Origin of the sequence: Tamlana crocina, assembly GCA_040429635.1 — a bacterium.
In the GTDB taxonomy this organism is placed as follows: domain Bacteria; phylum Bacteroidota; class Bacteroidia; order Flavobacteriales; family Flavobacteriaceae; genus Flavisericum; species Flavisericum crocinum.
This window is the reverse complement of sequence record CP158972.1, coordinates 3,107,501-3,165,171: the sequence shown is the minus strand read 5'-3', so window position 1 is coordinate 3,165,171 and position 57,671 is coordinate 3,107,501. Positions and strand designations below refer to the sequence as shown.

54 protein-coding genes, 2 tRNA genes and 2 rRNA genes (1 of these 58 cut by a window edge) are annotated in these 57,671 nt (G+C 39.7%); 25 read left to right on the top strand and 33 right to left on the bottom strand.

What is annotated here, in order from left to right; all coding sequences use genetic code 11:
* The first annotated feature begins 98 nt into the window (after positions 1–98).
* Positions 99–1,103, top strand: a complete 1,005-nt coding sequence (lpxK, locus tag ABI125_13935) for a tetraacyldisaccharide 4'-kinase (GenBank protein XCF05803.1) — start codon at positions 99–101, stop codon at positions 1,101–1,103.
* On the opposite strand, the gene ABI125_13930 is transcribed toward lpxK, so the two are convergent.
* The 11 genes from ABI125_13930 to ABI125_13880 form a co-directional block, all read right to left on the bottom strand.
* Complete coding sequence (locus ABI125_13930) at positions 1,093–3,321, bottom strand: ATP-binding protein (GenBank protein XCF05802.1); 2,229 nt, start codon at positions 3,319–3,321, stop codon at positions 1,093–1,095. The genes lpxK and ABI125_13930 overlap by 11 nt on opposite strands.
* 37 nt (positions 3,322–3,358) lie before the next feature.
* On the bottom strand, positions 3,359–4,375 hold the full coding sequence (gene gap / locus ABI125_13925; protein ID XCF05801.1) for a type I glyceraldehyde-3-phosphate dehydrogenase: 1,017 nt from the start codon (positions 4,373–4,375) through the stop codon (positions 3,359–3,361).
* 2 nt (positions 4,376–4,377) lie between these two features.
* Positions 4,378–5,256 carry a lipoyl synthase gene (gene lipA, locus ABI125_13920; protein ID XCF05800.1) on the bottom strand — a complete coding sequence of 293 codons (879 nt, stop codon included), beginning with the start codon at positions 5,254–5,256 and terminating at the stop codon, positions 4,378–4,380.
* Positions 5,257–5,308: 52 nt separating this feature from the next.
* Positions 5,309–6,523 (bottom strand): Nramp family divalent metal transporter, encoded by a 1,215-nt coding sequence (locus ABI125_13915; protein XCF05799.1) that lies wholly within the window; start codon positions 6,521–6,523, stop codon positions 5,309–5,311.
* Positions 6,523–7,068 carry a sigma-70 family RNA polymerase sigma factor gene (locus tag ABI125_13910; GenBank protein XCF05798.1) on the bottom strand — a complete coding sequence of 182 codons (546 nt, stop codon included), beginning with the start codon at positions 7,066–7,068 and terminating at the stop codon, positions 6,523–6,525. The genes ABI125_13915 and ABI125_13910 overlap by 1 nt, the downstream gene beginning before the upstream one ends.
* Positions 7,059–8,171, bottom strand: coding sequence for a glycosyltransferase (locus ABI125_13905; protein ID XCF05797.1), 1,113 nt, complete (start codon positions 8,169–8,171; stop codon positions 7,059–7,061). The genes ABI125_13910 and ABI125_13905 overlap by 10 nt, the downstream gene beginning before the upstream one ends.
* Positions 8,172–8,178: 7 nt before the next feature.
* On the bottom strand, positions 8,179–8,382 hold the full coding sequence (locus ABI125_13900) for a membrane or secreted protein (protein ID XCF05796.1): 204 nt from the start codon (positions 8,380–8,382) through the stop codon (positions 8,179–8,181).
* Positions 8,383–8,564: 182 nt separating this feature from the next.
* The gene (locus ABI125_13895; GenBank protein XCF05795.1) at positions 8,565–9,353 is read right to left on the bottom strand and encodes an anti-sigma factor; all 789 of its coding nucleotides are present in this window, start codon (positions 9,351–9,353) and stop codon (positions 8,565–8,567) included.
* Entirely contained in the window at positions 9,350–9,895 is a 546-nt protein-coding gene (locus ABI125_13890) for an RNA polymerase sigma factor (GenBank protein ID XCF05794.1), read from the bottom strand. Before ABI125_13890 ends, ABI125_13895 begins: the two co-directional genes overlap by 4 nt.
* Before the next feature lie 68 nt (positions 9,896–9,963).
* Positions 9,964–10,977, bottom strand: coding sequence for a UDP-N-acetylmuramate dehydrogenase (murB, locus tag ABI125_13885; GenBank protein XCF05793.1), 1,014 nt, complete (start codon positions 10,975–10,977; stop codon positions 9,964–9,966).
* Positions 10,977–12,167 carry a pyridoxal phosphate-dependent aminotransferase gene (locus ABI125_13880; GenBank protein ID XCF05792.1) on the bottom strand — a complete coding sequence of 397 codons (1,191 nt, stop codon included), beginning with the start codon at positions 12,165–12,167 and terminating at the stop codon, positions 10,977–10,979. The genes murB and ABI125_13880 overlap by 1 nt, the downstream gene beginning before the upstream one ends.
* A gap of 250 nt (positions 12,168–12,417) precedes the next feature.
* On the opposite strand from ABI125_13880, the gene ABI125_13875 reads away from it, so the two are divergent.
* Positions 12,418–13,617, top strand: coding sequence for a PDZ domain-containing protein (locus ABI125_13875; protein ID XCF05791.1), 1,200 nt, complete (start codon positions 12,418–12,420; stop codon positions 13,615–13,617).
* Positions 13,618–13,772: 155 nt separating this feature from the next.
* On the opposite strand, the gene ABI125_13870 is transcribed toward ABI125_13875, so the two are convergent.
* A complete protein-coding gene (locus tag ABI125_13870) occupies positions 13,773–14,189 on the bottom strand; it encodes a DUF1573 domain-containing protein (GenBank protein XCF05790.1) in 417 nt (138 codons plus the stop codon).
* 311 nt (positions 14,190–14,500) lie between these two features.
* Here ABI125_13870 and ABI125_13865 point away from each other — a divergent pair, with 311 nt between their 5' ends.
* Complete coding sequence (locus tag ABI125_13865) at positions 14,501–17,134, top strand: valine--tRNA ligase (protein XCF05789.1); 2,634 nt, start codon at positions 14,501–14,503, stop codon at positions 17,132–17,134.
* An 88-nt stretch (positions 17,135–17,222) separates the two neighbouring features.
* Here the strand turns inward: ABI125_13865 and ABI125_13860 are convergent, their stop codons facing one another.
* The 8 genes from ABI125_13860 to rsfS form a co-directional block, all read right to left on the bottom strand.
* Entirely contained in the window at positions 17,223–17,447 is a 225-nt protein-coding gene (locus tag ABI125_13860; protein ID XCF05788.1) for a hypothetical protein, read from the bottom strand.
* A gap of 38 nt (positions 17,448–17,485) precedes the next feature.
* The gene (locus tag ABI125_13855; protein ID XCF05787.1) at positions 17,486–18,109 is read right to left on the bottom strand and encodes a class I SAM-dependent methyltransferase; all 624 of its coding nucleotides are present in this window, start codon (positions 18,107–18,109) and stop codon (positions 17,486–17,488) included.
* Between the two features lie 128 nt (positions 18,110–18,237).
* Positions 18,238–18,504, bottom strand: a complete 267-nt coding sequence (locus ABI125_13850) for an acyl-CoA-binding protein (GenBank protein ID XCF05786.1) — start codon at positions 18,502–18,504, stop codon at positions 18,238–18,240.
* Positions 18,504–19,154 carry a phosphatidylserine decarboxylase family protein gene (locus tag ABI125_13845; GenBank protein ID XCF05785.1) on the bottom strand — a complete coding sequence of 217 codons (651 nt, stop codon included), beginning with the start codon at positions 19,152–19,154 and terminating at the stop codon, positions 18,504–18,506. Before ABI125_13845 ends, ABI125_13850 begins: the two co-directional genes overlap by 1 nt.
* Complete coding sequence (locus tag ABI125_13840) at positions 19,144–19,965, bottom strand: phosphatidate cytidylyltransferase (protein XCF05784.1); 822 nt, start codon at positions 19,963–19,965, stop codon at positions 19,144–19,146. Before ABI125_13840 ends, ABI125_13845 begins: the two co-directional genes overlap by 11 nt.
* Before the next feature lie 76 nt (positions 19,966–20,041).
* Positions 20,042–20,650, bottom strand: coding sequence for an LUD domain-containing protein (locus ABI125_13835; protein XCF05783.1), 609 nt, complete (start codon positions 20,648–20,650; stop codon positions 20,042–20,044).
* A gap of 111 nt (positions 20,651–20,761) precedes the next feature.
* The gene (gene ftsH / locus ABI125_13830) at positions 20,762–22,744 is read right to left on the bottom strand and encodes an ATP-dependent zinc metalloprotease FtsH (protein ID XCF05782.1); all 1,983 of its coding nucleotides are present in this window, start codon (positions 22,742–22,744) and stop codon (positions 20,762–20,764) included.
* 9 nt (positions 22,745–22,753) lie between these two features.
* Positions 22,754–23,125: a ribosome silencing factor gene (rsfS, locus tag ABI125_13825; GenBank protein ID XCF05781.1), complete on the bottom strand. Its 372-nt coding sequence runs from the start codon at positions 23,123–23,125 to the stop codon at positions 22,754–22,756.
* Between the two features lie 93 nt (positions 23,126–23,218).
* Here rsfS and ABI125_13820 point away from each other — a divergent pair, with 93 nt between their 5' ends.
* Positions 23,219–23,950 carry a biotin--[acetyl-CoA-carboxylase] ligase gene (locus ABI125_13820; protein ID XCF05780.1) on the top strand — a complete coding sequence of 244 codons (732 nt, stop codon included), beginning with the start codon at positions 23,219–23,221 and terminating at the stop codon, positions 23,948–23,950.
* Here ABI125_13820 and ABI125_13815 read toward each other — a convergent pair.
* Together ABI125_13815 and pyrE are read right to left on the bottom strand one after the other, a co-directional pair.
* Positions 23,947–24,342: an SRPBCC family protein gene (locus ABI125_13815; protein ID XCF05779.1), complete on the bottom strand. Its 396-nt coding sequence runs from the start codon at positions 24,340–24,342 to the stop codon at positions 23,947–23,949. The genes ABI125_13820 and ABI125_13815 overlap by 4 nt on opposite strands.
* A gap of 32 nt (positions 24,343–24,374) precedes the next feature.
* Complete coding sequence (gene pyrE, locus ABI125_13810) at positions 24,375–25,019, bottom strand: orotate phosphoribosyltransferase (GenBank protein XCF07914.1); 645 nt, start codon at positions 25,017–25,019, stop codon at positions 24,375–24,377.
* Between the two features lie 135 nt (positions 25,020–25,154).
* Here pyrE and ABI125_13805 point away from each other — a divergent pair, with 135 nt between their 5' ends.
* The 3 genes from ABI125_13805 to ABI125_13795 all read left to right on the top strand — a co-directional run bounded on the left by ABI125_13805 (position 25,155) and on the right by ABI125_13795 (position 28,040).
* Positions 25,155–25,736, top strand: a complete 582-nt coding sequence (locus tag ABI125_13805) for an NUDIX domain-containing protein (protein XCF05778.1) — start codon at positions 25,155–25,157, stop codon at positions 25,734–25,736.
* Between the two features lie 172 nt (positions 25,737–25,908).
* Positions 25,909–26,292: a hypothetical protein gene (locus ABI125_13800; GenBank protein XCF05777.1), complete on the top strand. Its 384-nt coding sequence runs from the start codon at positions 25,909–25,911 to the stop codon at positions 26,290–26,292.
* A gap of 80 nt (positions 26,293–26,372) precedes the next feature.
* Positions 26,373–28,040: a SulP family inorganic anion transporter gene (locus ABI125_13795; GenBank protein ID XCF05776.1), complete on the top strand. Its 1,668-nt coding sequence runs from the start codon at positions 26,373–26,375 to the stop codon at positions 28,038–28,040.
* A gap of 192 nt (positions 28,041–28,232) precedes the next feature.
* Here ABI125_13795 and ABI125_13790 read toward each other — a convergent pair whose 3' ends face one another.
* The 3 genes from ABI125_13790 to ABI125_13780 all read right to left on the bottom strand — a co-directional run bounded on the left by ABI125_13790 (position 28,233) and on the right by ABI125_13780 (position 30,114).
* A complete protein-coding gene (locus tag ABI125_13790; GenBank protein ID XCF05775.1) occupies positions 28,233–28,499 on the bottom strand; it encodes a hypothetical protein in 267 nt (88 codons plus the stop codon).
* Between the two features lie 64 nt (positions 28,500–28,563).
* Complete coding sequence (gene coaD / locus ABI125_13785) at positions 28,564–29,022, bottom strand: pantetheine-phosphate adenylyltransferase (GenBank protein ID XCF05774.1); 459 nt, start codon at positions 29,020–29,022, stop codon at positions 28,564–28,566.
* A 111-nt stretch (positions 29,023–29,133) separates the two neighbouring features.
* Positions 29,134–30,114, bottom strand: coding sequence for a D-alanine--D-alanine ligase (locus ABI125_13780; GenBank protein XCF05773.1), 981 nt, complete (start codon positions 30,112–30,114; stop codon positions 29,134–29,136).
* Positions 30,115–30,294: 180 nt separating this feature from the next.
* Between ABI125_13780 and ABI125_13775 the strand changes: the two genes are divergently transcribed.
* Positions 30,295–30,855, top strand: coding sequence for a PASTA domain-containing protein (locus ABI125_13775; GenBank protein ID XCF05772.1), 561 nt, complete (start codon positions 30,295–30,297; stop codon positions 30,853–30,855).
* Positions 30,852–31,901, top strand: coding sequence for an RluA family pseudouridine synthase (locus tag ABI125_13770; protein XCF05771.1), 1,050 nt, complete (start codon positions 30,852–30,854; stop codon positions 31,899–31,901). The genes ABI125_13775 and ABI125_13770 overlap by 4 nt, the downstream gene beginning before the upstream one ends.
* A gap of 23 nt (positions 31,902–31,924) precedes the next feature.
* Here ABI125_13770 and pepT read toward each other — a convergent pair whose 3' ends face one another.
* Complete coding sequence (pepT, locus tag ABI125_13765; protein XCF05770.1) at positions 31,925–33,166, bottom strand: peptidase T; 1,242 nt, start codon at positions 33,164–33,166, stop codon at positions 31,925–31,927.
* A 132-nt stretch (positions 33,167–33,298) separates the two neighbouring features.
* On the opposite strand from pepT, the gene ABI125_13760 reads away from it, so the two are divergent.
* A complete protein-coding gene (locus ABI125_13760; protein XCF05769.1) occupies positions 33,299–34,330 on the top strand; it encodes a quinone-dependent dihydroorotate dehydrogenase in 1,032 nt (343 codons plus the stop codon).
* A gap of 3 nt (positions 34,331–34,333) precedes the next feature.
* On the opposite strand, the gene ABI125_13755 is transcribed toward ABI125_13760, so the two are convergent.
* Both ABI125_13755 and ABI125_13750 read right to left on the bottom strand, forming a co-directional pair.
* Entirely contained in the window at positions 34,334–36,238 is a 1,905-nt protein-coding gene (locus tag ABI125_13755; GenBank protein ID XCF05768.1) for a T9SS type A sorting domain-containing protein, read from the bottom strand.
* Between the two features lie 142 nt (positions 36,239–36,380).
* Positions 36,381–37,316 (bottom strand): spondin domain-containing protein, encoded by a 936-nt coding sequence (locus tag ABI125_13750; GenBank protein ID XCF05767.1) that lies wholly within the window; start codon positions 37,314–37,316, stop codon positions 36,381–36,383.
* Between the two features lie 130 nt (positions 37,317–37,446).
* On the opposite strand from ABI125_13750, the gene ABI125_13745 reads away from it, so the two are divergent.
* The 3 genes from ABI125_13745 to ABI125_13735 all read left to right on the top strand — a co-directional run bounded on the left by ABI125_13745 (position 37,447) and on the right by ABI125_13735 (position 40,880).
* A complete protein-coding gene (locus tag ABI125_13745) occupies positions 37,447–38,310 on the top strand; it encodes a hydroxymethylglutaryl-CoA lyase (GenBank protein XCF05766.1) in 864 nt (287 codons plus the stop codon).
* Positions 38,311–38,468: 158 nt separating this feature from the next.
* On the top strand, positions 38,469–39,674 hold the full coding sequence (locus ABI125_13740; GenBank protein ID XCF05765.1) for a DUF4856 domain-containing protein: 1,206 nt from the start codon (positions 38,469–38,471) through the stop codon (positions 39,672–39,674).
* A 102-nt stretch (positions 39,675–39,776) separates the two neighbouring features.
* On the top strand, positions 39,777–40,880 hold the full coding sequence (locus ABI125_13735; GenBank protein XCF05764.1) for an imelysin family protein: 1,104 nt from the start codon (positions 39,777–39,779) through the stop codon (positions 40,878–40,880).
* Positions 40,881–40,960: 80 nt separating this feature from the next.
* Here ABI125_13735 and ABI125_13730 read toward each other — a convergent pair whose 3' ends face one another.
* On the bottom strand, positions 40,961–41,494 hold the full coding sequence (locus tag ABI125_13730) for an outer membrane beta-barrel protein (protein XCF07913.1): 534 nt from the start codon (positions 41,492–41,494) through the stop codon (positions 40,961–40,963).
* Positions 41,495–41,721: 227 nt separating this feature from the next.
* Here ABI125_13730 and tgt point away from each other — a divergent pair, with 227 nt between their 5' ends.
* The 7 genes from tgt to ABI125_13695 all read left to right on the top strand — a co-directional run bounded on the left by tgt (position 41,722) and on the right by ABI125_13695 (position 49,491).
* Positions 41,722–42,852, top strand: coding sequence for a tRNA guanosine(34) transglycosylase Tgt (tgt, locus tag ABI125_13725; protein ID XCF05763.1), 1,131 nt, complete (start codon positions 41,722–41,724; stop codon positions 42,850–42,852).
* A gap of 4 nt (positions 42,853–42,856) precedes the next feature.
* Entirely contained in the window at positions 42,857–43,933 is a 1,077-nt protein-coding gene (locus tag ABI125_13720; protein XCF05762.1) for an LptF/LptG family permease, read from the top strand.
* Complete coding sequence (locus ABI125_13715) at positions 43,920–44,837, top strand: DMT family transporter (protein ID XCF05761.1); 918 nt, start codon at positions 43,920–43,922, stop codon at positions 44,835–44,837. The genes ABI125_13720 and ABI125_13715 overlap by 14 nt, the downstream gene beginning before the upstream one ends.
* Positions 44,838–44,998: 161 nt before the next feature.
* Positions 44,999–45,952 carry an acetyl-CoA carboxylase carboxyltransferase subunit alpha gene (locus ABI125_13710; GenBank protein ID XCF05760.1) on the top strand — a complete coding sequence of 318 codons (954 nt, stop codon included), beginning with the start codon at positions 44,999–45,001 and terminating at the stop codon, positions 45,950–45,952.
* A 169-nt stretch (positions 45,953–46,121) separates the two neighbouring features.
* Complete coding sequence (gene dnaB, locus ABI125_13705) at positions 46,122–47,663, top strand: replicative DNA helicase (protein ID XCF05759.1); 1,542 nt, start codon at positions 46,122–46,124, stop codon at positions 47,661–47,663.
* Between the two features lie 193 nt (positions 47,664–47,856).
* Positions 47,857–49,041 (top strand): asparagine synthetase B, encoded by a 1,185-nt coding sequence (locus tag ABI125_13700; GenBank protein ID XCF07912.1) that lies wholly within the window; start codon positions 47,857–47,859, stop codon positions 49,039–49,041.
* A gap of 27 nt (positions 49,042–49,068) precedes the next feature.
* Entirely contained in the window at positions 49,069–49,491 is a 423-nt protein-coding gene (locus ABI125_13695) for a secondary thiamine-phosphate synthase enzyme YjbQ (protein ID XCF05758.1), read from the top strand.
* A gap of 67 nt (positions 49,492–49,558) precedes the next feature.
* Here ABI125_13695 and rplT read toward each other — a convergent pair whose 3' ends face one another.
* The 4 genes from rplT to thrS form a co-directional block, all read right to left on the bottom strand.
* Complete coding sequence (gene rplT, locus ABI125_13690) at positions 49,559–49,903, bottom strand: 50S ribosomal protein L20 (protein XCF05757.1); 345 nt, start codon at positions 49,901–49,903, stop codon at positions 49,559–49,561.
* Between the two features lie 148 nt (positions 49,904–50,051).
* Positions 50,052–50,249: a 50S ribosomal protein L35 gene (rpmI, locus tag ABI125_13685; protein XCF05756.1), complete on the bottom strand. Its 198-nt coding sequence runs from the start codon at positions 50,247–50,249 to the stop codon at positions 50,052–50,054.
* Between the two features lie 107 nt (positions 50,250–50,356).
* Positions 50,357–50,848: a translation initiation factor IF-3 gene (infC, locus tag ABI125_13680; protein ID XCF07911.1), complete on the bottom strand. Its 492-nt coding sequence runs from the start codon at positions 50,846–50,848 to the stop codon at positions 50,357–50,359.
* 93 nt (positions 50,849–50,941) lie between these two features.
* The gene (thrS, locus tag ABI125_13675; GenBank protein ID XCF05755.1) at positions 50,942–52,876 is read right to left on the bottom strand and encodes a threonine--tRNA ligase; all 1,935 of its coding nucleotides are present in this window, start codon (positions 52,874–52,876) and stop codon (positions 50,942–50,944) included.
* Between the two features lie 300 nt (positions 52,877–53,176).
* On the opposite strand from thrS, the gene ABI125_13670 reads away from it, so the two are divergent.
* From ABI125_13670 to ABI125_13650, 5 genes are all read left to right on the top strand, one after another.
* Complete coding sequence (locus ABI125_13670) at positions 53,177–53,659, top strand: hypothetical protein (GenBank protein ID XCF05754.1); 483 nt, start codon at positions 53,177–53,179, stop codon at positions 53,657–53,659.
* Positions 53,660–53,777: 118 nt separating this feature from the next.
* Positions 53,778–55,302 (top strand): 16S ribosomal RNA (locus tag ABI125_13665).
* Positions 55,303–55,458: 156 nt separating this feature from the next.
* Positions 55,459–55,532 (top strand) — tRNA-Ile (locus tag ABI125_13660).
* Between the two features lie 128 nt (positions 55,533–55,660).
* Positions 55,661–55,734, top strand: a tRNA-Ala gene (locus tag ABI125_13655).
* Positions 55,735–55,938: 204 nt separating this feature from the next.
* Positions 55,939–57,671: ribosomal RNA gene (locus tag ABI125_13650) — 23S ribosomal RNA — on the top strand (it continues 1,086 nt past the right edge of the window).
* Together the 16S and 23S rRNA genes with 2 tRNA genes alongside form the textbook arrangement of a ribosomal RNA operon.

Genomic DNA, 57,671 nt, shown 5'->3' with positions numbered 1-57,671 from the left:
TCGACCTGACAAAGTAAAGGCGCGTTTGAGTTCATACAGAGGAAGTTATTTACATTCAGCTCGCGGTTGTAATTTTAATTTGAAGCGATTTCAGTAAAATGAAAATAATCCGATACTTACTGTTTCCCGTGGTGCCGATTTATTATGCGGTGACTTGGCTGCGCAACAAATTGTACGATTGGGGCATAAAAAAATCAAAATCGTATCCCTTTCCGGTAATTTGCGTTGGAAACTTGAGTACTGGCGGAACAGGAAAAAGCCCAATGGTGGAGTATTTGGTGAGGCTTTTGAAAGATGACTGCAAGTTGGCCACGTTAAGTAGAGGGTACAAAAGAAAAACCGAAGGGTTTCAATTGGCCGATAAAAATGCCACTGCAGAAACTTTGGGAGATGAACCATTTCAGTTTTACAATAAATTTAAAGAAGATATAGCTGTTGCCGTTGATGCCGATAGACAAAACGGAATAGCTCAATTACAAAATTTGAATAATGCTCCAGAAGTGGTGTTGCTCGATGATGCTTTTCAGCACCGAAAAGTAAAGGCCGGATTCAATATTTTATTGACCACCTATTCGCAGCCGTATTTTAAGGATATGGTTTTACCCACCGGAAATTTGCGTGAACCCAAAAGTGGCGCAAAACGAGCCGATATCATTGTGGTAACCAAATGCCCGGAATACATCGGTGAAACCGAAAAGAATATTTATAAAAACCGAATAGCGCCCTTGCCACACCAGCAGGTGTTTTTTAGTTCCATTGCGTATGCTGATACGGTTGTTTCTGAAACGGAAAGTTTAAATTTAAACGGACTGAGCCACTTTACGTTGGTAACAGGTATTGCGAACGCCACACCATTAGTTGAATTTTTAAAGGGAAAACATCTGGATTTTGAGCATTTGAATTTTAAGGACCATCATGATTTTAGCCAACAGGAAATTGAAATACTGAAAGAAAAGCACCAAATTATTACCACCGAAAAAGATTTTGTTCGACTACAAAAGTATGACGCCCTAAAAGGGAAATTGTTTTATTTGCCCATTAAAGCGACCATTGATGACGAACATAAATTCAATATGCTAATCATCGATTTTATTAAGCGCTAGAGGTTGTTTTTTTCTTGCCAGCTAAGGCATTATATAGTTTTTTCTCGAACTCTTCCTGTTTGAATGGTTTCGGGATAATATCGGTAAATCCGGCTTCTTCAAACTCATGCATTTTATCCTCAATGGTAACGGCCGTTAGGGCGAAAATGGTAAGCTCCTTATCGAAAGATCTTACGATTTTTGTGGCCTCGATACCACTAATGCCAGGCATGTGTATATCCATTAAAATGATGTCGTACGTATTGGCCTTAATTTGTTCAACGGCGTCTTCACCGTTATCAACAATATCGCATTTTAACTCCATTTTAGTTAAAATTTTCTTGGTAATCATTTGGTTGATTTTATTGTCTTCAACCACCAAAATTTTAACATTGGTTAAATCGATATCTTCTTTGTTGCCTTCAAAATAAGCCACTTTGTTTTCTTCGCCTTCCTCGATGTTTGTTTTTTCTAAAGGTATTTCAAAATAAAACGTCGTACCAACTTCAAGTTCACTTTTTACGTATATTTTTCCTTTTAAAATGTCTATCAATCCTTTTACGATAGAAAGACCAAGGCCGGTACCACCATATTTTCTGTTAATTTGAATGGAACCTTGTGAGAAGCTTTCAAACATGTGGTCCTGCTTTTCTTGGCTAATACCAATACCGTTGTCTTCAATTTCGAAACGAAGGGTGAACACTTTTCCGGCCTCTTCAATTTTATAAACTCGTATCCAAATGTCGCCATCCTTGGTAAACTTTATGGAGTTCCCCACAAGGTTGATTAGGATTTGCGATATTTTTATTTGGTCGGCAATAAAGTTTTCGGGTAGATTTTTGTCGTACTCAAAATGAATTTTAACATTATTGTCTTGGGCCGAGTTGTTAAGCGCCAAAATAATGTTGTTGATTTTTTTGTTGAGGTTGAAAACTTCAGGCTCTAAATCAACTTTATTGGCTTCAATTTTGTTGATTTGAAGGATGTCGTTGATGAAAGTAAGCAAGTAATCGCCAGAAAATTTTAAAGATTTTAAGTGCTGAACCTGCTCGGGTTTCGGGTTTTCATCCAAAAGCATGTTACTCAAACCAGTTACAGCATACAGTGGCGTACGTAATTCGTGTGTTACGGTTGATAAGAAATTGGCTTTAGTTTTTGAGGCTAATTCGGCTTTTTCTTTAGCAACAATAAGTTCCGCGTTCTTTTTATGCAGCATATTGTTGGTTTTTAACCTGATGTTGTTGTTTTTGTACAACGACAGGGTTAAAAGCGACAAAATAGTAATAAGCGCCACACTTAAAATAGAGGTAAGCGTTTGTAAATTGTTGCTGTCTTCGGCTTTTTCCAACTTTTCCAAAGCCAATTTGTTCTTTTCAATTTCTTCACTTAGCAAATACTGTGCTTCAAGGTCGCGAGACGAATTAATGCGGGTTAAGCTTCTAATGGAATCGGATAACGCTACATAAGCACTTAAATACTCTCTTGAAGTTTTAAAGTTGTCAATGTTTTTATAAAGACTACTTAATACAAAATACCCTTCGTTAAGAATACTTGTAAAGCTGTTGGTTTTTGCAATTTGAATGCTTTCGTGGGCTATATTGAGTGCTTTTTGGTCATTGTTTAGTTTTTCATAAATCTTGGCTTGATTTAAAAGGGCATTGCTCAATATTTTTTGGTATTTGTAATTTTTGGCAATGGCGATAGATTGCTCGATAACATTGCGGGCTTTTGTGTAGTTTTTTAATTGAACGTAGGTTTTGCTTTCCTGGAGCAGAGTTTCGGCCAAGTATTCGTTCAGTTCTTCTTCTTCAAATTTTGATTTGGCTGCTGTATAAGAATCTAAAGCCGAATAGTAATCGTTTTTTGCCAAATAAACATCTCCAAAAGTTTTATATGAAATCCCTAGGTTTTTATTATCATTAATAATGCGTTGTATTTCAATGGCTTTGTTTAACGATTTTACGGCTTTGTCCTTTTCGCCAATAATAAGTTGTATTCTACCTTTAATAGCGTAAATAACGCCAATACTTTTTTTGTTATCGGCATCTTCGGCTAGTTTTAGAGCTTCATCAAGGTTTTTTTGTGCCTTGAAATAATTGAAGTTTTCCAACTCGGCTTGCGACTCCGCAATGCGGTAGCTGATGTTGTTTTGAGTCAACTCCGGGTCATTGTCAATGGTTTTTTGAGCCACTGCTTTTAAGCTGAAGACTAAAACTAGTATGTAAATGTAGCTTTTCATTTTGGGGTATAATTCAAACTAATACGGACAAATATAATTATTTTATCGATAAAACGTTGTTTTTTGACGACAAATTGCAAATTAAATCTATTATTCTGCTAGAATACCCTGATTCGTTGTCGTACCAACCTATTATTTTTACCATATTTCCAATTACCGATGTCATTTCTGAATCGAAAATGCAAGAATGAGTATTTCCTACAATATCAACTGAAACGATTGGTGCTTCAGTATATTCAAGAATATTTTTATAATGGTGTTGGGCGGCTTCTTTAAACAAATAGTTGATATCTTCAATTGAAACCGATTTTTTTACGTTGAACGTAATGTCGGTTAGCGACCCGTTAATAACAGGAACGCGAATACCGCAGCCTCCAATAACATCCGATAGGTTTGGGAAAATTTTAGTTAGCGCTTTGGCCGCTCCTGTTGTGGTAGGCACGATAGATTGCCCAGCAGCTCTCGATCGGCGCAAATCGCGATGGGGCTGATCGTGCAAACTTTGATCGGTAGTGTACGAATGTACCGTAGTAATATAGGCTTGGTCTATGCCGCAAAACTGATTAATAATATCGATCATAGGTGCCGCATTGTTGGTTGTGCAGGATGCGTTCGAAATTATAGTTTCGTCACCATCAATTAAATGGTCATTCACTCCCATAACAATGGTTTTAATATCTTCCTCAATTGGGGGCACACTCAAAACAACCTGTTTGGCACCGTTATTAATATGGTGTTGCAAAACGGAGGAAGTTTTAAACTTCCCTGTGGATTCAACTACAAAATCGACGTTATAGGCTTTCCAATTAATGTCTTTGGGGTGTGCATGGTTTAACAGCGGAACACTTTTGTTGTTCACAATAATATTTTCGGCATCATGTGAAACCTCGCCGTTAAAAATACCGTGAATGCTGTCGTACTTTAATAGATGGCTCAGGGTTTTAGTATCGGCCAAATCGTTTATGGCAACCACCTCGATGCCGTCATGGTTTTGAAGCAGCCTAAAAAGACGTCTGCCAATTCTACCAAATCCGTTAATGGCAATACGAATCATATTTAGTTAATGTGTTTTTGGGCCTTGTATGACGAACGTACCAAAGCACTGCTCTCTACATGACGGAAGCCTAAATCGAGTCCAATTTCTTCGTATTCTTTAAATTGGTCGGGGGTGATAAACTGTTTTACCGGTAAATGCCTTTTGCTGGGTTGAAGATATTGACCAATGGTTACCACATCCACATCGTTCTCTTTTAAGTCGTGTAAGGTTTCAATCACCTCTTCGCGCGTTTCGCCCAAGCCCAACATAATGCCCGATTTGGTACGGCGCTGGCCTTGGCTTTTCAAATATTTTAAAACGCCCATACTGCGATCGTATTGCGCCTGTATCCTCACCTCTCGCGTTAAACGACGAACTGTTTCAATGTTATGCGATACTACTTCTGGGGCTACATCAACAATTCTGTTGATATGCTTTTCAATACCTTGGAAATCGGGTATTAATGTTTCAAGTGTGGTTTCTGGGTTCATTCGTCTTACCGCTTTAACGGTTTCGGCCCACATAATACTCCCCATGTCTTTAAGGTCGTCACGATCTACACTGGTTAAAACCGCATGCTTAATTTTCATGATTTTTATAGAACGGGCAACTTTTTCTGGTTCATCCCAATCTACCGTTTCGGGCCTACCCGTTTTTACGCCACAAAAGCCACAGGAACGGGTACAAACGTTTCCTAAAATCATAAAAGTAGCGGTACCTTCTCCCCAACATTCGCCCATGTTGGGGCAGCTCCCCGATGTGCAAATGGTGTTGAGGTTATATTTATCTACCAGTCCGCGTAGTTCGGTGTATTTTTTTCCTGTTGGAAGCTTTACACGGAGCCATTTAGGTTTTTTTTGTCTTTCAGGTAATATATTGGATGCCGTATCTGTATTCATACTTAAAAAATGATAGAAGGCAAAGATACGAAGTATTCTTTTAAAAGATGCTCTATAAGGTGCTTAGATACCAAAAGCTGAAACCTGCCAAAAAAGCAATGCCCAATACGCACCAAATATGCATGAGTTTTGATGGCCGACAAGTTTGAGGCATGTGTTTGCTGGATATTAAAACGTAGTTAATGATGGCATAAAAAGGCGCTGTAACAAACGACAGTATGGTGGCTATTTTTATTAAGAGTCCCATTTCGGAAGCTAAAAACAAGAAAATACAGACGGTGCCAATTGAAAGCATAATGATCCAAAACCCATAATTCAATTTGGTGGTTTTATGGAAAAGCAGTTGTGTGGTTTTTTCCATGGCTCGCGGCGAGGCATCCAATGTGGTAAGTGTAGTGCTAAACATGGTGGTAAATGCGGCCAAGCCAATAATGATATATGCCCAGTTGCCTAAATTGGTGGTGTACATGCCTATTAGCTGACTGGAAAAGACCGTAGCAGAATCGCTGAAGGTTTCGCCGCTGTTAAACATAACCAAGGCGCCTAATAGTACAAAGCCGGTGCCCAAAAAAATGGTGCTGATGTAACCAATGTTAAAATCAAAAAGTGCCGATTTGGTATTGTACCTTTTGGTGTCGTTATTTTTTTCAACGGTCCATAACGATTGCCACACTGAAATATCCAAAGGAGCCGGCATCCATCCCATAAAGGCGATTAAAAAAGCAATATCTAAAGGGTTTTCGGGGAGTACCTGTTTAAATGACAATCGCTCGGTATGTTTGAGTAAGGCTATGCTTATAGCTATAATGGTGCTTATGGTTAAAGTGATGACAATTATTTTCATCAATCGGTCTAAAAGTTTGTACCTCCCTATAACCAATAGTAGTAAACAGGTTGAAATAATGATGATGGTCCAGACTTTAAGGTTGATAAAATCACCAAAAAGGGTAGAGGCTAAACCTGCGGTAACAATGGTAACTCCTGCTTGTACGGTGAAAATGGTGGCTAAATTGAGAACAAAATACAGGATTAAAATACCCTTACTAAGTTTTTTGTAGCCATCTAACAAGCTTTCGCCGGTGGCTGTGGCATATCTTGGGCCAAATTGGAAAAATGGATATTTAAACAGATGAGCCAAAAGCAATGCCCACAGTAAAGCTAAGCCAAAATCGGCACCAGCCCGTGTAGATTGAACCAAATGCGAAACGCCAATAGCGGCTCCGGCAAATAATAGGCCCGGCCCCAGGTTTTTTAGTTTTGCCCTCATTATTTCTCCCTAATAATTTCAGTAAGCAGCTTTTTGGCCCGAAGTAACTTTACTTTTACGTTGTTAATGGGCTCGTCCAATTCTTTCGATATTTCTTTATAACTCAGCTCTTGGAAATACCTCAAGTTGATGATTTCCTGGTAATGGGGCTTCAGTTTTTTTATGTCGCGCAACAGTTTCGCCAAATGTTGTTCGGTAATCAATTTGTCTTCCGGCGACGGCGATTCATCCAAAACCTGAAAGGCCTCGCGCTCATCTTTCGAAATCACTTGCCCAATGGAGTTTTTTTCCTTCCGAAGCAAATCGATATGGATGTTTTTAGAGATGGTAATCAGCCAAGTTTTAAAAGTGTATTTTTCATTGAAGGTTTCAATGCGATCAAACGCTTTCGAAAAGGTTTGAATGGTAATATCTTCGGCATCGTTCTCGTTTTGGGTGCGCTTAAGCTGAAATCCGTAAACATCGTCCCAATACAAATCCAATAAAAAGTTGAACGCTTTTTGGTCGTTTTTTTTAGCTCGTTTAATGGCTTCGGTTATTTCCAATGGTTGGGTTTTGAAATAAGATTATTTATAAAGATAGCCAATTGTAATAAAATAAGAAAAATCTCGAGAAAAGGCAGAAGTAATAGCAAATCGGTTTCGTTGAGTTTTTTAGACGACAATCCTAAAACCGTGTATTGTACTATGGTTCTTAATAAAAACAAACTTAAAACGACCTGCCATTGATATAACGAAGGGAGTAAAATGAAAGCGAACAACCAAAATAAAATGTTGGAAACGTACAAAACCGTTAAGATAACTTTATGTACGGTTTTATAATGAATGGCGGTGGAAACATGTCGTCTTTTTTGTTTAAACCATTCATTAAACGTTGTTTTGGGCGTAGATGTTGTAAAGCTTTCTTTTGTAAAACAAATAGCCGTATTGTGTTTTGTGGCTACTTGGTTGACAAAAAGGTCGTCGTCGCCAGAGCGGATCTTAATGTGCTCTATAAAACCGTTGGCCTTAAAGAATTCTTTTTTCGCATAGGCCAAATTGCGCCCCACGCCCATGTAGGGGGTTCCGGCAATGGAAAACGAAAAATAGTTTGTCGCCGTAATAAGCGTTTCAAAACGAACGATTTTGTTGAGAAACGAATTTTTGATTTTCTCGTAGGCGCCGTAGCCTAAAACCAAAGCTTTTTCTTCACTGAAATGGGCGGCCATTTCGGCAATCCAATTTTGTGAAAGTGGCTTGCAATCGGCATCGGTAAACAAAAGGTATTCGTTTTTTGATGCTTTTATGCCCAAGGTCAACGCATATTTTTTATTGCCCCAAAACGCTTCAATACTTTTAACATCCACCACTTTTATGTTGTTGTGCTCGGCAGCAAAGCTTTGCATTACTTCTAAAGTGTCGTCTTTTGAAGCATCGTTAATCAATACGATTTCAAAATTGGGATAGTCTTGTGCAATGACCGATGGTAAAAACCGATTTAGGTTATCGGCTTCATTTTTGGCACATATAATTACCGAAATGGGAAGATTTTTTTTAGTCGCTTCCTGCGGATTTAAAAAAGCAAATTTTCCGAAGATAAATACGTAAAATACAATTTGGATAACAACTACAACAATAAATGCGCAGTAAATAAAACCCAGAAGCCCCATGAATTAGTTACGAATGTTGAGGTTCGTTACAGTCACTAAATTGATCGGGGGTTTTTCCACAAAAACCGCAGGCCTCACCTTCTTGGTTTAGCATTGGGTTTTGGCTAGCGCAAGTACCGGCAAACTTGCCGTCTTTTTTTGCCCAAATTTTAATGGCAATTCCTGCAATGCCCAATCCTAATAATACTAAAGTGATTAAAAGAAGTTTCATGAGTTTTTGATTGTTTGTGCAAAGATAAGGGTTTTACTTCTAAAATTTAAGGGAACTTATTCAAATCAAAATATTATTCGTTTAGCAAAAGATATGCTAGATGTACTTTACTGGATTGCTTCAAAAAAAAGCCTCATTTTAACTTAGTTAAAATGAGGCTTTAATTATTTATAGCTATTAATCTATTGTAAATCAATTTCAGCAACCGAGTTTTCTGTAGAGGCTACATTATTGCCGCCTTTGGGCTCTATGGTAATGTTTAAACCAAGCGCGTCTTCCATGTAAGGGATGTTTTTTAATTTGCGGTCGGCTTCACTTAAAACGCCCAAACTCACCATTTTATCTTGCAATTCTGCCCAAATTTGGTAGCATTGCTCGTCTGGTAATTTAGGTAATGAAACCACATCGATCATAGATGTTTTTTCCTTGGCATTAATGTAGGCCACCGTTTTTAATTGTTTGGCCCTATCGTTGCCGTTAATAATGTATTTTTCGGTTTCGGGGTTATTCAATTTTAAAAGTTGGCGCATCACGTTGTCCAACATAGCGTTGTTCTTTTCAATATCGTTTCGCAAATCGAAAAGTTCATCAACCACTACTTGGTTTTCTCGTGCCAGTTTTTGGTTTTGGTTGTAAAAAATATACGAGGTTCCGGCAAAAAGTAAAGCGACAACACTGGCAGCTATACTATATTTGTACCATTTTTTGTATCTCCTTTTGGGTGCTAATTTTACAACAGGTTTTTCATCTAGTTCATCCAAAATATTATTTAAGATGTCTTTGGGGGCTTCCACAGCATGGGCTTTGGCAACCACCTCTAAGTTAAATTGCAGCGTATTGTAGGCATGCTGTACTTCTGGGTATTTTGAAATATAAGACTCCACTTGTTCTGTTTCGGCAGAAGAAGTTTCACCTAATAGATATTTTTCCAATAGGCCAGAATTTAAAAAAGTAGTTATTTTCGCATTCATGACGTTTGTTGTTGAGGATCGTAGATTTTTTTAAGTTCCCGCAATCCAATTTTTAATCTCGATTTTATTGTGCCCAACGGAATATCCAGTTCCTCGCTGGCTTCTTGCTGGGTCATGCCTTCAAAAAAGAGGGCGTTCAGCACTATTTGGTATTTTTCGTCTAAACTGTTTAGGTGTTTTTTGATGTCTAAAACATCCTGATTTAATTCATTTGAGTTTATCTTATATACGTTGGAAGTCTCAATTTGGACTTCGTTACCGCTTTTGTTTTTTTGCGACCGAACTTTGTCTATTGCCGTATTGTATGCAATACGGTACAACCAAGTAAATAGCTTGGCTTTGCTGGGGTCGTATTTTTTCGAATAGCGCCAAATTTTAACGAAACTTTCCTGCAAGACATCTTGGGCAGTATCTTCATCCTTTATAATTTTTTGGATGACCCCGTAAAGAGCGTCGGCATAGTACTCGTACAATAACTTAATGGCTTTTTTGTCGCCACTTTGTAGCAGGGAAACTATTTCTTTTTCTATTGCTGAAATCAAGGTCGGCTAGTTTATGTGAATAAGGATGAAAATATTTGTAAAATCAAATTTAGACATTTCTTTTGAAATCAAAGGATATTAACTTCGGCCTCAATAGAAATATTAAACAGGCGTTTAATGGTTTTTTGAATTAATTTAGAAAGCTCCAATATATCAGAGCCACTGGCACCACCGTAATTTACCAATACAAGCGCTTGTTTTTTGTGAACACCGTATTGGCCAAACCGTTTGCCCTTAAATCCGGCTTTTTCAATGAGCCAGCCCGCAGGAACTTTTACTTCGGCGTCTGAAATGGGATACGACGGAATATCTTTAAAATGTTTCAGCAGTTCCTCAAAATCGTTTTTTGAAATCACTGGGTTTTTAAAAAAGCTACCACTGTTGCCTATTTCTTTTGGGTTGGGCAATTTGCTTTCGCGAATGGCAATAACCGCATTCGAAATATCTTTTATTGTAGGTTCGGCGATATTGTTGTTTTCAAGCTCAGCTGAAATCGTGCCATAACTGGCGTTAATATTATGGTTATGCTTACTAAGTTTGAAAGTAACACTGGTGATGATAAATTTGCCTTTGACCTCCTGTTTAAAAACCGAGTTTCGGTAACCAAAATTGCAATCGGTTTTTGTGAAGGTTTTTAGGGTTGTTCCATCTAATGAAAGAGCTTCGCAAGATTCAAAAACATCTTTAAGCTCCACACCGTAGGCCCCAATATTTTGAATGGGGGCAGTACCTACATTACCGGGAATTAACGATAGGTTTTCAACGCCACCAAAATTATGGTCAATACACCACAGTACAAATTGGTGCCAATTTTCTCCGGCTTGGGCCTTAACGGTAACAAAATCGTCATTTTCCGAAATGACCTCGATGCCCTTTAGATTAACGTGAATTACTAGTGCATCAACATCTTCGGTAAGCAACATATTACTGCCGCCGCCCAAAATCAGTTTTTCGGGGTAATCATTCAAACCCAAAATCTGTTTCAGTTCATTAATGGTTTTAACCGAAACAAAATGCTTCGCCAAAACATCAATGCCAAAAGTGTTGTAGGGTTTTAAAGATATATTTTGCTGTATCTGCACTAGTTGGGGTAAACTTTTAAAGCTTCTTTTAAAATGTTAACGGCCTTTACCAAACTTTCTTTGTTTAATACGTAGGCAATTCGAATTTGGTTCAAGCCCACGTCCGGAGTGGAATAAAATCCGTTAGCGGGTGCTACCATTACGGTTTCGCCATCAATATCAAAATGTTCCAAAAGCCACTGCGCGAAATCGTCGGCGTTTTTTATAGGCAATTCCGCAATGCAATAAAACGCCCCTTGCGGAACGGCTACCTTTATGCCATCGATTTTTTTGAGTTCTGCAATTAAGGTGTCTCTTCTGTCTACATATTCTTCAATCACATCATCAAAATAGCTTTGAGGAGTATCCAAAGCCGCTTCGCTCGCTATTTGCGCGTATGTTGGCGGGCTCAATCGTGCTTGCGCAAATTTGAGCACTGTTTGCATGAGCGTTTTGTTTTTGGAAACCAAGCAGCCTACACGCGCACCGCACATGCTGTAACGTTTTGAAACCGAATCAATAATTACGGCGTGCTGGTCAATACCTTCCACCTGCATGATGGAGTAGTGTGTGTTTCCGTCGTAAACAAATTCGCGGTATACTTCGTCGGCCACCAAAAATAAATCGTGCTTAACGGCCAAAGCTGCCAGTTGCTGTATTTCTTCTTTTGAATATAAATAGCCCGTTGGGTTGCCGGGGTTACAAATTAAAATAGCCTTGGTTTTTGGCGTTATCAGCTTTTCAAATGTGTTAACCGGAGGCAAGGCGAAATTGTCGTCAATGTCGCAAATAGCCGGAACCACTTTAACGCCCGATGCGGTTGAGAACGCAATGTAATTAGCATAAAAAGGCTCAGAAATAATCACTTCATCATTGGGGTCCATGATACTACTGAAAAGGAACAAAAGCGCCTCACTGGCACCCGTGGTAACAATAATATCGTTGTGAGATACTTTTATATCGTGCTTGCCAAAGTATTGTGCCAGTTTTTTTCTGTATGATTCAGAGCCTTCAGAACGTGAATACGAAAGAATTTCTATATCGTTCTGCTTTACAGCATTTAAGGCGACTTCGGGGGTCTTTATATCGGGTTGTCCAATGTTTAAATAATAAATGTGTTTTCCGTTTTCGGTAGCTTGTTCGGCATACGGAACAAGTTTTCGAATGGGAGAAGCGGGCATATCATGGCCTTTTTGTGAAATAGTTGGCATTAAATAACTGTTTTTAAGCTGCAAAGTTGAGAAAATTATCTTAAAGTTTTTTTAAAAAACACCCATAAATCACTAAGCTCGCCTAAAGATTTGTAAATTGATATAACAAATTGTACCTAGTTTGATGACCTCCCGTTCCGTTAGCATACTCTGTTTTTTTCTTATTGGCCTATTTGGTTTTTCCCAAAGCCGGTTTGTTATTGAAAACAAACAGCGATCATGCAACATTAAGTTTAAGCTAATCAATAATTTGGCGGTAATACCGGTTGAGGTGAATGGCGTTGAATTGTCTTTTCTATTGGATACAGGAGTAAGCAAACCCATTATCTTCAATTTTTTGAATGTTTCCGATACGTTGAACATCAAAGAAACCGAAACCATTTTTTTGCGCGGGCTGGGCGAAGGTAAAATGGTGGAAGCCCTAAAATCTAAAAACAATATCTTTAAAATTGGTGAAGCCATAAAACTGAATCAAGATCTCTATGCCGTTTTCAATGCCAATTTAGATTTGTCGCCCCGTTTGGGCATTCCCATTCATGGTATTATTGGCTTTGATTTATTCCGCGATTTGGTGGTTCAGATTAATTACTCCACGCAGCGACTAAAACTTACCGAACCCGAAGCCTATAAAATGAAAGATTGCAGGAAATGCGAAACTTTCAATCTGGAGTTTTACAACGGAAAGCCTTATATAAATGTCAAGGTAGAAATTGATGCCAAGGAAATCCCCGTTAAATTGTTGATAGACTCTGGTGGGAGTGATGCCCTTTGGTTGTTCGAAAATGAAGATTTGGGAATACATTCTTCCGACAAATATTTTTATGATTTTTTGGGTTACGGACTAAATGGCAGTGTTTACGGAAAACGCTCGAAAGTGGATAAGTTTTTTTTGAAAAGCTTTGAGCTGAAAAAGGCCAATGTGGCATACCCCGATTCGTCTTCCGTTATTTTTGCCAAACAAATCAGGAACCGAAACGGTAGCTTATCTGGAAATATTTTAAAGCGTTTTGATGTGGTTTTTAATTATCAAAAAGCACGTGTAACCCTAAAGAAGAACAAGTATTTTAGGCTGCCGTTCAATTACAACAAAAGCGGTATTGAATTAGCGCACGACGGTGTTCGGTTGGTAAAAGAGGAGAAGGGTAAGGTGCTAAACCCCAAAGAAAGCTACCAAAACAACACCCGCATAATTATAGATACCCACTATAAAATTGCTTTAAAGCCAGCCTATGGTATTGTAGAGCTTCGGGAGAATTCGCCCGCAGAACAGTGCGGTTTGCAAAAAGGCGATATCGTAATAAGTGTAAACGGCAAGCAAACCCACCAATTTTCGCTACAGGAAATTATGCAAATCTTTCATGATGAAGCTGGAAAAAAAATGAGATTAAGAGTTGAAAGAAACGGTAGACCTTTAAATTTTAGTTTTGAGTTGACTGATTTTTTGGATTGAATATGTTAAGTATTTTAGTGTGCTAAGATTGGACAGCTGTAAGTGTAAATAGCGAATGTAGAAAATAAATTCGCGCCTTTTGAACCTTTGCGAGATGGTATAAAAAAAGGCCTGAATGTGAATTCAAGCCTTTTAAATTTAATTGTTGTTAAACTTTATTGCTGTACAATACTTTTTCCTTTTTTGTCTAAAACGCTAGCTTTACTAGGGTCAATAACTTCTCCTTTAATTTTTAAAGCCACGGTAGGCGTTTCGGCATTCGAAATAACCGTAATCGTTTTTCTTATCGGGTTAACACGATTGGTGTCATATTTTACTTCAATTTCGCCCGTTTTTCCAGGTAAAATAGGGTCTTCCGGTTTTTTAGGAATGGTACATCCGCAGCTAGAAGACACTTTCGATATGATTAAAGGTTCGTTACCTGTGTTGGTAAATTCGAACGTTCTAACGCCGTTGGCGCCTTTTTCTATAGTACCGTAGTCGATGGTTTCTGTTTTAAACTCAATTTTAGCTTGAGCATTAACAGAAAAACTGATTAACCCGACGAATAAAATGGTAATTAATTGTTTCATGATTTGGTTTTTTTTTATGGTTCATTATTAGGGTTTTGGCATTTTTTTTAATGCTTAAAACCGCTTAAATTTCTCCTTTAATTTAAATCAAACATACTTACTTTTTCCACAATCAACAAAAATAATAGATAAAATACATGTTAATTAACAGGTTTTAACCATTGTAAATAAGCCTTCTGCCTTTATTATTTTGTAATCGTTTCTTTCAATAATCCCTAAAAATTAAGGGCTGATAAAGCCTATATTGTTTTTGTGAAAAAAGAAATATAAGTACTTTTGCAGACTAAAATGTTCAAAAACTATTCCAAAGCATGCAAATTCCTTCAAAATATGATGCCGGTCAGGTAGAAAACAAGTGGTATAACTATTGGATGAGCCATAATTATTTCCACTCTGAACCCGATGAAAGAGAGCCTTACACCATTGTAATTCCGCCGCCAAACGTAACGGGAGTTTTGCACATGGGGCACATGCTAAACAATACCATTCAGGACGTGTTGGTACGTCGCGCCCGATTATTGGGTAAAAATGCATGCTGGGTACCGGGTACCGATCATGCTTCGATTGCCACCGAGGCTAAAGTAGTGGCCAAATTGAAGGAGCAGGGTATTGATAAAAACGATTTAACCCGCGAGGAATTTTTAAAACATGCTTGGGAGTGGACGCACGAATACGGCGGCGTTATTTTAGAACAGCTAAAAAAATTGGGTTGCTCGTGCGATTGGGATCGAACCAAATTTACCATGGACGATGCCATGAGCGAATCGGTAATAAAAGTGTTTGTCGATTTATTCAACAAAGGATTGATTTATCGTGGTTACCGAATGGTAAATTGGGATCCTGAGGCTAAAACCACCCTTTCGGACGAAGAGGTGATTTATGAAGAAAAGCAAGGTAATCTTTACTATCTAAAGTATAAAATTGAAGGCAGTGAGGATACCCTAACTATTGCCACTACGCGTCCGGAAACCATTTTTGGCGATACTGCCATTTGTATCAACCCTAACGATGAACGTTTTACGCATTTAAAAGGAAAAAAAGCCATTGTGCCCATTTGCGGAAGGGTGATACCAATTATTGAAGACGATTATGTTGATGTGGAGTTCGGTACGGGATGCTTAAAAGTAACCCCAGCACACGACGAAAACGACAAGGTGTTGGGCGATAGGCACCAATTGGAAGTGGTTGATATTTTTAATGATGATGCTTCGTTGAACAGTTACGGACTGCATTACCAAGGTAAAGATCGCTTTGTGGTACGAAAGGAAATCGTTGCCGAGTTGGAAGCCAACGGTCAGTTGGTGAAAACCGAAACGCATGTTAATAAAGTCGGTACTTCCGAAAGAACCAAAGCTGTAATCGAACCACGATTAAGCGACCAATGGTTTCTTAAAATGGAAGAGTTGGTAAAACCAGCTATTGATGCGGTTTTAAAGACCGAAGACATTAAGTTGTTCCCTAAAAAGTTTGAGAATACTTATAAACACTGGATGGAAAACATCCGCGATTGGAATATTTCCCGTCAGTTGATGTGGGGGCAGCAAATACCAGCCTATTATTACGGTGACGGAAAAGAGGATTTTGTAGTGGCCGAAAACATGCAACTGGCACTCGATTTGGCTAGACAGAAAACTAAAAATGCTGCACTTACCGAAAAGGATTTACGCCAAGACCCCGATGCACTTGATACGTGGTTTTCTTCGTGGTTGTGGCCTATGAGTGTTTTTGATGGCATCAACAATCCTGAAAACGACGATATAAAATACTATTACCCCACCAACGATCTGGTTACCGGTCCGGATATTTTATTCTTTTGGGTAGCCCGAATGATTATTGCTGGGTACGAATATAAAGGCGAAAAGCCGTTTACCAATGTGTATTTAACAGGTTTGGTACGCGATAAGCAACGCCGAAAAATGAGTAAATCGTTAGGCAATTCACCAGACGCTTTGAAACTCATTGAAGAATACGGTGCCGACGGCGTGCGCGTGGGCTTATTGTTGAGTAGTGCCGCAGGCAACGATTTATTGTTCGATGAGGCCCTGTGCCAACAAGGAAAAGGTTTTGCGAATAAAATTTGGAACGCTTTTAGGCTGATTCAAGGTTGGGAAGTTGACGAAAACATTCCGCAACCCGCAACTGCAAAAGTAGGCTTGGAGTGGTACGAAGCCAAGTTCCAAAAGGCTTTAACCGAAATTGAAGACCACTTTAGTAAATACCGTTTAAGCGATGCCTTGATGACCACTTACAAATTGATTATGGACGATTTTTCGTCGTGGTTGTTAGAAATCATTAAACCGGCTTACCAAAAGCCCATCGATGCCCGAACCTATAAAGCGGTTATCGAAGCTTTTGAAAACAACTTAAAAATATTGCACCCGTTTATGCCGTTCCTTACCGAAGAAATATGGCAGTATATTGCAGAAAGAACACCAGAGGAAGCCTTGATTGTTGCCCAGTGGCCAGAAAGTAAAACCATCAACCAAACCTTGATTGCGGAGTTCGATTTTGCTTCGGAAGTGATTTCAGGAATTAGAAACATCAGAAAACAAAAGAATATCGCCTTTAAGGAAGCGATTGGCTTTTCGGTAATCAATAACGAAAACACCAACAAAACTTTTGATGGGGTGATTGCCAAATTGGGTAATTTGGAAGCGGTTGAATATGTGACGGAAGCTATTGAAGGCGCCTTGACCTTTAGGGTGAAATCCAACGAATATTTTATCCCGATGGCTGGAGCTATTGACGTGGAAGCTGAAATTAAAAAGCTTACCGAAGAACTCAATTACACCGAAGGCTTTTTAAAATCTGTGCAAAAGAAACTCTCTAACGAGCGTTTTGTTGCCGGAGCACCCGAGCAAGTGGTAAACGCCGAAAAGAAAAAAGAAGCCGATGCCTTGGCTAAAATTGAAACGCTAAAGGCTAGTTTGGCTAGTTTGGGGTAAACGGTTTTTGATGGATTATTGCTAGCGCTCGTCTGTGACGAGTGCTTTTTTTGTATTGTTGTTGGCTAGCACTCGTCGAAGACGAGCGCTAGCGGGGGGCTTTTTCTGTACCTGAATTATTTGAATTGTAAATAATATTCTGTTCGGTTTGGCAGTCGATAACCATTACGTCATTTCCTTGATTTTCGATTGAGATAAGATTCCAAGTTCCAACCAAATCGTCTTGTTCAGAGTTGTTTGAATTATCGTCGGATGAACAAGAATAAATTAAGGACCCAATTAAGATTCCAAAAAATAAATTCGCTTTTTTCATTTCGTAAAGTTTGGTTTAAATTGTTTGTAGCGGTTTGGCTACGAAGCGTATCCCGTAGGGTATGCTTTATAGGTTTTGTTGTGTTTAGTTATTTTATAAATCTTAATTACTGGGTCAAACGTGTCAATTCTCTCATATTTTATGTTTTCGATTGATTTCAATAACCCATCAGTAAATCCATACTTTTTGAATTTTCTGAAGTTCGAATAGTGGCTTGTAAATCTCTGGTCTAACCACAAGAGTGTTTTATGTTTTACATTTTCTGGCTCACTGAATCCACAAATAATTGTGGTGTTTGAAGCAGCGATTAGCTTTTCAATTAATTCTATTGCTTTGTTCCAAGGTAATATGTGCAGTAGAAGACTTGCAACGGAGTAATCGACCTTAGGCTCTGAATACGGCTCTCTTAGTAAATCCACTATTCTAAATTCAAGATTATTAATTTGTTCTTCATTAGCTCGTTCTAATGCATAACCAATTAGTTGTTCTGATATATCGTAGCCAATCCCCAATTTTAACTTATGACAAAGTTTAAAGAGCAAATCTCCATTTCCACAACCTAATTCTACTAATGTGGTATTAGGTTCAACAAGTTCTACTATTTGCAAACGAATTGAGCGTAAATATTTGTCGACCGTATTTGCTTTAAGCTTCCCTTTCATTTCTAATTAAACACAACTTTAAGGATATGCATCGTTTTATTACTCAAACAAGTTCATTACAGGTGATTTATGTCCGTCGTTAAACGAAAGTAGTTGAAAATTTCTACAAAATCAAGTTATCGTAATTATTACTTCCTATACAAAAAGTAATCGTTAACCAATTCGATGTATTTTTTTTTGGCATCTTTTTCGGTAAGGTCGCGGGCTTGGAAGAGGGCGTTGGTTTTAAAGGCATTAATTATGGGCTTTTTGCTTCGTGGGCGCCCATAATCATTGGTAGCTTTTTTGTAGTAGGCGTAGAGCTTTAAAAGGGTGTCGGCAGGAAAGGGCTCCTTGTGGGCGTTCACCTGGTCTACGGCTTCCTGAAAGGCGATATCTAGCTTGCTTTTGCCCATTATTTTGTGGCGATAATGGTTTCTCCTCCTCGAACTTTTTGGTTTAGGCTTACGTTAACTTTGGTATTTAAGGGTAAAAAAACATCTACACGTGATCCAAATTTTATAAATCCGGATTCACTGCCCTGAGCCACTTTATCGTTAAAGTTAGCATAGTTTACAATGCGCTTGGCCAAGGCGCCCGCAATTTGGCGGTGCAACACTTTTCCAAAAGTTTGGTTTTCAACCACAACGGTTGTACGTTCGTTTTCTTCGCTGGCTTTTGGGTGCCAAGCCACTAAGTATTTTCCGGGGTGGTATTTGCTGAAAATAACGTTGCCGCCAACAGGATAGCGGGTTACGTGTACGTTTACGGGCGACATAAATATGCTTACCTGCAAGCGTTTTTCCTTGAAGTATTCTTTTTCAAAAACTTCTTCAATCACTACTACTTTACCATCAACGGGCGATACCACTTGTTTATCGTTCGGAACTGTGTTTCGCTTGGGGTTTCTAAAAAACTGAAGAATGGCAATTAAAAAGCCAATTAAAACGACCATAACAACGGTACGCAGCCAACCGATGCTTATGTAACTATCGGCCAACAACACTCCGGCAACAACAATAACAAGCGTTACAAATATAATTTTATGGCCTTCTTTATGAAACATAGTGTATAATTCTTAAAAATAAATAAATAAAAGGGGCAGCAAAAATGATACTGTCCAGCCTATCGAGCAATCCGCCGTGGCCCGGCATAATAATGCCACTGTCTTTTACTTTGGCTTGTCGCTTAAACTTCGATTCTATTAAATCGCCCAAAGTGCCAAAAACACTAACAATAATACTTAAACCAAGCCAACTGGTAAAGCTCAAGGTGTCTGTAAAGGTAGCAATAAAATAGCTTGCCACACAAGCGAAAAATAAACCGCCCAAAAAGCCTTCGACCGTTTTTTTTGGTGAAATTTTTTCGAAAAGCTTTTGCTTACCAAAGTTTTTTCCCACTAAAAAAGCGAACGAATCGTTTACCCAAACCAAAATAAAACAACCCAGTAAAATGTTTGGGTTATAAGTTTCATAAAAGTTAGCGATTAAAACCAAGAAAACAAAGGCGCTAGACAGATAAAAAGTAGTGAGTAAATAGCGTTTTGAACTGAATAGCGGAATGGTTTTTTCTGAAAACAAATCCTTGATTAGGAACAACTCTACAAATATGGAAAGTACCATTAGAATTTGGGTGGCTTCGTTGAGTCCCAATTCTGAGTTCCACACCACTTGCCAAAAGCCAAAAATGCCGTAAAGCGCAATAAAAATAATATAGGCGATATAGCTTTTTAGCTGAATGAGTTTTTTAAACTCACTGAGGCAGATTAAACCAAAAACAAAAAAGAGGGCAATAAGGGCATTTTCAAAAAACAAACTTATTATTAAGAGTAAAACATATAGAATGCCTGAAAGTGATCTTACCAGAATTTCTTTCATTTAGTTTAGTTTTTGTAACAGCTAGTTTGGTTTAAAAGTTTTTGTTTGCGCGAGTTATACGGCTTGAAGTTGATAATTACAGATCTTCTAAAAGGAGGAGGTATAGATTTTTGGCGCTACTGCCATAGCTTAAAAAATCTTTTTCGTCGCTCGATTTAAAATGCTTTATCGTGGTAATGTTGGTGGGTATTTTTTGTTTGTTTTTCAATTTTATACCGCGAAGCCCTTCACTTATATTTTCAACAATTTGGCTGGTGGTAGCAAAAACCACAAAGTTTTCAGGGAGTTCGATAAGTTTTTTTTCGAAAATTTGTTGCGATGAAATCAAAAGCGAACCATCGTTGGCTATAAGGTTTTCGCAAGTGGTTAAAAAATAGGCCGATTCGCCCGCTGATTTTGAAGGGATTGCTGAGGTGTTTTTAAACTTGTCTTGCAAGTTTTTATCGACCAACAAGGCTTTTTGGGCTTCCCATTTGTTTTCGGCAATAATGTTTTCAAAATTGGCGTAAACTTCGTTTAAGTCTTCGCAGTACAAGAACTTACCGCCGTTTGCTTTAAAATTTATAGTGAACCTTTCGTCTATTGGAAGCTTTATTTCGGGCATGTATTTCCCACGCTCTTCAGATTTTATTTCATCCTCAGACCGTTCTGATTTAGAACCAAAAAGTTTTCTAAAAAGACTCATTTAATGATTTGCTATTAACCGTGATTTACATGAGGTTTATCAAATATAAAAAATCTTAAATTAACCTTGCGGCTAATTTAAGATTTCCTTGTGAAAATTATGGGTTTAGGACTATTCTTCTTCGTCCTTTGCTATCTTTTCTTCCGTTACTTCTGTTTTGGCTAAAATAGGTTCTTCTTTTTCAAAGGCACGTTTGCCAAATATTTTTTCCAAATTGTCTTTAAAAATCACTTCTTTTTCGAGTAACACTTCTGCCAATTCGGTTAATTTATCTTTGTGTTCCTCCAACAATTTAACGGCACGTTCGTATTGTTCTTCAATAATTCTGGAAATTTCCTTATCGATAAGTTCGGCGGTTTCTTCACTGTAAGGTTTTGTGAAACCGTATTCGCTTTGTCCGCTGGAATCGTAATAGGTTAAGTTTCCAATTTTGTCGCTTAATCCGTAAACGGTAACCATGGCACGGGCCTGTTTGGTTACTTTTTCGAGGTCGCTCAAAGCACCGGTTGAAATCTTATTGAAAATGACTTTTTCGGCAGCACGACCACCAAGGGCAGCACACATTTCGTCAAGCATTTGCTCCGGACGAACAATCAAGCGTTCTTCGGGTAAATACCAAGCAGCACCCAACGAGCGCCCACGAGGTACGATTGTTACCTTTACCAGCGGAGCGGCATGCTCTAACATCCAACTTACGGTGGCGTGGCCCGCTTCGTGGTAAGCCACTGCTTTTTTCTCACTAGGCGTGATGATTTTATTTTTCTTTTCCAATCCGCCAATAATTCGGTCTACCGCATCAAGGAAGTCCTGTTTGTCTACCGCTTTTTTGCCATTTCTGGCAGCGATTAAAGCGGCTTCGTTACATACGTTGGCAATATCGGCACCCGAAAAGCCTGGGGTTTGTTTGGAAAGGAAATCCAAATCTAAATCCTTAGCCTTTTTTAAAGGTCTTAAATGCACTTCGAAAATCTCCTTACGCTCACGAACATCGGGAAGATCGACAAAAATTTGTCGGTCGAAACGCCCCGCACGCATCAAGGCTTTATCTAAAATATCGGCACGGTTGGTAGCGGCCATCACAATAACGTTGGTATTGCTGCCAAAACCGTCCATTTCAGTCAGTAACTGGTTTAGCGTGTTTTCGCGTTCGTCGTTACTTCCAGACATCGCGTTTTTACCACGGGCACGGCCAATCGCATCAATTTCATCAATAAAAATGATGGAAGGCGATTTTTCCTTAGCTTGTTTGAACAAGTCGCGCACACGAGAGGCACCAACCCCAACGAACATTTCCACAAAATCGGATCCCGAGAGTGAAAAGAATGGTACTTTGGCTTCGCCTGCAACGGCTTTCGCCAAAAGGGTTTTACCGGTTCCCGGAGGGCCTACAAGCAAAGCCCCTTTTGGTATTTTTCCACCAAGGGTGGTGTATTTTTCAGGGAATTTTAAGAAATCTACAATTTCCTGAACTTCTTCTTTTGCACCTTCAAGCCCGGCAACATCTTTAAAACTGGTTTTAACTTCGGTGTTTTGGTCGAACAATTTGGCTTTCGATTTTCCGATGTTGAAAATTTGTCCGCCAGCACCACCGCCAGCAGCGCCCGACATACGGCGCATAATAAAAATCCAAACGGCAATAAGCAAAATAAAAGGCAGGATGCCCATAAGTAAATTGCCCCATTCGTTGTTTTCAATATCAAATTTTACAACGGGTTTATTGTTTAGGTCTTTGATGGCCTCGTTAATATCGTTCTCGAAATTTTCTAAGGTACCATACTTAAGTTTATAATTTGGTAGAGGAGCCGAAGTGGGAATAAACGTTTGTGGTTTTGATTTCCTGTGCGTTTCTTTGGCTTCAGCTTCTGGGGTTAAATATACTTTGGCTACCCCTGTGTTTTTTATAATATCTACTTTGGCAATATCGCCATCTTCCAAATAGTCGAAAAATTGGGCAGTGGTTATAGAGCTACTATTTTCTTCAATGCCGCTGTTTAGCAATGAATATCCTAAAAATATAGCTATAAGTATACCGTAAATCCAGTATGGACTGAATTTTGGTTTATTGTCTTTCTTGTTTTTTTTATCTTTTGCCATTACAGTTTTTTAGTAACTAGTTTCTATAATTGTTGTTTTTGCATCGCCCCAAAGGCTTTCAATGTCGTAATATTCCCTAATGTGTTTTTGGAACACGTGCACAACAACATTTACGTAGTCGATCAGTACCCATTCGGCATTATCGGCCCCTTCGGTATGCCAAGGGTTGTCTTTTAATTCTTTACTTACTTTTCTTTGAACGGAGTTAACAATGGCGTTTACTTGTGTGTTTGAAGTACCCTCGCATATAATAAAGTAATCGCAAACCGTGTTTTCAATTTCCCTTAAATCTAAAATGCTAATTTCTTTTCCTTTAACATCCTCAATACCACTTAAAATTACCGATATGAGTTGGTCTGCGCTTGTTTTTTCTTTCGCCATTAAATTTATTTAATTTGTGCAAAGTTATTATTTTTTTGGTTCTTTATACTTTAAAATAATCATAAGATTGAATACTTGTAAAATAACCTGCAAATGCGTATAATCAAACTTGATGCCACCGATTCCACAAACAGCTATTTGCGCCATTTGAACAGCGTTGAAACGGTTGAGGATTACACTGCGGTGATAGCCAAAAATCAAACCCAGGGTAAAGGGCAGAGGGGAGCGGTTTGGTTGAGTGAATCGTCTAAAAACCTAACGTTTAGCGTGATTAAGGATGTTTCGGCTATCGATTTAAAAGAACCATTTTACATAAGTATGGCTGCCGCGTTGGCTGTGGTGAAGGCTTTAAATGGATTGTCGTTACCACGATTGACTATAAAGTGGCCGAACGACATTTTGTCAGAAAACAAGAAAATTTGCGGCATTTTAATCGAAAATGTCATAAAACAAAACCGCATCAATGCTTCCATAATTGGCATCGGACTTAATGTAAACCAAACCGAGTTTGAAATTTTGCCACAGGCCTCGTCGTTAAAAAATATTACTGGAAAAGATTTTAATACCGATGAATTGGCTTTGGGCATTTTGCAGCAGTTGAAGTACTACTTTTCGCTTTTAGAAGCAGGCAGGCATAGCGAGGTTAAGACTGAATATGAAAACCAACTGTTTAGAAAAAATAAACCTTCAACATTTAAGGATGCTGAAGGTTTGATGTTTTCTGGTTTTATTAAAGGCGTGGCCCCATCGGGGTGCTTACAAGTATTGCTGGAAGATGATATCCTAAAGGAATTCGACCTCAAGGAAATCTCCCTTTTGTATTAAACCGCTTTCGGGATACTGGTGGCCAAAGTTTCAATAAATTTGCTGATAGGCTTTTTTATCATCATGGCCATCATCGGGTTGAAATCGCCCAAAAACTCTAGTTTTACTTCACTTGAATTTTCATTTTTTGGGTTGATATGCCCAATTAGTGAAAAGTCTATTTTTCCGCCGGCGGCACCAAATACGATTTTGTTTGGAGGCACTACTTCTTTCTTTTTTAAGGTGATTTCTGGCATGCCAGACAGAGCAAAAATAAAAGTGTCGTCGCTCAACACTTCAAATTTGCTAATATTTTCGGGCATTAAGGATTCAAAATTTTTAACGTCTTCCAAAAAAATGAAAATATCTTCGGGAGATTTACCAACGCTAACTTTAGGTGATTCTAAATTCATAAATACATTTAAAAGTTTAAATTTTTAACTTATCAATCGGCGTTCCATTCGCTGGGGTTGGCATTCCATTCCGATAATGTTTTGATTTCCTTTTGTGAAATATAGTTGGTTTCCAAGGCTTGTTCCAATAAACTTTCGTAGTTGCTCAGCGTGTGCAACATCAAGTGTTCTTTTTCGAAATTTTCCTTGGCGACATCAAAACCATAGGTAAAAATGGCTACCATACCTTTAACGTTAACACCGGCTTCCTTTAAGGCTTTTACGGCATTTAGGCTGCTTTTTCCGGTGCTGATTAAATCCTCGACCACCACAACGTTTTGTCCACTTTCAACAAAACCTTCAATTTGGTTTTTTCGACCGTGACCTTTGGCTTCCGGACGCACATAAATGAAGGGTAGCCCCAAATATTCGGCCACCAACATGCCTATGCCAATGGCACCTGTGGCCACACCGGCAATAACATCGGGCTTGCCGTATTGGCGCTCAATATGTTTGCCCATGGTTTCGCGAATGTAATTGCGAATGGGTGGAAAAGACAACACAATTCGGTTGTCGCAATAAATAGGGGATTTCCAGCCTGATGCCCAAGTAAACGGTGTTTTGGGGCTGAGTTTTATCGCATTAACCTGCAGTAAAACTTCGGCTGTTTTTTTGGCGGTATCTTTGTTGAAAATCATAGCAACAAAATTAAGCATAAATTTAATTTTACCGAATGGACGGGCGTTTAATCAAAAATATTTTTTTCAACAATGCCCAGATTGCTAGTAAAAATGATATTTTTACCATGTAGAATTTGATAACAAACAAAGCCTATGTACAAAGTTTTTGTTGGTGATAAGCCCATCGTTTTAACCACTGTAGTTGAAAAAGAAACATACTTTAAAAACTATTTGCTTAAAACGGTAAACCTAAAAAAGGTAATTAGGCAGCTCAATAAAGGGCAACTAGAAGAAGCGCGACTGATACATAAAAACGAAGATAAATTATTAAAAAAGTTTTTAAAGAAACTGCCCAACGTAGTGGCCGGCGGTGGAAAAGTATATAACGATAAAGGGGAAGTGTTATTCATTTACCGAAATGATAAATGGGATTTGCCCAAAGGAAAAGCAGAAAAAAAAGAAACCATTGAAGAAACAGCCATACGCGAAGTGGCTGAAGAAACTGGGGTTAACGGACTGCAAATAACCAAGCCATTGGAGACCACTTACCATATTTTTAAGCGCAATGGGCGTTATAAAATAAAGGTAACTTACTGGTTTGAAATGAAAACAAATTTTAGTGGCAAGCTGAACGGGCAAGAGGACGAAGGCATCACTAAGGTAGAATGGCTCAGTAATTCCCAAATTGAGGCCGCTCTAGAAAATTCATACGCCAACATAAAAATTTTGGTGTAACTTTTTGATTATAAAACAGTAGCATTTTTCAATTTCGTGTTTTCGATAAACGGCAAAGCACATAAGGAAAAAAGGCATACATTTGCTTTAGGTTTACCCCTTATATTGCTATTAGAACAAAATCTCAGAAGTGTTTATAGTTTTAAGTATTTCCATTTAAATTAAGGATTACATGAAAAGTTATAGACTGTCTTTTGCTACCGTAATAATTCATAAAAAAAATTTAGCCGAGGTAGTGGTTGATGAAGGTATTGAGTTGGATGAAATCATGGTAGCCGAGTACCACGACTTTTTGTTAAGCAACTTAGATACGCCAATATTGTTGTTAATCAATAGAAAATATTCTTACGCTTATACTTTTAAAGCTCAACTAGCAATTGGTCGTTTAAAAGAAATTAAAGCGGTAGCGGTTGTTGTTACCAATACATCGTCATTAATGTCAACCAAAACGCTATTGAGTTTAAACGAAGAGGTTAATTCCAAAATAAAGATATTTCAGGATAGAGATGAAGCCTTGTCTTGGCTGGGAGCCCTGCAATATTCTCAAACGTTATAGTTGTGTTGTTTTTTTAATTAAAGAAAATACTGTTGCTAATCTGTTATTAAGCTGTAAATTTGTAGCATAAAATACCAAAAATGACAGATTTTGTAAGAAAGATTACGCCCAATGCTAAAGATGATGTATTAGCCGGAATCACGACTTCATTGGCTATGATTCCAGAGGTGGTGGCCTTTGCTTTTGTTGCCCAAATAGACCCTTTGGTAGCGCTTTCGGGGGCTTTTATAATCGGTTTGATTACCGCCATTTTTGGAGGGCGCCCTGGATTGATATCGGGTGCCGCTGGAGCGGTTGCTGTTATTTTTGTACACCTTATTTCCGAAGGACATACCAGAGGCATGCTGTTCGAACAGCCCATTGAAAACATGGGGTATTTTTATCTTTTGGCAGCCGTGATTTTAATGGGTGGTTTTCAGATTTTGGCCGGTGTGTTTAAACTTGGCCGGTTTGTGCGTTTAATTCCACATCCCGTAATGATGGGCTTCGTAAACGGTTTGGCCATTGTTATTTTTATGGCCCAAGTACACATGTTTTCGCATAAAGAATTGAATATTACTGCCGAAGGCGTTAAGGAATATATCAACATCCCGATGCAGGGTACTGAACTTTACGTGATGCTTGGGTTGGTATTGCTCACCATGGGTATTATCTGGGCATTGCCAAAAATCACCACTAAATTACCTGCCGCTTTAACGGCTATTTTAATTACAACGGCCGTTGTAGTTTTCGGCGGACTGGAAGTGAGTACCGTAGGCTCGTATATTGTTGAAGGTGGCGGAACGGGCTTAAAAGGAGAGTTTCCAACGCCCAATACCGAACTTTGGCAAAACCTGCCTTTTAATTTGGATACTTTACAGTTTATTTTACCCTATGCCTTTTTGGCGGCATCAGTCGGGTTGATTGAGTCGTTAATGACTATGAATTTGGTGGATGAACTTACCGAAACCCGTGGCAACGGAAACCGCGAATGTATTGCCCAAGGTGCTGGTAATGTGGTGAGCGGATTGTTTGGAGGTACCGGCGGCTGCGGAATGATCGGGCAAACGGTAATCAATATCAATGCTGGTGGCCGTGGGAGGTTATCTGGAATTATGATGGCCGTAACCTTATTGACCTTTATTTTATTTACCGATAAATATATCGAACAGGTGCCTATTGCAGCATTGGTGGGAGTGATGTTTATGATGGTGATTGAAACTTTCGCATGGTCCAGCTTTCGTATTATTAGAAAAATTCCATTGGCTGATGCTGTGGTGTTGGTTATCGTATCTGCCGTTACGGTAATTTACGATTTGGCCATAGCCGTGTTCGTAGGGGTTATTATTTCGGCCTTGGTGTTCGCTTGGGAAAATGCCAAGAAAATTAGGGCGAGAAAGCGTATTTCCGATGATGGAAAAACCAAAACATACGAAATTTGGGGACCATTGTTTTTTGGTTCGATTCAGGCCTTCAACGAAAAATTTGATGTAAAGAATGATCCTGATAATGTGATTATCGATTTTGTGGAATCGCGAATTAGTGACCATTCCGCACTCGAAGCCATTTTTAATTTGGTGAACAAATATGAAGCCGAAGGCAAAAAAATAAAATTAAAACATTTAAGTGCAGACTGTAAAGTGTTGCTTTATAAAGCCAGCCCGAAATTTAGGGAAGTGATTGTTGAAGATGTTGACGACCCACGTTACCATTTGGCTGAAAATCCAGAGGAATTTCCGAAACCACTATCGGAGTATAAGTTTTTTTAAAAGCATAACTTAATCAAATAGAAAACAACAAGTATTTAAGGTGTTAAAGATACTTGTCTAAAAATCATAGATTTTTATGATGAATACGGTTAAGTTATGGATGGTTAATGGGAATGAAAAGAAGATCAGGTGAATGGTTGATTTTGTATAGTTGAGCTTGTTAATTTTTTGAAAATTCTCCTGTTTTACTTGTCAGTCGATTAATTTAATAAAATTATAAATGTTTTTGTTCCATTCTTTGACTTTAGCTTTGAACTGATATCCAGCTGAAACATTCTCAAATAATTCCATATCTTTTTTAAAAACCATCACAGTACAATCCCTGCATCGTAATTTCAGAGTAGTTGATTCAACTTGATTCAAACCTGTGAAGTAATCTACTGCCGTATTTCCATAAATGATTTCCTTAATAGTAACTTCAATCTCATGAATCCCTGGGTTTATAGTCTTAATAATCATTCCTTTCGTTTTAATTAGATATAAGTAGAAATTTAAGTGTTCAGAAAGTTTTCTTTTAAGGTTTTTATTTTACAACACGCACACTCTCCGGAACCAACTTGGTATAATCCCCGTTATTCCGAATCACATCGCGAACGATAGACGACGAAATATAAGACGTACCGGCAGCGGTCAACAAAAACACGGTTTCAATTTCCGAAAGGTTTCGGTTGGTGTGGGCAATGGCTTTTTCAAACTCAAAATCGGCGGGATTTCGCAGTCCGCGTAAAATGAATTCAACCCCGATTTTTTGACAAAAATCTACCGTTAAACCTTCGTAAGTTACCACGGTAACTTTGGGTTCATCCTTAAAAGCTTCTTCAATAAATTTCTGACGTTCCTCTAGCGAGAACATGTATTTTTTATCGGCATTAATGCCAATAGCCACTACAATTTCATCAAAAACAGTAATGCCCCGTTTTATAATATCGTAATGCCCTAATGTGATAGGGTCAAAAGACCCTGGAAATAATGCTCGTTTCATGACTCTGTCATTCCTGCGAAGGCAGGAATCTGTTAAATTTAGCAACTTATCTCAAAGATACAGTTTTATTAGTTATTGAAATTTCTACTTATTTGACAATCTTTGGAGGGATTAAGGGAGGCTCTTCAAAGCCTCTTCAATAGCATTACCGAATAAATCCACCAATGAAATACCAGCCGCCGCAGCCTGTTGTGGTAAAATACTCGCTTTGGTAAGTCCAGGTATGGTGTTCATTTCCAATAAATGCGGTTCGCCATTTTTAAAAATGAATTCACTTCGGCTAAAGCCCGTCATTTTTAATACCTCATAAACCTTTTTGGCTTCGGCGGTGACTTTGGCTTCTTGTTCGGCAGAAAGTCGGGCGGGGGTTATTTCTTGCGATTTGCCCAAATACTTGGCTTCGTAATCGAAAAAATCATTCTCGGAAACGATTTCGGTAATGGGCAACACTTTGGTTTCGCCTTTATACGAGATAACGCCCACCGATACTTCGGTTCCTTCTAAAAACGATTCGATGATAATTTCGTCGTCTTCTTTAAAAGCGATCTCAATGGCATTTTGCAAATCTTCCTTTTTGTGTACTTTGCTCACGCCAAAACTGCTTCCGGCTTTGTTGGCCTTTACGAAACAGGGCAGTCCCACTTTGGCAATAATAGCATCTTCGTTAACGGTGTCGCCCAAATTTAAATAAAACGATTCGGCCGTTTTTATGCCATAGGGTTTTAAGGTGCTCAACAAGTCCCGTTTGTTAAAAGTGAGCGCCGCTTGGTACATGCTGCAACTGGTGTGCGGCATGTTTAAAAGTTTAAAATAGGCTTGCATAAAGCCGTCTTCGCCCGGCGAGCCGTGTATGGCGTTAAACACACAATCGAAAGTGATTTTTTTTCCTCCGACTTCAACTGAAAAATCATTCTTATCAATAGGGAATTCGGTGTTTTCATCGTCAACATACACCCATTTGTCCTTAAAAATATGGATGCGGTAGGCTTTGTATTTTGTGGCATCGAGGGTTTCGTAAACCACGTTTCCGCTGTTTAACGATATTTGGTATTCACTGGAATAACCGCCCATTATAATGGCAATGTGCTTCATGATTGGTGGTATTGCTTCCGCGGAAGCGAAAAAATTAATGTTAGTATTCGGAAAAATCCTTAATCGACAATAAAACGTATTTGTTTATAGTTAGTAATACGTCGAGCTAAAATATCATATAAATAGCAAAAGAAAAAACAGTTCTGTTTTTATATATTTGCCTAATTGAAAATTCTTTAGATGAGTGCATTAAAATTCCTTACCAGTAAAGCCTTTTTAAAGCAAATTGTATTGGCCATTGTGGCTCTTGCTGTGCTGTGTTTTATTATTTTGAAATGGTTAAATATTAGCACAAACCACGGTACTTTTGAAACGGTGCCCGATTTACGGGGGAAGTCTATTGAAGTGGCTAAAATCGAGTTGGAACAGAATAATCTGGAGATGAAAATTCAGGATTCAGCTAATTATAATCCCGATTATCCGAAATATTCGGTAATCGATCAAGACCCAAAAGTAGGGGATAAGGTAAAGGAAAACCGAAAAATATATATTACACTGAACCCTTCGGGATACCGAAAAATTAGAATTCCGGACGGGCTGATTGATAAAACGTTTAGACAGGTAAAACCAACCTTGGAAGCATTGGGTTTTAAAGTGGGAAACATCACTTACGAAGATAATATTGCCAAAGATATGGTGCTGAAACTATCGCACAAAGGCGACCTGATTCACGCAGGTGATAAATTGCCAAAAACCTCAGTAATTGATTTAGTGTTGGGTAACGGAAACAGACCACAATGATAGACGAATACACACCGCAGTTGCCCGACGACGAGGATAACGACGATCTATACGAACATTATGCCTTTACTGTTGAAAAAGGTCAAAGTCCGCTGCGCATTGATAAATACCTAATGAATTTTGTTGAAAACGCTACACGGAATAAAATTCAGGCCGCAGCCAAAAACGGAAGCATTTTTGTAAACGGCACACCTGTAAAATCGAATTATAAAGTAAAACCTTTCGACAAGATTAGAGTCTTGTTTGCACATCCGCCGCATGAAAATTTATTGGTGGGCGAAAATATTGATATCGATGTGGTTTATGAAGACGATCAGCTTTTGGTAGTTAACAAACCCGCAGGAATGGTGGTGCATCCCGGTCATGGCAACTATTCAGGTACTTTGATAAATGCGTTGATCTATCGTTTTGATAATTTGCCCAATAATTCCAGCGAACGCCCCGGATTGGTGCATCGTATTGATAAAGATACTAGCGGACTTTTAGTGGTTGCGAAAACCGAGCATGCCATGAACCATTTGTCGTTGCAATTTGCCGAAAAAACCAGTGAACGCGAATATGTAGTTTTGGTTTGGGGCAATGTAGATCAAGACGAAGGCACCGTTGAGGGCAATATTGGCCGCCACCCCAAAAACCGATTGCAAAATACCGTGTTTTTGGACGATGAAGCCGATAAAGGCAAACCTGCCGTTACCCATTATAAAGTATTGGAGCGTTTGGGTTACGTCACTTTGGTGTCCTGTAAATTGGAGACCGGCCGCACCCACCAAATACGGGTACATATGAAGCACATTGGACATACTTTGTTTAATGATGAACGTTACGGTGGGGATAAAATTTTAAAGGGTACGACCTTTACCAAATACAAACAGTTTGTTGAAAATTGTTTTAAAGTATTGCCGCGCCAAGCGTTGCACGCTAAAACGTTGGGCTTTACCCATCCCAATACCAACGAGTTTATGCGTTTCGACACCCCGATACCCGACGATATGCAGGAGTGTATTGAAAAGTGGCGGAATTATGCCAAGCATCAGGAGGTGGAGTAGATTCCTTTTTCTTGCTGTAAATTTTAGATTTTTTTCTTTGCCGTCAACTCCGCAATTTTACAAATCACCTCAGAGGCTTTGATCATGCTTTCTACGGGAACGTATTCGTAACGCCCATGGAAATTATGTCCGCCAGCAAAAATATTGGGGCAGGGCAGTCCCATATAACTGAGTTGTGAACCATCAGTACCACCACGAATCGCTTTGATTATGGGGTCCACATCAACAGCTTTCATTGCGGCTTCAGCAATATCAACAATATGCATTACAGGTTCTATTTTTTCACGCATATTAAAATATTGGTCTTTAATTTCGGTGGTGATCACTTCGCGTTCGTATTGTGAGTTCAACTCGTCCGTAAGGTTTAGCATCACTTCCTTTCTGGCCTCAAAATGCTCTTTATCATGGTCGCGGATAATATACTGTAAAGTGGTTTCTTCCACATCACCTTCCATGTCGTGCAAATGGAAAAAGCCTTGGTAGCCATCAGTGTGTTCGGGGGTTTCCATTCGTGGTAGCGAATTGATAAATTCGGTAGCGATGTACATAGAGTTTACCATTTTTCCTTTGGCATAACCAGGATGAACAATTTTTCCTTTAATTTTTACTACGGCACTGGCGGCGTTAAAATTTTCGTATTCCAGTTCGCCAATTTGGCTGCCGTCCATGGTGTAGGCCCAATCGGCTCCGAATTTTTTAACATCGAATTTATGCGCGCCACGGCCAATTTCCTCATCGGGTGTAAAGCCCACCCGAATTTTTCCGTGCTTTATTTCAGGGTGATCGATTAAATATTCCATAGCAGAGACAATCTCGCAAATCCCGGCTTTATCATCGGCACCAAGTAGGGTGTTCCCATCGGTGGTGATTAAGGTTTGCCCTTTGTATAGCAGTAAATCTTCAAAATAATCCGGCGATAACACGATATTTCCTTCTCGGTTTAAAACAATGTCCTTTCCATCGTATTTTTCAATAATCTGTGGCTTCACGTTGGCTCCCGTAAAATCGGGCGAAGTATCAAAATGCGAAATAAACCCTATAGTGGGCACGTCGTGTTCTACATTACTAGGCAAGGTGGCCATAATGTATGCATTTTCGTCAATAGAAACATCGCTCATCCCGATGGCTTTAAGCTCTTCGGTGAGTTTAATGGCCAAATCCCATTGCTTTTTTGTGCTGGGCGTGCTGTTTGAGTTTGGGTCGGATTCTGTATCGATTATAACGTAGCTTATAAAGCGTTTTATAATATGTTCTTTAGAAATCATTTCTATAAAATCTTTAGGTTTTGGGGTATTTTAATACTTGTTAAAATGAGGTCTAAAATACGATTATTAATTTTTTGTCCTTTCGAATTGCCTGATTTTTTAATAAGGCGTACTTTTGCACAAATATTACCGATGTACAAAAGTATTCTTCGCCCACTGTTTTTTTCGTTCGACCCAGAAAGCATCCACCATTTTACATTTTCACTCGTAAAATTCACTTCAAAAATCCCCGGATTTAAGTCCGTTTTTAGAAGTCTTTATGTGGTTGAAGACCCAAAGTTGGAACGCGAACTTTTCGGGCTGAATTTTAAAAATCCCGTTGGGTTGGCCGCCGGATTCGATAAAAATGCTTTTTTGTACAACGAGTTAGAAAATTTCGGTTTCGGATTTATTGAAATAGGAACGGTAACCCCAAAAGCTCAGCCCGGAAACGAGAAGAAAAGATTGTTTAGGCTGAAGGACGACCAAGGCATCATCAACCGTATGGGGTTTAACAATGAAGGAGTGGAAGCGGCCATTGCCCAATTGAAAAAACGAAAAGGGAATTTAATTATTGGAGGAAATATTGGTAAAAACACGCAAACCAAACCCGAAGATTACACCAAAGATTATTTGGAATGTTTCAATGCGCTGCACCCTTACGTAGATTATTTTGTACTGAATGTAAGTTGCCCCAATGTGGGCAGTCATGCGAAATTAAATGACAAAGATTATTTGGAGGAATTGATTGGTGCGGTACAAAAAGCCAATAACACGTTCGAAAAGCAAAAGCCTATTTTATTGAAGATTGCCCCGGATTTAAACCATAATCAATTGGACGAGATTGTAGAGTTGGTTATCGATACGCAATTGGATGGGGTGATTGCCAGCAATACATCAACCGATAGAACTGGATTGAAAGCTTCAAAAGAACTATTGGAAGCCATTGGTAATGGCGGATTGAGCGGGCAACCCATTAAAGCAAGAAGTACTCAGGTTATAAAATATCTTTCAGAAAAGAGCAACAAGGCTTTCCCGATTATTGGGGTTGGTGGTATCCATTCAGCAGAAGATGCTCTTGAAAAAATAGAGGCCGGCGCCGATTTGGTCCAAATTTATACGGGCTTTATTTATGAAGGCCCAAGTTTGGTGAAACAAATCAATAAGGCTATTCTTAAAAAGTAAATTCTATTTTATAAACCGTTTTACGGTTGTCGACTTTCCGTTGGAGATGCTTAGAATGTAATGACCAGATGATAATCGACTTACGTCAACGGGATAATTATTATTTACCGTGCCAGATAAAAATGGTTGTCCCATTAAGTTAGTAATAGTATAAGTGGCTACTTCACTCGGGTTGTTGTTCTTGATGTAAAGTAAGTTATCGGTAACTGGATTGGGGTAAACTTTATAAACTTCGTCGGTAATGGCTGTGTAAATAGTTTGGAATATAATGTTGTCGATGGCCAAATCGCCTTCCCAACTTGCTCCACGAACAGCACGAAAACGTATGTTTATGGTTTGGTAAGCATAAGCCGATAAGTCGATGGTTTTTGTTTTGAAATCGTCAGTTTCATTATTTTGCTGGTTGCCCACTAGCGGCGGTATAACATCATTAATATAGCCTTCGGCAGTTTTAATATCTACGTGCAGTTCGCCCATGTGTTTTCCAAACATGTGGTACGAAAACTCTAAACCGCTATTTTCATAATCTACATTAAAACAAGGGGAAATCAATTCTGCCACGTCGCCCGGTTCGCCATTACTGGCTTCAACAAATAGAAAGGAGTCGTTTTTAATATTCGGACCTGTGCCCTCCGAAGGCGTTATGCCTTTGCCCAAAAACCAATTGTAGCCGTTACCGGCAGTATCGTTTGTGCTCCAACCGTGCTTGCCCAACATATCGAAATCTTCAAAATCTTCGTCTAAAAATTCGTTTTGTGTCCCTATTCTTATTAGGTTATGGTACACCCTGGTGGCTATTTTATCCTTGCATTCTACCGTTAAGGTAACATCATAAATACCAGTTTGAAAGGTATGTGTGGGGTTTTTCGAGGTATAATCTACAATGCCATCGCTGTTGATGTCCCATTGCCAATTTGTAGCTTCGTTTGTAGTGCTTTCAAAATTTACGGTTAGTGAATCTTCACAGGTTTCGGTAGCATTTACTGTAATATCTGCATTAAATGACGGGCAGGATAAATAATTTTTAACTGTGATATAAAAGGCATACATGCGAGCCAATTGCTGTTGTGAAAAATGGGTACGACAAATTTTACTGGCATACGACATAATATTTTGAGTGTCGGGCTGGTAAAAATCACCATTGGCATCTTGAGCAGTGCCAATGTAATTGCAGCCGTAGCCCATAACTTTTGGGGTTAATCCAGGATCGGCCGGGGTGTCGCAAATCCCATCACCAGTGGTGTCGCAATTACTGCCGTCAACCAATTCGTCGGTGCCATTGGGGGTATTGCCTTGGGTGTGGAATAACGAAAAATAATGCCCCATTTCGTGCGCCAAAGATGAACTGTTTTTGGCACAATCGTTTTTCATAACGATTAAATCGGTTTTACCAGCGTTTTCGGTGTAGCCACAAATGCTTTCGTCGGAGTTGTTTTCAATATAATCGGTGAAAAAAATATTGATTAGTCCAGGAACATAATGTGTTTCTGTTAATGAAATTTCATCGCCTTTTTTAAAGTGGCAAAGCGCATCTTCATTGATATAGTTGATGCCGTCGCAAACGAAAAATTCCAAACGGGCTTCGTAAAATATACTGTTGAGTTCGGCTATGGCTTTGTTAATATCATCTTCACATAGCCCACCCGTACCATCAGAATTTCGAATAATGTGTGCTTTAACGGGAATACTATTTATGCTTTGTTTGGCCGATTTGCCACGTGCAGCTTTTGCATTTAAAAAACTGTTTTCAACCTTTTCCAGTTGTGGCTTAATGCTTTTATAAAATGAAATTTCTTCTTCGGAAACCGAAGTTCCGCAGCCTTCAAAATGTTGGGAAAAAACAAACTGTACGGTCGATAAAATTACCGCCAACAGTAAAAGGAAGTTTTTGTAGGTTAGAATATTCATTTGGGGAAAATATTTCTCCACCAAATGTATATGGAAATAAACCTACAGAATAATATTAACGTTGTAACGCCAATATTGTCGATTACTTAACAATTTGTTGATGTTAAAAACGTAAAATTCAATTATTTTAAACCGTTGAGGCTTAGTCTATAATAAGTTTGTGTGTATGGTTTTCTCCATTTAATTCATTTAAATTCAGGAAATAAACACCTCTTTTTAAATGGGAAAGGTTGAGGTTGATTGGCGAATTACTTGAATTTGTTTTTAAGTAATCGACCAATTTGCCAGTAACGCTGTACACTTCAACAGAGTACAATTTTACATTGGCAATGGCAACATGACCTTGTGAAGGATTGGGGTATATTTTCGGCTTTTTCTGGACGGTATCGGTATCTATGCCCAGCGTTGAAGAATTGTAAATAAAGGTGACAGTACCAATTTTTTTCTCATTAAAAGGTGAAATGTTCGATAAAGACGAAATGACACCGATGGGATTGGTTTCGGTGTTGCTCACGGAATACATATCACCGTTTTCGGTACCCGCATCATACGGGTATAAATCCAGAGAGTAAGTGCCTTTCCATCCGTCATTAACATTGGGATTACCCGATCTTAAATTTTCACCATTAACGCCAATAAACCAGTCAGGGGTTGGTGCAATCATCGAGGCTAGAGTCATCAATGGAAAATCTTCACTGACTTCAATATTATTAATGGCGATGGTGCCTTTTCCAGAATTTAATCCGCTGCCAACAATAACTTGGTTGGCATCGGCATTGGCGTTTACTTCATTTTCAAAAATAGAGGTGTCGCCTTCTTCAGCTATCAATTCCATCCCGGCAGAAGCCTGTACTCCCAACATCCAAAAGCTGTTTACAGTTTTATGGGTAACCAAAACCAATGGCGACCAATGGGCGTTACTCGGTAAATCGATAATACTGATGCCTTGTTCGGGGTTATTTTCAACCGATTCCCAAACGCTTTCAAAAACCACATCGTAAATGGCTGTGCTTTGGGCTATTGAAAAGTTAACGGTTAAAAGAGCGGATAAATAGAGTAGGAAGGTAGTTTTTTTCATGGCAAGAAACTTTTTTTAGTAGTCGGTTGGTAGTTAATGGTCTTACAAAACGATTTTTTAAACTTGTTTTCATTACGGTTTATGCTTTGCCAAATTAATAGTATTTTTATCACGATATTTTCAGCAGTATATGTCGAAACCCGTAAAAATAATCGAATGTCCGCGCGATGCCATGCAGGGTATTAGAGACTTTATTCCGACGGAAAAAAAGGTACAGTACATCCAGTCGTTGTTGCGTGTGGGATTCGATACCATCGATTTTGGAAGTTTCGTATCGCCCAAGGCCATTCCGCAAATGGTAGATACCGCCGAAGTATTATCACAGTTGGATTTATCTATAACCACCAGCAAATTGCTCGCCATTATAGCCAATACTCGTGGAGCTAATGATGCTTGCCTACACCCTGAAATTGATTATTTGGGTTATCCGTTTTCCATTTCCGAAAACTTTCAAATGCGTAACACCCATAAAACCATTGCGCAATCGGTGGTAACGCTTTCAGAAATTCTTGAAATGGCCAACAAATCGAATAAAGAGGTAGTGGTTTACATTTCAATGGGCTTTGGAAATCCGTATGGCGACCCTTGGAATGTGGAAATTGTTGCCGAATGGACCGAAAAACTGGCCGCTATGGGCGTTACCATTCTGTCGTTGAGCGACACTGTTGGGAGCTCCACTCCAGAAACCATCGACTATTTGTTTTCAAACTTAATTCCCATGTATCCCAATATCGAATTTGGGGCGCACTTGCATACCACCCCTTCAACATGGTTTGAAAAAGTTGATGCGGCGTACCAGTCGGGGTGCCGTCGTTTTGATGGGGCAATCCAAGGGTTTGGAGGTTGTCCTATGGCCAAGGACGAACTTACAGGGAATATGCCCACTGAAAAATTACTTTCCTATTTTACTTCAAAACATTTAAACCATTTAAATGCCATGAGTTTTGAAAGCGCCCATAACGAGGCTTCTAAAATTTTCAAAACCTATCATTAAGATTTTTTTTAGTGTCAAAAAGACGACGACAGGCTACTTTTTCAGTATTTATTTAAAGTTAATCTAAATAAATTTTGTGTAAGAGCAAATAGATTTTATTTTTGCGGTCGAAAACAAACTATTTGTAAAAAGTCTAAATAAAAACAAATCAAACAAACATGAAAAAATTAGCACTAAGTCTATTTGTAATATCTGCATTGTTTCAATCGTGTTCAAACGACGATGATGGTGGAAGCAATCCAAATAATGTTGTGGCACCTGCTACTTATGAGTTCACTAGAAACGGCAGCAGTACGGTAAGCTATGGTGGACAAACTACAAGAATTGCCATGGCAGAAGAACTTGTTGCTGGATTTAAAAAGGATGCCGGTAAAAGTGAGCAAGAATTAATGGCTATGTTCGCCCACGTTGAAAGCGAAAACGATTTTAGTGATGCCGATTTAAATGCTTCAGATAAAAGCATAAGAAGCAAAACAGCAGCTTCAACTGATTATTTTTCAGCAAATACAACCGATGCCAACGCCATAAAAGCAGATTTTGATGGGTACATTGAGTCGCAAGTAGCCGAGGTTTTTGTGAAGTGGGATGATCAGGCAACCGAAGGAAATGCCGGATTCATCCAGCAAACTAGCGGAACCATTCGTTATGTAAATGCTAAAGGGTTGGAGTACAATCAAGCCTTTGCCAAAGGATTGATTGGAGCCTTAATGATAGACCAAATACTTAACAATTACCTTAGCCCAGCGGTTTTAGATGCCGGAAGTAATGTTGCTAACAACGATAATGAAGAATTGGAAGATGGTAAGGATTACACCACAATGGAGCACAAATGGGACGAAGCTTTTGGGTATTTGTATGGTGCAGAAGCCGATGCTAGTGCTCCTACCTTGAGCGCCGATTCATTCCTGAATAAATATACCTTAAGTGTTGATAGCGATGAGGATTTTTCTGGAATAGCAGACAATATTTACAATGCGTTTAAGCTAGGAAGAGCCGCTATCGTTGCTAAAAACTATGAGGTTCGTGATGAGCAAGCTGAAATTATCAAGGAAAATATTTCATTAATTCCAGCGGTAAGAGCGGTTTACTATTTGCAGGCTGCAAAAGGCAGTTTAGATACCGATAAAGCTAGTGCATTCCATTCATTGTCTGAAGCATACGGTTTTATTTATAGTTTACAGTTTACAAGAGTTCCAAATACCGATGGCCCATATTTTACAAAAGTAGAAGTGGATGCCATGTTGGAAACTTTAATGGAAAATGACGGTTTCTGGGATATTACAGACGAAACACTTGACGATATGTCCGCAACAATAGCGGCAAAATTTAATTTCACAGTAGCCCAAGCGGCGCCGGCCAACTAACAATTAGTTCGGTTTTTATAAGAGTTGAAAAGGTAGTTGTTGAGCCCAAATGTACAACGGCTACTTTTTACTAGTTTTGCAACTATTTATTTTGAAAAGGATATGTGTACATTAAAAAAGATTTTTACAGCCATTATTGCAGTAGTGTTTATTGTAGCTTGTAGCTCATCGTCATCTGATGATGGTTCAGGTGGAAAAACCGATAATTTTGATAGGGGAGCATTGCTCAGCCATTTGGCCGATAACATCATTGTGCCGGCTTTTCAGGATTTAAGTGCAAAACTTACTACATTAAAATCAGATAAAGACAATTTTATTGCCACTCCCAACCAAACGAATTTAGATGTTTTGAGGGCGTCGTGGTTGGAAGCCTACAAGGTTTGGCAATATGTGGAAATGTTCAATATTGGGAAAGCCGAAGAAATCTTATACGGTTTCCAAATGAACATTTACCCCGTTTCAACTACCGATGTCGAGGCCAATATTTCGTCTGGTTCCTATGATTTAGGCCATCCTAATAACAACGATGCAGTTGGTTTTCCAGCGGTTGATTATTTATTGTACGGTGTAGCGGCAGATGATGCAGCGATTTTAGCCAAATATGCCGAAGCCAATTACCAAAACTACCTTTCGGATGTGATTGACCAAATGCAGTCGCTAACTGAAACTGTTTTAACCGATTGGACGGGCAGTTATAAGTCTACTTTTGTGAGTGAAGCGGGAAATACTGCAACCAGTACTTTGAATAAATTCTCAAACGATTTTGTGTATTATTACGAAAAAGGTTTGCGTGCCAACAAAATTGGTATTCCGGCAGGGGTGTTTTCAACCGATCCGCTTCCTGAAAAAGTTGAAGCCGTTTATAGCAAAAGCTTTTCAAAAGAATTGGCTTTGGAAGCTTTGCAGGCGGTGCAGGATGTATTCAACGGAACATCATATTCTGGCAGCGTAACTGGAGAAAGTTTTAAAAGCTATTTAAACTATTTAGAGCGAAGCGATTTGTCCTCATTAATAAATACAAGAATTGATAATGCCCGACAAAAAGTACAAGCTTTAAATGAAGATTTCTATTCCCAAGTGAATAGTGATAACACCAAAATGACAGAGGCTTACGACGCATTACAACTTGTGGTGGTCGCCTTTAAGGTGGATATGCTTCAAGCATTTAATATTAGTGTGGATTATGTTGATGCCGATGGCGATTAAAACAGATAAAAACGATAAAACAAAAAGGTTGTCCAACAGGACAACCTTTTTGTTTTATATTCAAATTGTGAGTTACTTTTTTAAAGCATCAACGATAAACTCAAAATCAATTGGTCTGGACGGGTATCGAGTCTGTCGTTATCACCAACTTCGCTGTAAATAAAGTTGGCTTCTTTATCGCTAAAGCCTCGTTCGTATCTTAAATCAATTCCCAATTTATTAAAGTTGAGTCCTACACCAAAATTTAATCCGACTGTAAAATCGTTTTTAACATCGCCAATAGTAACGCCTTCAAATTCAGAATCTAAAATATACAGGAATGACGGACCAGCAAAAACGCTCAATGGACCTAAAATATTGGCGCCAACCAAAACTGGAGCATCCAGTTTTTGCATTTCGAAAGAATCATTGTCATAATCACTTTTTGTGCTGGTGTAAACCAACTCAGGTCTTAAGTACAGTTTATCACCAATTTTCCCAAAAATACCAACGTGGTAACCCACATTTCGGTCGGGGCTTTTCCAAGTATCACTAACTGACTCAAAATAATCACCATTGGCATTGTAGTTTAAACCACCTTTAAAACCAAAACCTTGTGCGGTCTGGGCGCTCATAGCGGTAGGAATAATAAAAGCGAGAGCCAATGCAAAAAATACACTTTTTCCATTTTTGGTACTAAGCTTTAACGGACTTCTTAATTTTCTAAAATGTTTCATGTTGTTCGTTTTTTTAGATTTGGATTATATAAGCAAAAACGTTGCCAAACGGATATTATTTTCTTTTCAATACAATAGTTATCATTTTTCAGTTGTTATCTTTGCGCACTGAAGTAGCAAATGGTATGAAATTCGAATTAAATGGAAAAGATGCCCAGAGTAAAGCCAGGGCAGGAAAAATAACCACTGATCACGGCGTGATTGAAACCCCTATTTTTATGCCGGTGGGCACGGTTGCCTCGGTAAAAGGGGTGCATCAACGTGAGCTGAAAAACGATATCAACCCTGATATTATTTTAGGAAATACCTATCATTTGTATTTACGTCCGCAAACCTCTATTCTTGAAAAGGCGGGCGGACTGCATAAATTTATGAATTGGGACCGTAATATTTTAACCGATTCGGGCGGTTACCAAGTGTATTCGCTTTCGGGCAACCGAAAAATAAAAGAGGAAGGCGTAAAGTTTAAATCGCACATCGATGGGAGTTACCACACGTTTACGCCCGAAAACGTAATGGAAATACAACGCGCCATTGGGGCCGATATCATCATGGCTTTTGATGAGTGTACACCCTACCCATGCGATTACAATTATGCCAAGCGTTCCATGCACATGACGCACCGTTGGCTCGATAGATGCATTAACCATTTGGAAAAAACGCCTTTAAAATACGATTACAATCAAGCTTTTTTTCCCATTGTGCAAGGCAGCACGTATAAAGATTTGCGCATGCAATCGGCAGAATATATTGCGAATGCAGGAGCTGTAGGAAATGCCATTGGCGGACTTTCGGTAGGCGAACCGGCCGAAGAAATGTATGAAATGACCGACGTGGTTTGCTCCATTCTCCCAGAAGAGAAGCCCAGATATTTAATGGGTGTGGGTACGCCAATCAATATTTTGGAAAATATTGCGTTAGGAGTAGACATGTTCGATTGTGTGATGCCAACACGAAATGCCCGAAACGGCATGTTGTTTACCGCACACGGTACCATAAATATTAAAAATTTAAAATGGGCGGATGATTTTTCGCCAATCGACGATATGGGCATCACTTGGGTAGATACTGATTATTCAAAAGCCTATTTGCGTCATTTGTTCACCGTTAATGAAAGGCTTGGGGCACAAATCGCTACCATCCATAATTTAGGGTTTTATCTGTGGTTGGTTCGTGAGGCCAGAAAGCATATATTAGCGGGAGATTTTAAAACTTGGAAAGACCAAATGGTGAAGCAAATGGACAAGCGTTTGTAGTTAAATGAAAATACTCGACTGGTACATATTAAAGCGTTATTTGGTAACATTTACCATGTTGCTGTTATTATTTATACCCATAATGATAACAGTGCATTTGGCGGAAAAAATTGGTAAAATTTTGGAAAACGAAGTGCCCTTAAGTGAGGTACTGCTTTACTTTCTGGATTTTACCATCTATTTTACCTTCCTGTTATTTCCGTTGTTTTTGTTCATTTCGGTGATTTGGTTCACCTCGAAATTGGCCAACAATACCGAGGTGATTGCGTTTTTAAGTTCGGGGGTGTCCTTTACCCGTTTTTTAAGACCTTACCTGATGGGAGCAACGGTTGTGGCACTGTTCTCCATTGTTTTGGGAATGTTTTTGGCGCCAAAAGCCAGTGAGGGTTTCAACGATTTCAGTTATAAGTATTTGAAAAAGGGCAGAAGCGCGGTAGATAATACCGATGTGTTCCGGCAAATCAACGAAAACGAAATCATTTATGTGAGTCGATTTGATATCAAAAATAAAACGGGGAGTAACTTCACTTTAGAACATTTTGAGGGCAACCAAATGAAATACAAAATTTCGGCCAGTAGCATCAAATATATTGAAGAAGATACCCTATATAAATTGACTAATTACGTGAAAAGGGATGTGGGGCAAAACGAAGATGAACTTGAAATTATAAGGCGGAAAGACACTCTTTTTGAATTTGATGTGGACGATTTAATCCCGGTAATTTATGCCGCCGAAACCAAAATGTACGGAGAACTGAAACAGTTTATCGCCAAGGAAGAAGCCCGAGGCTCATCAAACGTGGGGCGTTTTAAATTAGTGCTTTACCGAAAATGGAGTTTACCGGTTTCGGTATTTATATTAACCATTATTGCCGTGGCGGTATCTTCCATAAAACGTCGTGGCGGTATGGGTGTAAACTTGGCGGTGGGTATTTGTATTGCCATGGTTTTTGTGTTTTTCGATAAGATTTTTGGCGTTATGGCCGAGCAATCCGATTTCCCGCCTTTGGTAGCCGTGTGGTTTCCCAATGTGCTTTTTGGTATTTTAGCAGTTTACCTGTTGTACAATGCTAAGCGATAAGTTTAAGAATTACCTGCACCTTCACTTTTTGGTTTTTATAGCTGGCTTTACGGCTATATTGGGCGAACTCATCACCATAACAGCAGTAAATTTGGTGTGGTACCGTATGGTTTTCGCTACGCTATTAATGTTTGTTTACATTAAGTTGTCAAAAGTTCGATTAGGGATAAATTTAAAGTCGGTGTTAAAACTTTCCATTGCCGGAATTATTATCGCCCTGCATTGGATAACTTTTTTTGGTGCCATTGAAATTTCCAACGTGTCCATAACCTTGGCCATGTTTTCAACGGGAGCTTTTTTTGCTTCAATCATTGAACCGATTATATTCAGACGAAACATTATTTGGTACGAAATCCTTTTTGGTATTCTGGTAATTTTTGGGGTGTTCATCATAACACAGAGTGAAATGGAATATCTTTTGGGCATCGTTTTGGGTATAGTTTCAGCATTTTTATCCTCCCTGTTTGCTGTGCTCAATGGTAGTTTTTTAAAAAAGCATTCGGCCACTGTCATTTCATTCTATGAATTTTTAAGTGGTGTGGCCTTTATTTCCATCTATTTACTATGTTTTGGGGGCGGGTTTTCAAAACCCTTTTTCAGTATAACCACTTCCGATTTTTGGTATCTTTTCATTTTAGCTTCAGTCTGTACAGCCTATGCATTTATCGCTTCGGTGCATGTTATGAAAGTAATTAGCCCTTACACAGTGGTACTTACTTATAATTTAGAGCCACTTTACGGAATTGTGATGGCGGTTTTGCTGTTTCCGGAGAAAGAAAAAATGAGTGCAGCGTTTTATTACGGAGCTTCTATAATCATTGCCGTGGTATTGCTTAACGCCCTTTTGAAATCCAACCGAAAAATTAACGGCCTCGGTGCAAGCACACGAGATATTCAAAGGTGACTGTTTTAAGTATTTCGAGGCAAGACTAGGGGGATTTAAATGCTTGGCTATCGCCTTGCGATTAAAAAGAAAGTATTCTTAAACGGAATATGGGGGTAAACAGAATTAAAGTTTTTATATTTGTACACTAACTAATTATTATAGCCAAAATAAAAATTCCTATGGAATATTTAGAGTTTGAACTACCTATAAAAGACCTCGAAGACCAGCTGCAAAAGTGTAAGGTTATTGGGGAAGAGAGCGATGTTGACGTTACCGAAACATGCAAGAAAATAGAAAAGAAATTAGCCGAAACGCAAAAAGATATTTATAAAAACCTAACGGCTTGGCAACGCGTTCAGTTGTCTCGACACCCAGACCGTCCTTATACCTTGGATTACATCCGTGCCATTTGTGGAAGTTCTTGGTTGGAACTCCATGGCGACCGTAGCTTTAAAGATGATAAAGCTATGATTGGTGGTTTAGGAAAAATTGGCGACCAAAGTTTTATGTTCATTGGCCAACAAAAAGGTTATAATACCAAAACCAGACAGTACAGAAATTTTGGAATGGCTAACCCGGAAGGCTATAGAAAAGCCCTTCGTTTAATGAAGTCGGCCGAAAAATTCGGCATTCCTGTGGTAACTCTTTTGGATACTCCCGGTGCTTATCCTGGTTTGGAAGCTGAAGAGCGCGGACAAGGTGAAGCCATTGCCAGAAATATTTTGGAAATGACCCGATTGAAAGTACCCGTAATTACCATTGTAATTGGCGAAGGTGCTTCGGGAGGCGCTTTAGGCATTGGTGTAGGTGATAGAGTATTAATGTTGGAAAACACTTGGTATTCGGTAATTTCTCCAGAATCGTGTTCATCCATTCTTTGGCGCAGTTGGGAATACAAAGAACAAGCTGCTGAAGCTTTGAAATTGACTGCCGCCGATATGAAAAAACTGAAATTGGTTGACGAAATTATAAAAGAACCTTTAGGTGGAGCACACCGCGACCGCGAAAAAACCTTTAAGTCGGTAAGCAGTGCCATCGTGAAAAATTACGAAGCATTGAAAAACTTATCACCAAAAGATTTGGTTGAGCAACGCATGGATAAATATGCGAATATGGGGGTCTTTAAAGGCTAAGCCCATAGTATTCAAAACGTATAAAAAATCTGAAGCCTTTGGCTTCGGTTTTTTTTATGCTTATTCACAAAATTATTAAGTTATTAACAGTTAATTTGTTAACTTTCAGTTAACAATCACTACATTAAGAAGCCCTGATTACAGGTTCTTTTTAATTACTTTCGTGGCTATGAAACAACCAAACCAAATACAAGGTTATAAAGTAGATAAGAGCACTATCATTAACCTTGAAAAAGGAAAAATACCACCTCAAGCAATTGATTTAGAAGAGGTTGTGTTGGGGGCTATGATGATTGATAAGAAAGGTGTCGATGAAGTAATTGATATTTTAAGCCCTGAAGCCTTTTATAAAGAAGCCCATCAGCACATCTTTGATGCTGTTTTTCAATTGTTTGAAAATAGCGAACCTATCGACTTATTAACCGTTTCTACCCAGTTGAAGAAAAATGGAAAATTGGAGTTGGTTGGCGGTGATTTTTACTTGATTTCCTTAACCCAAAAAGTATCTTCTTCGGCGCATATCGAGTTTCATGCCCGTATTATTTTGCAGAAGTTCATTCAGCGCAGTTTGATAAAAATTTCAAATGAAATCATCGAGGATTCTTACGATGAAACTAAAGATGTTTTCGATTTGCTCGATAAGGCCGAATCGAGACTTTATGAAGTAACGCAAGGCAACATCAAAAAATCGAGTGAAACTGCTCAGGAATTGGTGATCCAAGCCAAAAAGAAAATTGAGGAAATTTCGAATAAAGAAGGTTTAAGTGGTATTCCAACGGGATTCACCAAACTCGACAAATTAACCTCTGGCTGGCAACCTTCCGATTTGATTATTGTGGCTGCACGACCGGGTATGGGTAAAACGGCGTTAACGCTGTCGATGGCGAGAAACATTGCGGTAGATCAAAATATTCCCGTGGCGTTCTTCTCTTTGGAGATGGCATCGGTACAGCTTATTACCCGTTTAATTTCCAGTGAAACCGGATTGTCTTCGGAAAAACTGAGAACCGGAAAATTGGAAAAACACGAATGGGAACAGCTTAACGTAAAAGTTAAGGATCTTGAAAAAGCACCGTTGTTTATTGACGATACCCCGTCACTTTCCATTTTCGATTTAAGAGCAAAGGCCCGTCGTTTGTCGTCGCAACACGGTATTAGATTAATCATGATTGATTATTTGCAGTTGATGACCGGCGGAAGTGCCCATGCAGGAAACCGTGAGCAGGAAATTTCGATGATTTCCAGAAACCTAAAAGCATTGGCCAAAGAACTTAATGTTCCGGTAATTGCCCTCTCGCAGCTGTCGCGTGCCGTTGAAACCCGTGGAGGAAGTAAGCGTCCGTTACTATCCGATTTACGTGAATCGGGAGCGATTGAGCAGGATGCCGATATTGTGAGTTTTATTTACCGACCTGAATATTATAAAATTGATGAGTGGGATGACGAAGAGCGTTCGCCAACCGAAGGTCAAGGAGAATTTATCGTTGCCAAGCACCGTAACGGTGGCTTGGAAAATATTCGATTAAAGTTTATCGGGCATTTAGGTAAGTTTGATAATTTAGATGATTTTGATTCGCCTTTCGAATTCCATTCCAAAATGAATGAAGGTGGAGGTGAGGATAATTTCAATTCAGGAAATTTCACCGCAAGCCCAGACCAAGCGTTTGGTAGTTCGTTTAACGACGATGACGATAACGATGTGCCGTTTTAAGCGTTAATTAAACGGTAATTTATCCGATAAAACTATTTTCATTATATTTCGGTAAACTTTAGGACGAAGTCATTTTTTAAGGAAAATGATAAAGAAATCCCATAAAGCATTGCCTCAATTGAAAAAAATATTCTTTACATTATTATTGATTTGTTTAGGCTTTAAAACCTATGCATCCTACATCCTGATTCCCATGGATGCCGAAGGACAAAAAAATCACCTAAAAGCCTACGGTATCACTTATTGGACGCTCAATAAACAATTAAAAGTAAAATGGCTTTTGAACTATAAAGGCGGTTCGTTTTTGCTGCCCGATACTGAAGATATCCAACGCGAATGCCAAATAAGGGGAGTGTCTTTTGAAGTGATTTCCAATGATAAAGCCGAATCGATTCTTCAAGAAATTAGTAGCCCCAGCCAAAATATGGAAGCGGTTGTTTTGGAAAAAGCTCCAAAAATTGCTGTTTATACCCCAAGCGGTAAATTACCATGGGACGACGCAGTAACCATGGTATTGCAATATGCCGAAATCCCCTATGAAACTGTTTACGACGAAGAGGTTTTAAACGACGGACTTTTAGCCTTCGATTGGTTGCACTTGCACCACGAGGATTTTACGGGGCAGTACGGTAAATTTTATGCGCAGTACAGAGCGGCTTCTTGGTACATTCAAGAAAAAAAGGATGCTGAGGCCTTGGCCAACAAATTAGGCTACAACAAAGTATCGCAATCTAAGTTGGCGGTGGCTTTAAAAATACGTGATTATGTGGTGGGCGGCGGATTTATGTTTGCCATGTGCAGTGCCACCGATAGTTTTGATATTGCTCTTTCAGCCGAAGGTGTCGATATTTGCGAACCCATGTTTGATGGTGATGCCAGCGACCCAGGTTATCAAAATAAAATAGACTACAATAAAACCTTTGCGTTTACAGATTTTCTTTTGGAAAGAAGTCCGAATGTTTATGAGTTTTCATCCATCGATATGACCAGAAAACGAATGATTCCCAAAACCACCGATTATTTTTCGTTAATGGAATTTTCGGCAAAATGGGATCCCGTGCCTACCATGTTGTGCCAAAATCACACGGCTTTGGTGAAAGGTTTTATGGGACAAACCACTTCTTTTACACGCGATGAAATAAAATCGAATGTATTGGTTATGGGCGAAACAAAGAGTAATGGGGAGGCAAAATACATTCATGGCATAAAAGGAAAAGGCTTTTTTACGTTCTATGGTGGGCACGACCCAGAAGATTATCAACACAGAGTAGGGGATGCTAAAACCGAACTCGATTTGCACCCAACTTCTCCAGGATATCGGTTGATCTTAAATAATGTTTTGTTTCCCGCGGCCAAAAAGAAAAAGCAGAAAACGTGAATCGTTTTCAATTCAAAAAACTACTTGATGAAATTTTACCAAAAAGAAATACAGCTCCAACCGTTTTCTAGAGGATTCCATTTAATTACCGATGAAATTTTACAAGCCATACCAGAAATCACAGAAATAAAATTGGGTCAACTGCAGGTTTTTATTAAACATACATCGGCAAGTTTAACCATTAATGAAAATGCCGATTACACGGTGAGGCTCGATTTTGAAAGCCATTTTAATAAAATGGTTCCTGAGAATGCTCCTTATTACAAACATACTTATGAAGGGCCGGACGATATGCCTGCACATATTAAGGCCTCACTATTGGGAACTTCGGTACAAATACCCATTACCAATGGCAAATTAAATTTGGGCGCTTGGCAGGGCATTTATTTGTGCGAACATCGCGATTACGGGGGAAGCAGAAAAATAGTCATTACTGCTTTTGGCGCATAAAAAAATCCGATTCGAAAGAATCGGATTTTTATTAAGCGAATAATATGTTTTACAATAGGCAAAAGCCTTATTTTACTTTCTCTACTACAGCTTTAAAAGCTTCTGGGTTGTTCATAGCTAAATCGGCTAGAACCTTACGGTTTAGTTCGATGTCGTTAGCTTTTAATTTCCCCATAAATTGAGAATAAGATAAACCGTGTTCTCTGGCTCCGGCGTTAATACGCGTAATCCATAAAGCGCGGAATGTTCTCTTTTTGTTTCTGCGGTCTCTGTACGAGTATTGCATCGCTTTGTCAACCGCATTTTTTGCTACTGTCCAAACGTTTTTACGACGTCCGAAGTAACCTTTTGCTTGTTTTAGAACCTTTTTTCTTCTGGCTCTTTTTGCTACAGAATTTACTGATCTTGGCATAATGTTAATTGTTTTGTAGTAGGCGGTCGATAATCGACACTTTTTTATTTCTCTAAAATTGCAAATCTAAAATCTAAAATCTACAATCGTTAATCAATGAGCCTAACTCCAGGGTTTATAAATTGTTTTAACCGATTAAAACTTAATGTTACTTTAAACGTAACATGGTTTTAATATTGTCTTCGTCAGCCTTATGTACTAAAGTATCATGGGTTAACGCAAGCTTACGCTTTTTAGATTTCTTTGTTAAGATGTGGCTCTTAAAAGCGTGCTTTCTTTTAATCTTACCAGTACCAGTTAGCTTAAAGCGTTTTTTGGCGCTGGATTTTGTCTTCATTTTAGGCATTTTCTTCTCCTAGTTTTAATTATTTCGCTTAATTACTTTTGTGCTGAAGCTATTTCAGCATCGTATTATACTGATTTCTATTTTCCGTTTAAAATAGAAATATCGATTTATTTTTTATGCGGGGCGATGAACATCGTCATTCGCTTACCTTCCAGTTTTGGCATTTGTTCCACCTTACCAAATTCTTCAAGGTCCTGTGCCAGTCTTAACAACAAAATTTGACCTTGCTCTTTAAACACGATAGAACGTCCTTTAAAGAATACAAAAGCTTTTAATTTGGCACCTTCTTTTAAGAACTTTTCGGCGTGCTTCTTTTTAAATTCGTAATCGTGGTCATCGGTTTGAGGCCCAAAACGAATTTCCTTAATGGTTACTTTACTGGCTTTGGCCTTTAAAGCTTTTTCACGTTTCTTTTGCTCGTAAAGAAACTTTTTGTAATCCATAACTTTGCAAACAGGAGGGTCGGCGTTAGGCGATATCTCAACTAAATCCAATTCCAACTCGTTGGCTATTCTCATGGCATCACCTTTGGTATAAATGCCCACCTCTACGTTATCTCCAACTAAACGTAGTTTTTGTGCTGTAATCTTAGAGTTAATCTTATGCTTGTCCTCTTGTTTAACCCTTCTGGGCTGTTGTCTTCTTCTAATTGCTATGGCGTTATGGTTTTAAATTAAACTTAATTATATTTATTAAAACGATTTCAACGTTTTTTTGATTTCTTTATTTATGATTTCCGTAAACGCTTCTACAGAAATCATGCCTAAATCTGCTCCACCGTGCTGACGCACAGTTATTTTACTTTCTTGCTCTTCTTGCTCGCCAATGATAATCATATACGGGTGTTTTTGCATTTCGGCTTCCCGAATTTTCTTCCCAATGGTCTCATTTCTATGGTCTACAAGGGCGCGAATTTCGTTATTTTCTAGCAAATTTAAAACTTTTTGCGCGTATTTTTCGTATTTCTCACTAATAGATAGGATAATAGCTTGGGTCGGCATGAGCCAAAGCGGGAAATTTCCACCTGTGTGCTCAAGTAACAGCGCTACAAAACGTTCCATACTTCCAAATGGCGCACGGTGAATCATAATAGGACGGTGCGATTCGTTATCACTACCTTTATAGGTTAAGTCGAAACGCTCCGGTAAATTGTAATCTACCTGAATGGTGCCCAGTTGCCAACGTCTGCCTAGAGCATCCTTTACCATAAAGTCTAACTTCGGCCCATAAAATGCGGCTTCGCCTTCTTCAATCACATAATCTAAACCTTTATCGGAGGCTGCATTGATAATGGCCTGTTCGGCTTTTTCCCAATTGGAAACATCACCAATATATTTGTCGGGGTTTTTAGGATCCCTTACGGATACCTGCGCCGTAAAGTTTTCAAACCCTAACGAACCGAAAACATAAAGTACCAAGTCTATTACATTTTTAAACTCAGCATCTAACTGGTCGGCCGTACAGAAAATATGGGCATCATCTTGAGTGAAACCACGAACACGGGTTAAACCATGCAATTCACCACTTTGCTCATATCTATAAACGGTACCGAATTCGGCATATCGAACAGGTAAATCTTTATAACTCCATTGGTAGTGTTTGTAAACTTCGCAGTGGTGCGGACAGTTCATTGGTTTTAGTAAAAACTCTTCATCTTCCTTTGGGGTGTGGATAGGCTGAAAGCTATCTTCTCCATATTTGGCATAATGCCCGGAAGTAACATAAAGTTCTTTTTGTCCAATATGGGGTGTTACCACCATATCGTAGCCCGCTTTCTTTTGGGCGGCTTTAAGGAAATTTTCCAAACGCTCGCGCAAAGCAGCTCCTTTGGGGAGCCACAACGGAAGACCTTGACCAACTTTTTGCGAGAAAGTAAAAAGCTCCAACTCTTTACCTAGTTTTCTGTGGTCGCGTTTTTTCGCTTCCTCGAGCATGTTTAAATACTCGGTAAGTTCCTTTTGTTTAGGGAACGAAATGCCATAAACACGAGTTAATTGTGGTTTGTTTTCATCGCCGCGCCAGTAAGCACCTGCAACACTCAAAATTTTAACCGCCTTAATGATGCCAGTGTTCGGGATATGCCCGCCGCGGCATAAGTCGGTAAACGTAGAATGGTCACAGAAAGTAATCGTGCCGTCTTCCAAGTTTTCAATCAATTCGGTTTTAAACGGATTGTCATTGTACAGTTCAAGAGCATCTGCTTTACTGGCCGAACGCATCTTAAAGTCGTGCTTGCCTCTGGCTATTTCCAACATTTTGTTTTCAATAGATTTAAAATCCTTTTCAGAAATGCTGTGCTCGCCAAAATCCACATCGTAATAAAATCCGTTTTCAATCGCCGGGCCAATAGTAAGTTTAGCACCAGGGTAAAGTTCTTCAATAGCCTGAGCCAAAACGTGCGCACTACTGTGCCAAAAGGCCGTTTTGCCTTCGTCGTCCTTCCATGTATATAATACTAAATTACCATCGATGGTCAGCGGGGTTACGGTTTCTACGGTTGTGCCATTAAAACTGGCCGAAATAACATTCCTTGCCAAGCCTTCGCTAATGCTTTTTGCAACATCCATTGCTGTAACGCCTTCGTCAAACGTTTTTACGCTCCCATCGGGTAAAGTAATATGTATCATAAATTAAATTGAAATTCGGCTGCAAAGATAATAGTATAAACAAACACATACAATATATATATGTGTATAATTTTCTTTTTGGGCGTTTCCCTTCGGGCCGGGCTGTAGTTTATCCTGAGCGAAGCCGAAGGGCTTGAAGACCTCGTTTGTTCCTCGCTGCGGACTGTCCGCTGCTACCCCTGCCGCGGGCACGTTTGCTGGTGTCCGTTGCCGTTCAGGGTTCCCGGCTACCTTTATATAAGGTAACGTTCGGGGCGTTTCCCGCCCTGCACATATATATAAGGGTCCCTTTTTTTGGTCTTGAGCATTCCCCAAGGGATGCCCGTTCAAAAAACTTCCGCCGTAACTCATGCACGTTCAGCGCGTTGCGCCCGAAGCCAAAAAAAGCCTAAAAAAAATCGCCGAAAAGTTTGTTTGGAAAAGAAAAAGGGTGGTATATTTGCAGCCGCTAAAAACGGCACATGCCAACAGGCGGAGTTCATAAAAATAACGGTTTTGCCACGCTTTTTCAAGCTTCGAAAAAAAATCGAAAAAAAAAACAAAAAAAAGCTTGCCGGCAACAAAAAACATCGTATGTTTGCAGCCGCTAAAAACAGCAGGTCTGTTGGAAGCGGAAACGTTCACGTAAAGGTTGTTTTTTATCGCCGCAACGGCCGGGAAAATTTTCCGAAAAAAAACCGAAAAAGTTTTGTGGAGTTAAAAAAAGGGTTTTATATTTGCACCCGCTTAACAAGGAAACGAGTTGAGGAAAGAGAAAAGAAGTTCATAGACATATTGAATTGACAGCGTAAGATTCGGACTGGAAACGGTCCGGGTCAGCAGAGAGAATAAACCATTTTTGAGCACCTGGAAATCCTAACTTAGGAACGTTAAGAAACAGGCCGCTAGGCCAAAAGATTTAACGATGAAGAGTTTGATCCTGGCTCAGGATGAACGCTAGCGGCAGGCCTAACACATGCAAGTCGAGGGGCAGCGGGGAAAAGCTTGCTTTTCCGCCGGCGACCGGCGCACGGGTGCGTAACGCGTATGCAATCTGCCTTTTGCTATTGGATAGCCCAGAGAAATTTGGATTAATACAGTATAGTATCGTATTGCCGCATGGTATTTACGATTAAAGGTCACGGCAAAAGATGAGCATGCGTCCTATTAGCTAGATGGAGTGGTAACGGCACCCCATGGCGACGATAGGTAGGGGCCCTGAGAGGGGGATCCCCCACACTGGTACTGAGACACGGACCAGACTCCTACGGGAGGCAGCAGTGAGGAATATTGGACAATGGGCGGAAGCCTGATCCAGCCATGCCGCGTGCAGGAAGACTGCCCTATGGGTTGTAAACTGCTTTTATACGGGAAGAAACCGCCCTACGTGTAGGGTTCTGACGGTACCGTAAGAATAAGGATCGGCTAACTCCGTGCCAGCAGCCGCGGTAATACGGAGGATCCAAGCGTTATCCGGAATCATTGGGTTTAAAGGGTCCGTAGGTGGACGATTAAGTCAGAGGTGAAAGTCTGCGGCTCAACCGTAGAATTGCCTTTGATACTGGTTGTCTTGAATCATTGTGAAGTGGTTAGAATATGTAGTGTAGCGGTGAAATGCATAGATATTACATAGAATACCGATTGCGAAGGCAGATCACTAACAATGTATTGACACTGATGGACGAAAGCGTGGGTAGCGAACGGGATTAGATACCCCGGTAGTCCACGCCGTAAACGATGGATACTAGCTGTCCGGACTTCGGTCTGGGTGGCTAAGCGAAAGTGATAAGTATCCCACCTGGGGAGTACGTTCGCAAGAATGAAACTCAAAGGAATTGACGGGGGCCCGCACAAGCGGTGGAGCATGTGGTTTAATTCGATGATACGCGAGGAACCTTACCAGGGCTTAAATGTAAGTTGCATAGTTTAGAGATAGACTTTTCTTCGGACCACTTACAAGGTGCTGCATGGTTGTCGTCAGCTCGTGCCGTGAGGTGTCAGGTTAAGTCCTATAACGAGCGCAACCCCTGTGGTTAGTTGCCAGCGAGTCATGTCGGGAACTCTAGCCAGACTGCCGGTGCAAACCGTGAGGAAGGTGGGGATGACGTCAAATCATCACGGCCCTTACGTCCTGGGCTACACACGTGCTACAATGGTAGGGACAGAGAGCAGCCACTTCGCGAGGAGGAGCGAATCTATAAACCCTATCACAGTTCGGATCGGAGTCTGCAACTCGACTCCGTGAAGCTGGAATCGCTAGTAATCGCATATCAGCCATGATGCGGTGAATACGTTCCCGGGCCTTGTACACACCGCCCGTCAAGCCATGGAAGCTGGGAGTGCCTGAAGTCCGTCACCGCAAGGAGCGGCCTAGGGTAAAATCGGTAACTAGGGCTAAGTCGTAACAAGGTAGCCGTACCGGAAGGTGCGGCTGGAACACCTCCTTTCTAGAGAAAGACGTCCTAGGGGAAGTTTCCAAAGCACAGAGATGTTTGTTCTCACTGCTGTCAATTTAAAATATACTAGTTGTTAGTTTCTAGTTGTTAGTTATTCGTATTAACGACCGATAACCGATAACGGGAGACCGATAACCGAAGAGTAACAGTCTCATAGCTCAGCTGGTTAGAGCGCTACACTGATAATGTAGAGGTCGGCAGTTCGAGTCTGCCTGAGACTACAAGCTAAGCTTGATTAGGCAAACGTTTAATTATAGTTTAGAAAAAGTTCATTAAATACTGAAAGGAAATTCTAGGAGCAGAGGATTCTAAATTCGTAATTCTGAATTCACAATTCTGAATTTCAAATGGGGGATTAGCTCAGCTGGCTAGAGCGCCTGCCTTGCACGCAGGAGGTCATCGGTTCGACTCCGATATTCTCCACAATTTTGATTTTGAATTCAAAATTTTGAATTTAGAATTGAATACAGTTCATTGACATATTGAAAAAAGATACATGAAATTAAAAGTTAAAGAGATTTAACTTTAGCAATAATTCTGGTCGTTTGCATCACTACGAGCGATGTAAATGACCGCAAATCGATTGAGGAGACTCAATTGATTGAACTCATAAAAAAGCAAAAAGTACAATAAGCTAAACAAGGGCGTATGGGGAATGCCTAGGCTCTCAGAGGCGATGAAGGACGTGATAAGCTGCGAAAAGCTGCGGGGATCGGCACATACGATTCGATCCGCAGATATCCGAATGGGGCAACCCAGCATGTTGAAGACATGTTATCCGCAAGGAGGCGAACCCGGGGAACTGAAACATCTAAGTACCCGGAGGAAGAGAAAACAAAAGTGATTCCGTTAGTAGTGGCGAGCGAACGCGGATTAGCCCAAACCGGTGCTGTTACGGCAGTGCCGGGGTTGTAGGACTGCAATGTTCGAGTTGTGCTGAACTGGAACGCTCTGGAAAGAGCGACCGTAGAGGGTGATAGTCCCGTACAGGCAAAAATCAACGAGATAGCAGTATCCTGAGTAGCGCGGGGCACGTGAAACCCTGTGTGAATCTGTGGGGACCATCCCATAAGGCTAAATACTCCTGAGAGACCGATAGTGAACCAGTACCGTGAGGGAAAGGTGAAAAGAACCCTGAATAAGGGAGTGAAATAGAACCTGAAACCATACGCCTACAAGCGGTCGGAGCCCCATTGGGGTGACGGCGTGCCTTTTGCATAATGAGCCTACGAGTTACCGTTGCTGGCAAGGTTAAGGCATTAAGTGTCGGATCCGTAGCGAAAGCGAGTCTGAACAGGGCGTGCAGTCAGTAGTGGTAGACGCGAAACCGTGTGATCTACCCATGGGCAGGGTGAAGCTGTGGTAACACACAGTGGAGGCCCGAACCGGTTGACGTTGAAAAGTCTTCGGATGACCTGTGGGTAGGGGTGAAAGGCCAATCAAACTCGGAAATAGCTCGTACTCCCCGAAATGCATTTAGGTGCAGCGTACTGTTAGTTTTATAGAGGTAGAGCTACTGATTGGATGCGGGGGCTTCACCGCCTACCAATTCCTGACAAACTCCGAATGCTATAAAATGTTGCAGTGCAGTGAGGGCATGGGTGCTAAGGTCCATGTCCGAGAGGGAAAGAACCCAGACCATCAGCTAAGGTCCCCAAATGTATGCTAAGTTGAAAAAACGCGGTTGGACTGCTTTGACAGCTAGGATGTTGGCTTGGAAGCAGCCATTCATTTAAAGAGTGCGTAACAGCTCACTAGTCGAGCGGTCCGGCATGGATAATAATCGGGCATAAGCATACTACCGAAAAGCTATGGACTTGTAAAAGTGGTAGGGGAGCATTGTAGTGCCGCTGAAGGTGCGCTGTGAGGCGTGCTGGAGGAGCTACAAAAGAAAATGTAGGCATAAGTAACGATAATGCGGGCGAGAAACCCGCACTCCGAAAAACCAAGGTTTCCTCAGCTATGCTAATCAGCTGAGGGTTAGTCGGGACCTAAGGCGAACCCGAAAGGGGCAGTCGATGGACAACGGGTTAATATTCCCGTACCCGCTCCCATTAAAAGTGACGGAGGCGTATATTCGGTGCGTGCTGACGGAATAGCACGTTGAAGCGAGCAGTAATGCCGCGATAGTACACTAAGGCTCCGGCCGCGGTGATAATCCGGAGAAGCGACTTCCAAGAAAAGCGAGGGAAGTACCCGTACCCCAAACCGACACAGGTGGTTGGGATGAGAATTCTAAGGAGCTCGAGAGATTCATGGCTAAGGAACTAGGCAAAATAGACGCGTAACTTCGGGAGAAGCGTCGCCCATCTTCGGATGGGCCGCAGTGAAAAGGTCCAGGCGACTGTTTATCAAAAACA

Coding starts and splice junctions, on each gene's coding strand:
- tgt (XCF05763.1), top strand. CDS start 41,722: ATGAAATTCGAATTAAATGGAAAAGATGCCCAGAGTAAAGCCAGGGCA.
- ABI125_13760 (XCF05769.1), top strand. CDS start 33,299: ATGTACAAAAGTATTCTTCGCCCACTGTTTTTTTCGTTCGACCCAGAA.
- ABI125_13790 (XCF05775.1), bottom strand. CDS start 28,499: ATGATTATTAAGACTATAAACCCAGGGATTCATGAGATTGAAGTTACT.
- ABI125_13900 (XCF05796.1), bottom strand. CDS start 8,382: ATGAAACTTCTTTTAATCACTTTAGTATTATTAGGATTGGGCATTGCA.
- lpxK (XCF05803.1), top strand. CDS start 99: ATGAAAATAATCCGATACTTACTGTTTCCCGTGGTGCCGATTTATTAT.
- ABI125_13695 (XCF05758.1), top strand. CDS start 49,069: ATGAAATTTTACCAAAAAGAAATACAGCTCCAACCGTTTTCTAGAGGA.
- ABI125_13815 (XCF05779.1), bottom strand. CDS start 24,342: ATGAATTTAGAATCACCTAAAGTTAGCGTTGGTAAATCTCCCGAAGAT.
- ABI125_13870 (XCF05790.1), bottom strand. CDS start 14,189: ATGAAACAATTAATTACCATTTTATTCGTCGGGTTAATCAGTTTTTCT.
- ABI125_13930 (XCF05802.1), bottom strand. CDS start 3,321: ATGAAAAGCTACATTTACATACTAGTTTTAGTCTTCAGCTTAAAAGCA.
- ABI125_13905 (XCF05797.1), bottom strand. CDS start 8,171: ATGGGGCTTCTGGGTTTTATTTACTGCGCATTTATTGTTGTAGTTGTT.
- ABI125_13745 (XCF05766.1), top strand. CDS start 37,447: ATGTCGAAACCCGTAAAAATAATCGAATGTCCGCGCGATGCCATGCAG.
- ABI125_13755 (XCF05768.1), bottom strand. CDS start 36,238: ATGAATATTCTAACCTACAAAAACTTCCTTTTACTGTTGGCGGTAATT.
- coaD (XCF05774.1), bottom strand. CDS start 29,022: ATGAAACGAGCATTATTTCCAGGGTCTTTTGACCCTATCACATTAGGG.
- rpmI (XCF05756.1), bottom strand. CDS start 50,249: ATGCCTAAAATGAAGACAAAATCCAGCGCCAAAAAACGCTTTAAGCTA.
- ABI125_13860 (XCF05788.1), bottom strand. CDS start 17,447: ATGAAAAAAGCGAATTTATTTTTTGGAATCTTAATTGGGTCCTTAATT.
- ABI125_13720 (XCF05762.1), top strand. CDS start 42,857: ATGAAAATACTCGACTGGTACATATTAAAGCGTTATTTGGTAACATTT.
- ABI125_13855 (XCF05787.1), bottom strand. CDS start 18,109: ATGAAAGGGAAGCTTAAAGCAAATACGGTCGACAAATATTTACGCTCA.
- ABI125_13730 (XCF07913.1), bottom strand. CDS start 41,494: ATGAGCGCCCAGACCGCACAAGGTTTTGGTTTTAAAGGTGGTTTAAAC.
- ABI125_13880 (XCF05792.1), bottom strand. CDS start 12,167: ATGCCAACTATTTCACAAAAAGGCCATGATATGCCCGCTTCTCCCATT.
- ABI125_13820 (XCF05780.1), top strand. CDS start 23,219: ATGCGTATAATCAAACTTGATGCCACCGATTCCACAAACAGCTATTTG.
- rsfS (XCF05781.1), bottom strand. CDS start 23,125: ATGGCGAAAGAAAAAACAAGCGCAGACCAACTCATATCGGTAATTTTA.
- ABI125_13915 (XCF05799.1), bottom strand. CDS start 6,523: ATGAGGGCAAAACTAAAAAACCTGGGGCCGGGCCTATTATTTGCCGGA.
- thrS (XCF05755.1), bottom strand. CDS start 52,876: ATGATACATATTACTTTACCCGATGGGAGCGTAAAAACGTTTGACGAA.
- pepT (XCF05770.1), bottom strand. CDS start 33,166: ATGATTTCTAAAGAACATATTATAAAACGCTTTATAAGCTACGTTATA.
- dnaB (XCF05759.1), top strand. CDS start 46,122: ATGAAACAACCAAACCAAATACAAGGTTATAAAGTAGATAAGAGCACT.
- ABI125_13700 (XCF07912.1), top strand. CDS start 47,857: ATGGATGCCGAAGGACAAAAAAATCACCTAAAAGCCTACGGTATCACT.
- ABI125_13735 (XCF05764.1), top strand. CDS start 39,777: ATGTGTACATTAAAAAAGATTTTTACAGCCATTATTGCAGTAGTGTTT.
- ABI125_13840 (XCF05784.1), bottom strand. CDS start 19,965: ATGAAAGAAATTCTGGTAAGATCACTTTCAGGCATTCTATATGTTTTA.
- lipA (XCF05800.1), bottom strand. CDS start 5,256: ATGAATACAGATACGGCATCCAATATATTACCTGAAAGACAAAAAAAA.
- ABI125_13740 (XCF05765.1), top strand. CDS start 38,469: ATGAAAAAATTAGCACTAAGTCTATTTGTAATATCTGCATTGTTTCAA.
- pyrE (XCF07914.1), bottom strand. CDS start 25,019: ATGATTTTCAACAAAGATACCGCCAAAAAAACAGCCGAAGTTTTACTG.
- ABI125_13795 (XCF05776.1), top strand. CDS start 26,373: ATGACAGATTTTGTAAGAAAGATTACGCCCAATGCTAAAGATGATGTA.
- ftsH (XCF05782.1), bottom strand. CDS start 22,744: ATGGCAAAAGATAAAAAAAACAAGAAAGACAATAAACCAAAATTCAGT.
- ABI125_13845 (XCF05785.1), bottom strand. CDS start 19,154: ATGTTTCATAAAGAAGGCCATAAAATTATATTTGTAACGCTTGTTATT.
- ABI125_13895 (XCF05795.1), bottom strand. CDS start 9,353: ATGAATGCGAAAATAACTACTTTTTTAAATTCTGGCCTATTGGAAAAA.
- ABI125_13800 (XCF05777.1), top strand. CDS start 25,909: ATGAAAAGTTATAGACTGTCTTTTGCTACCGTAATAATTCATAAAAAA.
- ABI125_13770 (XCF05771.1), top strand. CDS start 30,852: ATGATAGACGAATACACACCGCAGTTGCCCGACGACGAGGATAACGAC.
- ABI125_13850 (XCF05786.1), bottom strand. CDS start 18,504: ATGGGCAAAAGCAAGCTAGATATCGCCTTTCAGGAAGCCGTAGACCAG.
- ABI125_13750 (XCF05767.1), bottom strand. CDS start 37,316: ATGAAAAAAACTACCTTCCTACTCTATTTATCCGCTCTTTTAACCGTT.
- ABI125_13865 (XCF05789.1), top strand. CDS start 14,501: ATGCAAATTCCTTCAAAATATGATGCCGGTCAGGTAGAAAACAAGTGG.
- ABI125_13835 (XCF05783.1), bottom strand. CDS start 20,650: ATGAGTCTTTTTAGAAAACTTTTTGGTTCTAAATCAGAACGGTCTGAG.
- ABI125_13805 (XCF05778.1), top strand. CDS start 25,155: ATGTACAAAGTTTTTGTTGGTGATAAGCCCATCGTTTTAACCACTGTA.
- ABI125_13780 (XCF05773.1), bottom strand. CDS start 30,114: ATGAAGCACATTGCCATTATAATGGGCGGTTATTCCAGTGAATACCAA.
- ABI125_13710 (XCF05760.1), top strand. CDS start 44,999: ATGGAATATTTAGAGTTTGAACTACCTATAAAAGACCTCGAAGACCAG.
- ABI125_13775 (XCF05772.1), top strand. CDS start 30,295: ATGAGTGCATTAAAATTCCTTACCAGTAAAGCCTTTTTAAAGCAAATT.
- gap (XCF05801.1), bottom strand. CDS start 4,375: ATGATTCGTATTGCCATTAACGGATTTGGTAGAATTGGCAGACGTCTT.
- rplT (XCF05757.1), bottom strand. CDS start 49,903: ATGCCAAGATCAGTAAATTCTGTAGCAAAAAGAGCCAGAAGAAAAAAG.
- ABI125_13715 (XCF05761.1), top strand. CDS start 43,920: ATGCTAAGCGATAAGTTTAAGAATTACCTGCACCTTCACTTTTTGGTT.